General features: G+C 57.1%; 47 protein-coding genes and 2 pseudogenes (1 of these 49 only partly in view). 24 read left to right on the plus strand and 25 right to left on the minus strand.

The genetic code is table 11. From position 1 onward, the window contains the following. The 3 genes from AAEO81_RS04230 to AAEO81_RS04240 all read right to left on the minus strand — a co-directional run. Positions 1 to 444, minus strand: partial view of a class I SAM-dependent methyltransferase gene (locus tag AAEO81_RS04230; RefSeq protein ID WP_341961845.1) — the beginning only. Its footprint begins 543 nt before the window's first position; the window shows 444 of its 987 coding nt (coding positions 1–444); the start codon lies at positions 442 to 444; the stop codon falls past the left edge of the window. Then, a complete protein-coding gene (locus AAEO81_RS04235) occupies positions 441 to 1,805 on the minus strand; it encodes an iron-containing redox enzyme family protein (protein ID WP_341961847.1) in 1,365 nt (454 codons plus the stop codon). The genes AAEO81_RS04230 and AAEO81_RS04235 overlap by 4 nt, the downstream gene beginning before the upstream one ends. Before the next feature lie 114 nt (positions 1,806 to 1,919). Then, positions 1,920 to 2,153 (minus strand): hypothetical protein, encoded by a 234-nt coding sequence (locus tag AAEO81_RS04240; RefSeq protein WP_341961849.1) that lies wholly within the window; start codon positions 2,151 to 2,153, stop codon positions 1,920 to 1,922. A gap of 108 nt (positions 2,154 to 2,261) precedes the next feature. Here AAEO81_RS04240 and AAEO81_RS04245 point away from each other — a divergent pair, with 108 nt between their 5' ends. Then, positions 2,262 to 2,522 carry a DUF1652 domain-containing protein gene (locus tag AAEO81_RS04245; RefSeq protein WP_341961850.1) on the plus strand — a complete coding sequence of 87 codons (261 nt, stop codon included), beginning with the start codon at positions 2,262 to 2,264 and terminating at the stop codon, positions 2,520 to 2,522. A gap of 32 nt (positions 2,523 to 2,554) precedes the next feature. On the opposite strand, the gene AAEO81_RS04250 is transcribed toward AAEO81_RS04245, so the two are convergent. Both AAEO81_RS04250 and AAEO81_RS04255 read right to left on the minus strand, forming a co-directional pair. Then, on the minus strand, positions 2,555 to 2,833 hold the full coding sequence (locus AAEO81_RS04250) for a hypothetical protein (RefSeq protein WP_341961851.1): 279 nt from the start codon (positions 2,831 to 2,833) through the stop codon (positions 2,555 to 2,557). A gap of 62 nt (positions 2,834 to 2,895) precedes the next feature. Further along, the gene (locus tag AAEO81_RS04255; RefSeq protein ID WP_341961853.1) at positions 2,896 to 3,411 is read right to left on the minus strand and encodes a DUF4142 domain-containing protein; all 516 of its coding nucleotides are present in this window, start codon (positions 3,409 to 3,411) and stop codon (positions 2,896 to 2,898) included. A 235-nt stretch (positions 3,412 to 3,646) separates the two neighbouring features. Between AAEO81_RS04255 and AAEO81_RS04260 the strand changes: the two genes are divergently transcribed. Together AAEO81_RS04260 and AAEO81_RS04265 are read left to right on the plus strand one after the other, a co-directional pair. After that, positions 3,647 to 4,150 carry a ferritin-like domain-containing protein gene (locus AAEO81_RS04260; protein WP_341961855.1) on the plus strand — a complete coding sequence of 168 codons (504 nt, stop codon included), beginning with the start codon at positions 3,647 to 3,649 and terminating at the stop codon, positions 4,148 to 4,150. Positions 4,151 to 4,357: 207 nt separating this feature from the next. Continuing rightward, positions 4,358 to 5,260, plus strand: coding sequence for a manganese catalase family protein (locus AAEO81_RS04265; protein ID WP_341961857.1), 903 nt, complete (start codon positions 4,358 to 4,360; stop codon positions 5,258 to 5,260). A gap of 345 nt (positions 5,261 to 5,605) precedes the next feature. Here the strand turns inward: AAEO81_RS04265 and AAEO81_RS04270 are convergent, their stop codons facing one another. Continuing rightward, positions 5,606 to 5,905 (minus strand): RcnB family protein, encoded by a 300-nt coding sequence (locus tag AAEO81_RS04270; RefSeq protein ID WP_341961859.1) that lies wholly within the window; start codon positions 5,903 to 5,905, stop codon positions 5,606 to 5,608. Between the two features lie 92 nt (positions 5,906 to 5,997). Continuing rightward, entirely contained in the window at positions 5,998 to 6,138 is a 141-nt protein-coding gene (locus tag AAEO81_RS04275) for a hypothetical protein (RefSeq protein ID WP_341961861.1), read from the minus strand. A gap of 250 nt (positions 6,139 to 6,388) precedes the next feature. Here AAEO81_RS04275 and AAEO81_RS04280 point away from each other — a divergent pair, with 250 nt between their 5' ends. Continuing rightward, on the plus strand, positions 6,389 to 7,495 hold the full coding sequence (locus AAEO81_RS04280) for a Gfo/Idh/MocA family oxidoreductase (protein ID WP_341961862.1): 1,107 nt from the start codon (positions 6,389 to 6,391) through the stop codon (positions 7,493 to 7,495). 86 nt (positions 7,496 to 7,581) lie between these two features. On the opposite strand, the gene AAEO81_RS04285 is transcribed toward AAEO81_RS04280, so the two are convergent. Next, entirely contained in the window at positions 7,582 to 8,385 is an 804-nt protein-coding gene (locus tag AAEO81_RS04285; RefSeq protein WP_341961863.1) for an EAL domain-containing protein, read from the minus strand. A 270-nt stretch (positions 8,386 to 8,655) separates the two neighbouring features. Here AAEO81_RS04285 and AAEO81_RS04290 point away from each other — a divergent pair, with 270 nt between their 5' ends. Next, positions 8,656 to 8,826 (plus strand): hypothetical protein, encoded by a 171-nt coding sequence (locus AAEO81_RS04290; protein ID WP_341961864.1) that lies wholly within the window; start codon positions 8,656 to 8,658, stop codon positions 8,824 to 8,826. A gap of 120 nt (positions 8,827 to 8,946) precedes the next feature. Further along, complete coding sequence (locus tag AAEO81_RS04295) at positions 8,947 to 9,381, plus strand: DUF1810 domain-containing protein (RefSeq protein WP_341961865.1); 435 nt, start codon at positions 8,947 to 8,949, stop codon at positions 9,379 to 9,381. Between the two features lie 507 nt (positions 9,382 to 9,888). Here the strand turns inward: AAEO81_RS04295 and AAEO81_RS04300 are convergent. Beyond that, positions 9,889 to 10,572 carry a histidine phosphatase family protein gene (locus AAEO81_RS04300; protein ID WP_341964458.1) on the minus strand — a complete coding sequence of 228 codons (684 nt, stop codon included), beginning with the start codon at positions 10,570 to 10,572 and terminating at the stop codon, positions 9,889 to 9,891. Between the two features lie 141 nt (positions 10,573 to 10,713). Here AAEO81_RS04300 and AAEO81_RS04305 point away from each other — a divergent pair, with 141 nt between their 5' ends. The 3 genes from AAEO81_RS04305 to hrpB (AAEO81_RS04315) all read left to right on the plus strand — a co-directional run bounded on the left by AAEO81_RS04305 (position 10,714) and on the right by hrpB (AAEO81_RS04315) (position 14,901). Further along, positions 10,714 to 11,016: a nucleotidyltransferase domain-containing protein gene (locus AAEO81_RS04305; protein WP_341961867.1), complete on the plus strand. Its 303-nt coding sequence runs from the start codon at positions 10,714 to 10,716 to the stop codon at positions 11,014 to 11,016. 931 nt (positions 11,017 to 11,947) lie between these two features. After that, positions 11,948 to 12,205 carry a hypothetical protein gene (locus AAEO81_RS04310; RefSeq protein ID WP_341961869.1) on the plus strand — a complete coding sequence of 86 codons (258 nt, stop codon included), beginning with the start codon at positions 11,948 to 11,950 and terminating at the stop codon, positions 12,203 to 12,205. Positions 12,206 to 12,378: 173 nt separating this feature from the next. Further along, positions 12,379 to 14,901, plus strand: a complete 2,523-nt coding sequence (gene hrpB / locus AAEO81_RS04315; RefSeq protein WP_341961871.1) for an ATP-dependent helicase HrpB — start codon at positions 12,379 to 12,381, stop codon at positions 14,899 to 14,901. Between the two features lie 50 nt (positions 14,902 to 14,951). On the opposite strand, the gene AAEO81_RS04320 is transcribed toward hrpB (AAEO81_RS04315), so the two are convergent. The 4 genes from AAEO81_RS04320 to AAEO81_RS04335 are packed head-to-tail and all read right to left on the minus strand — an operon-like array spanning position 14,952 to position 21,293. Further along, on the minus strand, positions 14,952 to 16,346 hold the full coding sequence (locus AAEO81_RS04320) for a site-specific integrase (protein WP_341961872.1): 1,395 nt from the start codon (positions 16,344 to 16,346) through the stop codon (positions 14,952 to 14,954). Next, positions 16,333 to 16,947 carry a hypothetical protein gene (locus tag AAEO81_RS04325; RefSeq protein ID WP_341961873.1) on the minus strand — a complete coding sequence of 205 codons (615 nt, stop codon included), beginning with the start codon at positions 16,945 to 16,947 and terminating at the stop codon, positions 16,333 to 16,335. The genes AAEO81_RS04320 and AAEO81_RS04325 overlap by 14 nt, the downstream gene beginning before the upstream one ends. Beyond that, positions 16,934 to 19,030 (minus strand): hypothetical protein, encoded by a 2,097-nt coding sequence (locus tag AAEO81_RS04330; RefSeq protein ID WP_341961874.1) that lies wholly within the window; start codon positions 19,028 to 19,030, stop codon positions 16,934 to 16,936. The genes AAEO81_RS04325 and AAEO81_RS04330 overlap by 14 nt, the downstream gene beginning before the upstream one ends. Beyond that, positions 19,017 to 21,293 (minus strand): hypothetical protein, encoded by a 2,277-nt coding sequence (locus tag AAEO81_RS04335; protein ID WP_341961876.1) that lies wholly within the window; start codon positions 21,291 to 21,293, stop codon positions 19,017 to 19,019. Before AAEO81_RS04335 ends, AAEO81_RS04330 begins: the two co-directional genes overlap by 14 nt. Positions 21,294 to 21,382: 89 nt before the next feature. On the opposite strand from AAEO81_RS04335, the pseudogene hrpB (AAEO81_RS04340) reads away from it, so the two are divergent. Continuing rightward, positions 21,383 to 23,533 (plus strand): annotated as a pseudogene (hrpB, locus tag AAEO81_RS04340) (ATP-dependent helicase HrpB); the annotation flags it as partial. A 111-nt stretch (positions 23,534 to 23,644) separates the two neighbouring features. Here the strand turns inward: hrpB (AAEO81_RS04340) and AAEO81_RS04345 are convergent. The 3 genes and pseudogenes from AAEO81_RS04345 to AAEO81_RS04355 all read right to left on the minus strand — a co-directional run. After that, positions 23,645 to 23,824, minus strand: a pseudogene (locus AAEO81_RS04345) (endonuclease/exonuclease/phosphatase family protein); the annotation flags it as partial. A 163-nt stretch (positions 23,825 to 23,987) separates the two neighbouring features. Then, positions 23,988 to 25,079, minus strand: coding sequence for an endonuclease/exonuclease/phosphatase family protein (locus AAEO81_RS04350; RefSeq protein WP_341961877.1), 1,092 nt, complete (start codon positions 25,077 to 25,079; stop codon positions 23,988 to 23,990). Positions 25,080 to 25,088: 9 nt separating this feature from the next. After that, a complete protein-coding gene (locus tag AAEO81_RS04355) occupies positions 25,089 to 25,751 on the minus strand; it encodes a YciC family protein (protein WP_341961878.1) in 663 nt (220 codons plus the stop codon). 192 nt (positions 25,752 to 25,943) lie between these two features. Here AAEO81_RS04355 and AAEO81_RS04360 point away from each other — a divergent pair, with 192 nt between their 5' ends. From AAEO81_RS04360 to AAEO81_RS04380, 5 genes are all read left to right on the plus strand, one after another. Then, on the plus strand, positions 25,944 to 26,750 hold the full coding sequence (locus AAEO81_RS04360) for a DUF2076 domain-containing protein (RefSeq protein WP_166597512.1): 807 nt from the start codon (positions 25,944 to 25,946) through the stop codon (positions 26,748 to 26,750). A gap of 186 nt (positions 26,751 to 26,936) precedes the next feature. Further along, complete coding sequence (locus tag AAEO81_RS04365; protein WP_166597513.1) at positions 26,937 to 27,416, plus strand: NYN domain-containing protein; 480 nt, start codon at positions 26,937 to 26,939, stop codon at positions 27,414 to 27,416. Positions 27,417 to 27,548: 132 nt separating this feature from the next. Further along, a complete protein-coding gene (locus AAEO81_RS04370) occupies positions 27,549 to 28,163 on the plus strand; it encodes a 3'-5' exonuclease (RefSeq protein WP_341961880.1) in 615 nt (204 codons plus the stop codon). Positions 28,164 to 28,317: 154 nt separating this feature from the next. Then, entirely contained in the window at positions 28,318 to 29,217 is a 900-nt protein-coding gene (gene yedA, locus AAEO81_RS04375; RefSeq protein ID WP_341961881.1) for a drug/metabolite exporter YedA, read from the plus strand. 60 nt (positions 29,218 to 29,277) lie between these two features. Beyond that, the gene (locus tag AAEO81_RS04380; protein WP_166597516.1) at positions 29,278 to 30,609 is read left to right on the plus strand and encodes a DEAD/DEAH box helicase; all 1,332 of its coding nucleotides are present in this window, start codon (positions 29,278 to 29,280) and stop codon (positions 30,607 to 30,609) included. 174 nt (positions 30,610 to 30,783) lie between these two features. Here AAEO81_RS04380 and AAEO81_RS04385 read toward each other — a convergent pair whose 3' ends face one another. Both AAEO81_RS04385 and AAEO81_RS04390 read right to left on the minus strand, forming a co-directional pair. Beyond that, positions 30,784 to 31,905, minus strand: coding sequence for a glycosyltransferase family 4 protein (locus AAEO81_RS04385; RefSeq protein WP_341961884.1), 1,122 nt, complete (start codon positions 31,903 to 31,905; stop codon positions 30,784 to 30,786). A 179-nt stretch (positions 31,906 to 32,084) separates the two neighbouring features. Then, positions 32,085 to 33,524: a mannose-1-phosphate guanylyltransferase/mannose-6-phosphate isomerase gene (locus AAEO81_RS04390; RefSeq protein WP_341961886.1), complete on the minus strand. Its 1,440-nt coding sequence runs from the start codon at positions 33,522 to 33,524 to the stop codon at positions 32,085 to 32,087. A 306-nt stretch (positions 33,525 to 33,830) separates the two neighbouring features. On the opposite strand from AAEO81_RS04390, the gene lapG reads away from it, so the two are divergent. The 8 genes from lapG to AAEO81_RS04430 all read left to right on the plus strand — a co-directional run bounded on the left by lapG (position 33,831) and on the right by AAEO81_RS04430 (position 44,680). Then, positions 33,831 to 34,493 carry a cysteine protease LapG gene (gene lapG / locus AAEO81_RS04395; protein ID WP_341964459.1) on the plus strand — a complete coding sequence of 221 codons (663 nt, stop codon included), beginning with the start codon at positions 33,831 to 33,833 and terminating at the stop codon, positions 34,491 to 34,493. An 8-nt stretch (positions 34,494 to 34,501) separates the two neighbouring features. Continuing rightward, positions 34,502 to 36,448, plus strand: a complete 1,947-nt coding sequence (lapD, locus tag AAEO81_RS04400) for a cyclic di-GMP receptor LapD (RefSeq protein ID WP_341961888.1) — start codon at positions 34,502 to 34,504, stop codon at positions 36,446 to 36,448. Positions 36,449 to 36,761: 313 nt separating this feature from the next. Further along, a complete protein-coding gene (locus AAEO81_RS04405; RefSeq protein WP_341961890.1) occupies positions 36,762 to 38,495 on the plus strand; it encodes a type I secretion system permease/ATPase in 1,734 nt (577 codons plus the stop codon). Between the two features lie 13 nt (positions 38,496 to 38,508). Beyond that, the gene (locus AAEO81_RS04410) at positions 38,509 to 39,831 is read left to right on the plus strand and encodes an HlyD family type I secretion periplasmic adaptor subunit (RefSeq protein ID WP_341961892.1); all 1,323 of its coding nucleotides are present in this window, start codon (positions 38,509 to 38,511) and stop codon (positions 39,829 to 39,831) included. A gap of 23 nt (positions 39,832 to 39,854) precedes the next feature. Then, positions 39,855 to 41,240, plus strand: a complete 1,386-nt coding sequence (locus AAEO81_RS04415; RefSeq protein WP_341964460.1) for a TolC family outer membrane protein — start codon at positions 39,855 to 39,857, stop codon at positions 41,238 to 41,240. Then, on the plus strand, positions 41,237 to 42,283 hold the full coding sequence (gene gmd / locus AAEO81_RS04420; RefSeq protein ID WP_341961893.1) for a GDP-mannose 4,6-dehydratase: 1,047 nt from the start codon (positions 41,237 to 41,239) through the stop codon (positions 42,281 to 42,283). The genes AAEO81_RS04415 and gmd overlap by 4 nt, the downstream gene beginning before the upstream one ends. 274 nt (positions 42,284 to 42,557) lie before the next feature. Beyond that, the gene (locus AAEO81_RS04425) at positions 42,558 to 43,517 is read left to right on the plus strand and encodes a GDP-mannose 4,6-dehydratase (protein WP_341961895.1); all 960 of its coding nucleotides are present in this window, start codon (positions 42,558 to 42,560) and stop codon (positions 43,515 to 43,517) included. Beyond that, on the plus strand, positions 43,514 to 44,680 hold the full coding sequence (locus AAEO81_RS04430; RefSeq protein ID WP_341961897.1) for a glycosyltransferase family 1 protein: 1,167 nt from the start codon (positions 43,514 to 43,516) through the stop codon (positions 44,678 to 44,680). Before AAEO81_RS04425 ends, AAEO81_RS04430 begins: the two co-directional genes overlap by 4 nt. Positions 44,681 to 44,731: 51 nt before the next feature. Here AAEO81_RS04430 and AAEO81_RS04435 read toward each other — a convergent pair whose 3' ends face one another. The 7 genes from AAEO81_RS04435 to AAEO81_RS04465 are packed head-to-tail and all read right to left on the minus strand — an operon-like array spanning position 44,732 to position 56,003. Further along, a complete protein-coding gene (locus AAEO81_RS04435; RefSeq protein WP_341961898.1) occupies positions 44,732 to 45,691 on the minus strand; it encodes a glycosyltransferase family 2 protein in 960 nt (319 codons plus the stop codon). Beyond that, positions 45,688 to 47,643 (minus strand): hypothetical protein, encoded by a 1,956-nt coding sequence (locus tag AAEO81_RS04440; protein ID WP_341961899.1) that lies wholly within the window; start codon positions 47,641 to 47,643, stop codon positions 45,688 to 45,690. Before AAEO81_RS04440 ends, AAEO81_RS04435 begins: the two co-directional genes overlap by 4 nt. Positions 47,644 to 47,700: 57 nt before the next feature. Further along, complete coding sequence (locus AAEO81_RS04445) at positions 47,701 to 48,069, minus strand: GtrA family protein (RefSeq protein WP_341961900.1); 369 nt, start codon at positions 48,067 to 48,069, stop codon at positions 47,701 to 47,703. Between the two features lie 55 nt (positions 48,070 to 48,124). Continuing rightward, the gene (locus tag AAEO81_RS04450) at positions 48,125 to 49,828 is read right to left on the minus strand and encodes a methyltransferase domain-containing protein (RefSeq protein WP_341961901.1); all 1,704 of its coding nucleotides are present in this window, start codon (positions 49,826 to 49,828) and stop codon (positions 48,125 to 48,127) included. A gap of 15 nt (positions 49,829 to 49,843) precedes the next feature. Continuing rightward, the gene (locus AAEO81_RS04455) at positions 49,844 to 51,148 is read right to left on the minus strand and encodes an ABC transporter ATP-binding protein (protein WP_341961902.1); all 1,305 of its coding nucleotides are present in this window, start codon (positions 51,146 to 51,148) and stop codon (positions 49,844 to 49,846) included. Then, entirely contained in the window at positions 51,148 to 51,942 is a 795-nt protein-coding gene (locus AAEO81_RS04460; RefSeq protein WP_341961904.1) for an ABC transporter permease, read from the minus strand. The genes AAEO81_RS04455 and AAEO81_RS04460 overlap by 1 nt, the downstream gene beginning before the upstream one ends. After that, complete coding sequence (locus AAEO81_RS04465) at positions 51,939 to 56,003, minus strand: glycosyltransferase family 4 protein (RefSeq protein ID WP_341961906.1); 4,065 nt, start codon at positions 56,001 to 56,003, stop codon at positions 51,939 to 51,941. Before AAEO81_RS04465 ends, AAEO81_RS04460 begins: the two co-directional genes overlap by 4 nt. 678 nt (positions 56,004 to 56,681) lie before the next feature. Here AAEO81_RS04465 and AAEO81_RS04470 point away from each other — a divergent pair. Then, positions 56,682 to 57,671, plus strand: a complete 990-nt coding sequence (locus AAEO81_RS04470; RefSeq protein ID WP_341961907.1) for a metallophosphoesterase — start codon at positions 56,682 to 56,684, stop codon at positions 57,669 to 57,671.

The following is a 57,671-nucleotide window of genomic DNA, read 5'->3' on the forward strand; positions in this document are numbered from 1 at the left end:
GGGATGAGTCGAGATGCGCAAGTGTTCTTCGATGGCTTGGGCGAACCGATAGGTATCGGGGCCGAAAAATACCGAGTCCTGGGCCACGGTTGGAAAGCCTGAGTGGACAAAAAGTGAGTCTCTCAGACTCGACCATCTGACGTCGCTGATCCACAACCCGGCATGAGCCCTGATAACTCCGCTACCAAGCAATGCCTTGAGCTCGGCATCAGGTAGCAGCTGTGATTCAAACGGACGATTCCAGCCGAAAATGCCGCGCAGATCCCGGGCCTGCCGATTGTCTTCACGTTGGTTATTGCGTTGATGGGTCAGCGGCGTAACGGTCGTGAATTGATACCCATCTGCCTGAAGACGCCGGCCCAGTTGCAGCAAGGCTACGTCGTGTGTCTGGTCTTCCGATACAGCAGCATCGTTTGAGGTGGTAAATGCAGGGGACTGACTCATAGCGCTAACGATCCTTCGGCGAGTTGGCGGGCGTAGGCTCGGGTGGCGTGCAAACCCTCGGGCGTGCAGTGGTGGGCAGGCGAAAGCAGACTGATCAGACGAGATGTTGAGTGGGTGGCCTGCGCCGCAGGGGTAGTCTCAGCGGCCTCGGCTCGAGGGCGATTGCGGAATTGTGATCGGAATGGATTGGCTGGCTTGGCGGCGCCCGTTTCATTCCAGTTCCCGCTGATCCAGTCTCGCAACAGCTGCATTTCATACCCGCTGAACACGCCAAACATCACAGCACCCGGCCCGTCAATCAATTGCCAGAAACGACTCTGCGACGGGTCTTGATGGCGTTTGATCCAGCCCTTGTTTTCAAGCGCCGCCAGGAATGCCCTGCATTGCCCTGGCTTGGCCAGCCACTCATTGACCGTCAGGCCCTCAAGACGGCAGTAATCGGAGTGCATGTGCTGGCCGAACGAGCGCTTGCGCTCCAACATCGCCACCACTTCCTGTTCCAGATCGAACGAGCCAATGACGGCTTGGGTGCCTTTGCCCAATTCGTTTAACAGGTACCCGTTGCGCAGTCGCGCGATGAAGTCCGGTCTAGATTCGTCATTCGGGAGCAGATCGAGCACGGTCTTGACCGCTTTGTGCGCGTGGCCAGTGCTGGCGTTATCGATGGTGACGTGGAGGGTGAAGTAATAGGGGTCGATCCCCAGTTCGTTGAGTTCGAATGCCGTGATCAACAGATGCAACGGCAGCTGCTCATAGCCCAGGTTGTAGCCTAACAGCTCAGGCAGAAACTCATCGCCCAGATGCCCCAGTGCTAACTGGATGGCGCCTTGAAGGTAGTACTCATCATCAAGCGTTTCAGTTGGTGCACAGTCATGATCTGCCAATAGTTTGCGGTAGAGCACTACATGGTTCAGCGCCGGCTCACCATCCCCAAGCTCTTCCAGATAGGTTCGAATGAGGTCGCGATAGCGCCAGTCATCAGCGTGCGAGACCGAGCTGTACAGCCAGGCACCGTCTACCAGCTTGGTGGGGGCCACATGCTGCAGGAAGTACAAGGCGTGAGCTTTGTTGCTGAAGAATGTCCGGTCATGGCCTGCGCGCCGACCTTCCAGGTACTCGCGGTACGAAGCCGCCACCTTGATTGCATTCGCCTCAATCCATTGCGGGAGCCCATTGAGGTCGCCGGGAAACGCATCAGGAAAAGCATTCGCTGATTGCAGCTGCTTCTCCAGAAAAAGACGGAGCTGGGCCGTGTCTGCGCGATGAGGCTCATGCAAGAGCTTGTGATAAACGTCAACAGGTTCGGACGAACCTGCAGGAGTGGCAGTCAGGCGGTCAGCGACACTTCTAAAGGAAGTCATGAGGGGGCCTACATAGGTCTCTTAGTATGTAGGTGAGAGAGAGGGTTACAACGATTAATTCAAAGTAATTTGTTCGGCATGGACGGGTGACCGCTTCTTCAAGAGAGACGTTGATCAGCCGCTTTCCGTCGCTTCTGTGAGTGTGGCGAGCGTTTCCTCCATTTCCGACAGGCAGGCCTCCAGACGCTCGAAGCTAAGGAGAAGGCTCTGCCTCGAATCGACCGTCTGATGTCCCGACAGCTCATGAATCTGAGACAGGCGCAATTTAGCCAGGGCTCGAATCGTACGTCGTAGGGCCTTCAAATGCGTCGCGACGGCCTTTTCAGGGCCCACCTGTGTTGTGCTCATAAGACCCCCTGCTGCTCAACAATCAATTTTCGAGCCCTCTCTACCGCCGAAAGATTGAATCAAGACGTTCGCGTTGCAGTCCACCGCTCACATAACAAGGAAATCACCATGGCTATTTCACTGCTCGAATTACGTCACATCATCGAATCGGGTTTCTTGCCTCTTCAGTGTCGGTGTACCTCGCCTTCAGCCAACGAACTCACCATAGAGATTACTGACCGAACCACAGGCGCCAATTTCGTCGTGGGTGGGATTGATGTGGCCACACTGGGCACAAGTCGTGCGATCTCGGAGCTGATTGCGGAGCTGCGAACTGAATTCGGTGGCCTCTCACAATCCGATGAGCAGCTGTCTGCCAAGATCGCATGAGGGGATGAGTAGGATTGAAAGGAGAGGACACCTCATTGGTCATCCACCTCAAACCTGATCCACCCGCCGGTACCATGCTCCAAATAATCAGTGATCTCTCCGGTCACTGATGGGCCTGCAGACGTGCAGATCTGCACCTGCCTAAACCCAGTCGGTCGGTTCAAATGGCCGACGAAGTCCACTACCCCCAACCCTTTGGGATACTCGGCTCTGAGCTTGATAAACGCTATGGTGTGAAGACGGCGGAGGGGGATTTGATCATCGCCTGCGGACACGCAAAGCGACGCGATACCATCGTAGGAAATGACCATGGGCGAAATCCTTTTCTACATTGAGTAAAAGCGCCGCGCATTAAATGGCGGCGCATCTGGTCTCAGTTCGCGGCATCACCACCATGAGCTTTTGCCAAAGTCTTGGCATGCTCCAGATGGGCTTTCAACTTTGGTAGCGTCTCGGTGGCGAAGGCTTTGAGATCTGCATCCTTGCCATTGGATGCTTCCTCTTCGAAGAGAGCAATCGTCGCTTCGTGGGCCTTGACCTGATTATTGGCATAGGCCTGGTCGAAAGACTTGGCGCTGCGCAGTTCCAGGATCATCGCCTTAGCTTTGTCGACCAGCTCGGCACTGTCCGAAACTTCAAGCTTTTTCCTGTCAGCGATGGACTTAAGCTTAGCGTTCGCAGCTGTATGGTCTTTGACCATCATATCAGCGAAGGTTTTGACGTCGGCGGCAGTGCCCTTTTCCTGAGCCAGCTTGCCGGCTTCGACTTCAGCAACCCCTTTCGCGGAGGCGTCTTCTACGAAGTCGTCATTATCTTGTGCTGCGAAGGCGCCCTGTGCACCAAGCCCAAAAAGCAAGGTAATCGCGCATGCGCTTACGAACTTAGCCATATCGTTTTCCTCATTGTTCCATCAAAGGCGTGAGTGCCCAAATGTGGGAGAAAGCGGTGGCGGAAACGTTCAGTTGAATTGACTGATCGGGCGTGCGAGAGAGTGATTACTACCACTTGTCGGTAGCCAAGTTTTTTTTCTCGAACGCTTGCCGTCTGCGTCGGGTCGAGTATTTAGCAGTTCACAAAAAGCTTGCGTTCCGATAACTCAACGCCAGTAGGCGAGGACAGATAGCATGGCTACCAGAAAGACGGTTGATGATCTCTTCATCCATGAACTTTCCGACGTGTACAGCGCGGAAAAGCAAATCACTAAGGCCCTGCCACGACTTGCTCGTGCTTCTACAAATCCAAAGCTTGCCGAGGCCTTTACATCGCATCTCGAGGAGACCCAAGGGCAGATCGAACGCATTGATCAACTCGTTGAGCAAGCTGGACTGAAACTTAAGCGCATGAAGTGTGTTGCCATGGAGGGACTCGTAGAGGAGAGCAAGGAACTGCTTGATGAAATTGAGAAGGGTGAGGTGCTGGACGCCGCATTAATCGGGGCCTGCCAAAAGGTAGAGCACTACGAGATAGCGAGCTACGGCACGCTCATCGCGATGGCCAAACACCTTGGGATGAATGATGCTGCCAATCTCTTGGCCGAAACGCTGGCAGAGGAAAAGGCCGCCGATGACAAGCTTTCGGCCATCGCCGAAGAGGGCGGTAACCAAGCGGCGACGCTCGCTAAAAAATGATGTACTGCGTCATCGCGATTTTGGTGCCGCGAACAACTTTGAAACTGAACCTGTACAAAACCGGAACTATGTATAAGTCGAGCATGATGAGTTATGTGCCGGTTAAGCATTTTTGAGTTTGGAGTTGATTTCTGAATAGTAAACCGTGAGCGATATCGGGCTTCGGCTCGAACTCGCCTAATAATATCTAAGGATGGGAGTAACACTATGTTCTTACATAACAAACGTTTGCAATATACCGTGCGCGTCGCTGAGCCTAATCCGGGTTTGGCCAATCTGCTTCTAGAGCAATTTGGTGGAGCTCAAGGTGAGCTGGCGGCTGCCACCCGTTATTTCACCCAGGCGCTCGCCGAGGAAGATCCAGGTCGGAAGGATCTGCTCCTAGACATCGCCACCGAAGAGTTGAGCCACCTAGAAATCATCGGGTCGATCATCGTCATGCTTAACAAGGGCGCCAAGGGCAAGCTGGCGGAAGGCGTTCAGGCAGAGGGCGAGCTTTACCGCGATATCAATGGTGCCGGCAATGATTCACACATCACCAGCCTCCTATACGGGGGAGGCGCGCCTTTGGTGAACTCGGCAGGCGTTCCTTGGACTGCCGCGTACATCGACACCATCGGTGAACCGACGGCAGATTTCCGTTCCAACATCGCCGCAGAGGCCCGGGCCAAGATCGTTTACGAGCGCTTGATAAACGTCACCACCGACCCGGGAATCAAGGACGCGCTGGGTTTTCTCATGACTCGCGAGATCGCACACCAGCTCTCTTTCGAGAAAGCCCTGCACTCAATCCAGCCCAATTTTCCGCAAGGCAAACTGCCGGGCATGCCGGAGTTCAGCCGTACCTATTTCAGTATGTCCAATGGCGAACCGAACGTGCGTGGGCCCTGGAACAGCGATACCGAGTTTGAGTATGTCGAGAACCCACATCCAGCGGTGGACGGCGGTGACGGCACCGCATCGGTCACGCTGAATGAAGATGACTCGGTCACGCTGACCATGCTGAAGGAGCGCACTAAATCCGATCTCACCTCTGATCCGGTAACAGGCGCAGACCTAGGCTCTGGCTTGGGCCAAGGATCTGAGAAGGACATTGACCCCGCGTTGTAATCGACCGTGCCGGCAGGAACGCCAGTTGCTGCCGGCTTCGTTAATGATCAGACCAGGACATTATCATGGCCTCTGCATCCCGGAATCCATCAACGAAAAACCAAGGTGCCGAAACTATCCATTCACATATTTCAAATGAGCTTGGGCGTTGTGCTCGCAGCTTTGAGTCGCAGGCCAGTGCCTGTTCGCGAGGCCTGCACACTGCCTTGTTCATTCAGCGCTTTAAACAGGGATTGCTTGGTCGGTCGTAGCCAGAGCCAAGCTTTTGCCCGTGTCCTGCACGGGCTTTTTTTAGGCGGCGCTCACTGGCCAATCGAGCACCGGTCAATGCGGAAAACTCCCAGACTACTTGTTCACCATTTCCTTGATGGTGCCTGTAGGCACACTGATCAAGGCATATTTGCCTTTAATTTGTACCCACTGCTCGTGCTCACTAGGCGCCTTCAAGTGCCGACTTTTCCAGTCTTTGACTTCCATACTTTCACGTTGATACTCATCAGGTACGGGATCTCCAACCTTGTATTCCCTGTCCCCCGTTCCAGGGCGATCCAGAGTAACGGCAGGATCATCAGCTGCATGTGAAACGTTTGAAGCTGCGCAAAGTAGGGTGAGGGTTAAAGCTGCCATTGGTCGTTTGCACGGCATAGGTTATTCCTTCGGTGGGTAAATTTTGAAGATGTTCGGTCGTGAGCGTCGGTAACCCCGCACTGGAACGTAGGGGAAGGACACGGCAGTAGTTAGCGGTACAAGGTTGACGCGGCCTCGACCGTCAACAGGGTCACGCCGGCGCAGAAAATCACCATCCCCAACATTAGCCTTGGGCGCGAGATGAAGCTGGCCACAGCTTTGGAGTTTTTGAGGTCATCCATGGTTTGCATGATGTGTGCTCCACCTGATCGGATGCAGTGTTATCTGAACGTTGCCAGCGAGTCCTGGTGTTGACTCACTTAATAAAGTTGATCGACCCAGCCCGGTATCGTTCCGAGTAAAAGATCACCGGATCACCGCTACCAGCAGCCCGCGCTTTTCGAAGCAACCTCCTGGCTGTCCACTGACAAAGATGGAACCTTGCCGGGCCAGACTTGCCCATTCCCTGTGTGATCAGTTGAGACTCGACAGGAGAATGAGATGCCCAGCTCAGATGGAAAGATTCGGTACGCCGTTGTGGCAGGTGGTTCAATTTCTCAGGGCGCTTTCATGCCTGGTGTTGGCCAGACTGATAACTCGGTGATGACGGCCTTGGTCACAGGGGATTCGGTCAAGGCACAGGATCTGGCATCGATCTATGGCCTGAAGTCTTATTCGTATGATGAGTATCCCGAGCTTCTGGCTTCCGGTGAAATCGACGCTGTCTACGTAGCGACACCGAATTTCCTGCATACCCAGTATGTGATCCCCGCGCTTAACGCCGGTATCCATGTTCTTTTGGAAAAGCCTATGGCACCCACCGAAGCCGAGTGCCGGGAGATGGCAGACGCTGCAGAACGGACGGGCGCGAAACTCATGGTCGCTTACCGGCTGCATTGTGAGCCCGGGACGCTTGAGATGATTGAACGTGTGCAAAAGGGTGAGTTTGGTGACCCTCGGGTGTTCACTTCGACTTTCGCGCAAGTTGTTAAAGCCAGCAACCACCGCAACAAAAATGGTTTCGCCGCTGGCCCCGTGGCGGACATGGGGCCTTATCCCTTGAACATGGTGAGGAAGCTTTTCAACGCTGAGCCCATTGAGGTCATGGCATTAGGCTCAAAGACGCCAGGCTCCCCGCTTGACTCATGGGACACAGTGACCGTCTCGATGCGTTTCACGCAAGAGCGGCTGGCTCACTTCACCGTGAGCTACACGCTGCCGGACACTGAGCGCTTTCAACTCCTCGGCACCAAGGGCGAGATCGAGGCATCGCCATGCTTCGGGTACGGCAAAGGCGTGGCAATCAGTTACCGGGCGACGATCAACGGCGAGACCAGTGAGCATGTGCACCCGGTTGTTGATCAGTTCGGTGGCGAGACCGCGTATTTTTCCAGCTGCATTCTCAATGACCAAGCACCTGAGCCTGATGGCGAAGAAGGATGGCGGGACGTGCGGGTTGTGATGGCGATTGAGCGAGCGCTGGAAACCGGGCTGCCGCAAAAGTTGGAGCCATTAGCGGCAAGACGCTTGCCTCGGAGCACGCAGTGTCGAAAGTTGGCGCTGGCCGACGTGCCTCCCTTCATCAATACCGAATCGCCAACTGAGTGATCGGCGAAGCCGACGAGTGAGGCGCAGGTCATCACCCGTCGGCTTACCAATTGATAGTGTTGGACTCCTGGCCTTCGGTGCCCAGATCACGTCTCGGGGGGTGAAGCGATCAGTGATTGAGGCATGGTCTGCAGTTCGCCTACAACAGGTTTGGCAAAGAGGTAGCCCTGCATGAGATCGATCCCCAGCGCGAGCAGAGTGTCACGTTCCTCAAGCGTCTCGATGCCTTCCGCCACGACCGTGATTCCCAGCCGCTCAGATACCAGCACAATGCCTTCAACAATGGCGCGTCGTACTCCATCCCGGTCAATACCCCGTGTCAGCGCCATGTCGATCTTGAGAACATTCGGCTGAAACATCGCCAGGAAATTCAGGCCCGAATAACCTGACCCAAAGTCATCGATTGCGGTGGTGAAACCTTGGCGCTCGTACTCCTGAAAAATAGATTTCAGATGATCAGGGTCGTCGACTCGTTCACCTTCGGTTACCTCAAACATCAGGCGCTCAACTGGAAAATCAAACATTCGTGCAGCTTCCAATGTGGCACGAATGCAGGTTTCGGCCCTGTACACGGCATTGGGAAGGAAGTTGATGCTGAGCTTGCACTCTGGGATGGCGGGTAAGCCCAAGTCCGCTGCAAGCTCAATGGCCCGCACGCGGCATGCCTGGTCAAAGCGGTATCGGTTCTGGTCATTCACCAACCCCAGGATGCTGGCAGCGGACTCACCATTGAGACCCCGAACGAGGGCTTCGTAGGCATATGGCAAGCCTATCCTGACGTTGAAGATTGGCTGGAAGGCCATGGTGAAGCTAAAACCCAAATCATCCAGGTTACGACACTCTGCGCATCCTACTGATTTGAATGTAGTCAGGGATGTTTGTTCTGCCATAGGTTTTCCTGATACGGCCAGTCATAGCGCGCTTGCGTAGGATATTCAGGACTCTCACTGTACATACAAAAACGGCCTTAGGCATGCCTCTTAGCCTACACGCCCCATCCACGTGATGTGGCCGAGGGTATGTTCATACGCACATCAGCCTGTGACCTTGGGACTTGGGTCTCGCCGCTGCAAACCTAAGCTGATTGGCGGCCCTCTCAGTGATCAGTGTGAACGTCTAGATTCATGAGACTTCTAAAGCACACAAGTGGAGGAGTCAGCATGCAGCCAAAAACTGAAGGACTTGAAGAACAAGGCCCTAGCCGCGTTCCATTCATCAACGATCCCCAAAAGCCTTCTTCTAAGTCATCTAACAGGAATGGTGAGTCTGTTGAGGCGGACGACGAGGATATTGAGCCGGATCCCGATGGCGAAGTAGACACTGACCAGTAGAACAACCGACCGGGGCTGTAGGCATCGACTATCAAAGCCGGGTGCTTTTGCGCCCCGCTTGCTCCGATGGGAGCGGCGAAGGTATACGCATTGCCTGATGCCACGGCTAGGAATCGCAGCATGAACGACTCTTTTAATCTATCGCGATTTGTTGATGCGCAGCGCCCAGTTATCAGCCGAGTCATGGATGAACTGCGTATAGGCCGCAAGACGAGTCACTGGATGTGGTTCGTTTTCCCGCAGCTTAAGGGGTTGGGCAGAAGCGTAACCGCGATGCGCTTTGGCATCACCAATATGGAAGAGGCACGAGCCTATCTCGCCCATCCATTGCTCGGGCCGCGCCTTGATGAGTGCGTCCAAACTCTTCTTGAGCACAGCAATTTGAGCGCATTTGAGATCTTCGGCTCGCCAGATGATCTGAAGCTGCGCTCGTGCCTGACATTGTTCAACGAGGCGCAATCGGAGCCCATGTTGTTTCAGCGAGCGCTCGATCAGTTCTTTGAAGCACAGCCAGATGACAGGACAATCCAGTTGCTCAAGGGCTCCCGGATGTAACCTTGCTGAACCTCAGCGGCCTTACTGCATCTATCGATGATCATTGCGAAGAGTCGGGGCATTTACCCCGCGTGCGTCTGGGGCTTTCTGCCCAATCGAAACAGAGTCCGGCTGACTGACCCGTTCAATCGCCGCCACCCAAGCGTTCTTAAGTTCTGCCCGCATTGCCGCCTCATCCACAGCGGTCACGAGCTTGCTATCCACCAGATGTGACAACAGGGCAGAGCAGCGTCGAAAACAGTCGGCAGCCAGATGGGAATCACGGCTCAGTTGAAGTTTTAGAAGCGCCTGCCGCCATTGGGTATAGCTTGGCGCCGATTCAGCCTTTCGTAAATCGGGTGATTGTTCTGCCAAGTGCCGACTCTGCTGACCAGTCATTTTGGGCTTCTCATAGCTACTGCCTAATCGCTTAACCTGCGCTTTTTCGCATGGAAGCGAAAGAGAGGCATTAGGCCATCCCAATAGCCGGCATATCTTTTCTGGCTCCTCGGATCGAATTATTTAAAATTATGGCTCAGCCATAATTATTGCTGAGCCATAATTTTGCGAAGGAGGGCGCTCGTCAAAAGCAGCCTTCGGCACTAGCATCCACCCGCTATCACGGCATTCATACACGAGTTGGCACCCACCACAATTTTCAACGTGATTAGCGATCTCGTACTCTCGCCACTCCGTCATCGCGCGCCTGTCGATCTCCCCAGGCTGTCGCTCGATCAACCAGGCCACGGCATTGATGAACTGCCCATGCGAAAACACCGCAATGTCCTTCGCCGGATGTGCCGCGAGTTGCCCCAGAAACGCTTGTGCCCGCGTTAAAAACTCAAGGAATGACTCTGCACCATCACCGTCTACAAACGAGGGATTGGCCTGGTTCCAATACTCCCGCACCCAGTCCCGCCGCTGAGCCACTGAAGTGTTTACGCACCTTGCCGGCTCCAGGTACGTGAACTCCTGAATGGGCCAAGTCTCCATGGGGACAGACGGGAATGCGCTCGCCGTGAACTGAGCGGTGGCCAGAGCGCGAGAAAACGGCGAAGTGACGATCAAGTCTGGAGCTGTGGCGAATGAATGGGCGACTCGGCGAGCCTGATCAACACCATGCTCAGTGAGAGCAATGCTCGCGTGATCCACGGTGGCCGCACCGGCATTTGCTGCACTTTCACCGTGTCGTATAAGCCTGACCAACTTCATCATTTGCCATATTCTCAGAGAGGCTGGGAGAGCGCCGACCTACGCGAAAAGTCGATTCCAGTGCTAGGCGGCAGGCCAGATCCTAACACCCTCACAGCCAACCTTGGCCGGATGCCTCAGGGACTTACGAAGGGCAAAATCATGAAACCGTCTCACGCGATCCAAGGCAAAACCAGCGTGATCAAGTTGCTCATTGAGTCCTATGGATTCGTGTCCCCGGCCATATTTGGATCGGCAGCAAGGGGGACTGACGTGGAGGGCAGTGACCTCGACATCCTGGCGACAATCCCTGCCGGCATGCGAGGCAGAATCTCACTATTCGACATCCAGCATCTCGAAGAGGCGTTGGAAGCCCTGACTGGAGTGGCTGTCGATTTCAACGTCGAGAACGCCATGCCAGATCACTTAAGGCCGTCGATTGAGCGTGAAAAGGTCATGCTGTAGTTTGATGCCTCAGTGAATTGCTACGCCATGAAGAAGGCTCACAATGACCTCAAAACGGCACCTTAGCGCTCGAAAGAGTGCTCAATGTGCCGTTTCAGGGACACTAAGCAGCCGATATACATCAGAACCAAACATGAACGCTCATGGAGTCAGCCGCCCCAGACGAGCGCGCCTAGAGTCTCATTTTCTCAGGGAGTGTTGAGCATTCGCTCAAGAGTTTGATGTTCCCAGGTGCTGAGCAAGGCGACTGGGTCTGTTCCGTAGCGGTCGCCTGGATCAAATGCCCAGCGCCGGCCATCTGGGCAAAGCGCTTCCTCGCAATAGTCCAGGGTACCGCAGCCGTTGTGAAGGGTGACGTGCCACCCCTCGATGTCGACGATAAAGTGGCGCACATACACCTCATCCCGTGCCGGGCCATCTAGCTTACTCATTGTGCGCCGGCCAAACGTGACCTCGCGTAGCGCCTGACAGACCTCTCTCGCGGTTAGCTCTGACAATGGGGCGCTGTCTCCAGTCATAGAAGTCATCCAAGGTACTCATGATCGAGGGCTTGTTCGTTTCTGCGCAATGCCGGTGAATCCGCCAACCTAAGGTCTGCACTCGCACCACTGCTATGAGTAGCAGGAAGGATCATTCAAGCATGAAATCAGCTGCAAAATCCCAAGGCCATTGGCACGGGGCCGAGCTAAATGGTTGTGGCGCAAGAGGGCAGGATTGCGCAAGCGGAGCGCGCAGGGCCCAGGCCGAAGAAACGAGGATGGAAGCCCGCAGGGCCAAGATCGGCCATTTATGGCTGAGCTTGGTCTACGACAGCCGTCCCCGACAGGGGCGTTCCCGATCCCATTATCTGATCCTGTAGGCCTTCAAGCCCAAGCCGGTGGTGTCGTATGATCCTGATACCCACGATACCTGCCTCTACAGGAGAGCGCCCTTGAGCCTCCTTTCCCGCCTCTGGAACACCCTCTATCCCGACCGCCGATCCGACTGGGAGAAGAAGACGGAGCGTGAATTCATCGAGGCCATTGGCAACATCAAGACGCTTTCGGTGACTGACCGTGGCGGGGCCTCCTTTGACCCGGAGGAGATCCGCGAAAAAGTCATGACCTCACGCGAGCAATTGAAGCAGTTCGTCCATAGGCCAACAGCGACACCAAGGTCTTCTGAGTGCCTTAAGCATTGCTGCGAATAAGCGGGCTCCTAACGGCGCAGAGGTTCCTGCGGATACCTAGGATTACCTTGAAATAGAGCCGATGACGCCCAATGGCGAAAGGCGGGGCGGGGCCCACGTGTATCTCTGGCGAGGCTACTCATTCGCCAGCGCAACGGTGGCGCTTATACTTCTCGCCCAACCCAGGAGTCACCATGATTGCGTTACCTATCGATGCTGCCTTGCCAGCTCTCCTTCAAGCCCTCCAAGACCGTGATGAAGTCGTTCTCCAAGCGCCACCGGGTGCAGGTAAAACCACTCGCGTCCCACTTGCACTGCTGAAAGAGCAATGGCTGGACGGCCAGACGATAGTGATGCTCGAACCGCGCCGGCTTGCTGCCCGTGCAGCCGCCGAACGAATGGCTGCCGAACTGGGCGAGAAAGTAGGTGAGACTGTTGGGTACCGAATCCGACTGGAGAGCAAGGTGGGGCCAGCCACTCGCATCGAGGTGGTCACCGAGGGCATCCTTGCTCGCCGTCTGCAGGCTGATCCTTCGCTCGAAGGCGTAGGCCTGGTCATCTTTGATGAATTTCACCTTCGTAACTTGGACGCCGACTTGGCCTTGGCACTCACACTCAATGGCCGAGATCTGTTTCGGGATGACACGCCGCTGAAGGTGCTCCTGATGTCGGCAACGCTCGAAGGTGAGCGGCTTTCTCGAATGCTCGATGACGCGCCAATCGTGACCTCTGAGGGACGAATGTTTCCTGTCACGACGGTTTGGGGATCGCCACTTCAGCCTTCCGATTACATCGATCAGGCTGTCGTTTCAAAATGCCAGGATGCTCTGGACGAGCAAGACGGTAGTCTGCTGGTCTTCCTCCCTGGCCAGGCAGAGATAAGGCGTGTCCATCAAAGCCTCCAGGATCGCTTGGGAGATCGGGGCGACATTCTGCTGTGCCCATTGCACGGAGAGCTCGACTTGAGTGCCCAGCGCGCGGCAATCGAGGCAGCGCCGGCTGGCAAGCGAAAGATCGTGCTGGCCACCAACATCGCCGAGACCAGTGTGACCATTGAGGGGGTTCGCGTGGTGATCGACTCAGGTCTTGAGCGTGTCCCGCGATTCGATCCCCGCAGTGGCATGACCCGCCTGGATACCCAGCGAATTTCCAAGGCGAGTGCTACTCAACGTGCTGGCCGTGCAGGTCGACTTGAGCCTGGCATCTGTTATCGGCTGTGGTCGGAGACGCAACACGATCAACTACCTGCTTACTCCGCTCCTGAAATCCAACAGGCAGACCTTGCCGGCCTTGCATTGCAACTGACCAGATGGGGTGTCACGCCCAGCGAGTTGAGCTGGTTGGATGCTCCACCAAGCGCTGCCTACTCGCAGGCCTGTGACCTGTTGGTACGTCTGGGGGCGTTGGGTGAGGATCGGAAGCTCACCAAGCATGGTGGTGACATGGCGGAGTTGCCTGCACATCCTCGCATTGCTCATTTGTTGCTGCGCGGACATTCGCTGGGGCTCCGTGACCTCGCCTGCGATATGGCGGCATTGCTCGGAGAGAAAGACATCCAGCGGGGGGCAGGAGCCGATATCCACAGTCGTCTCGAGATTCTCAGTGGAGAGCAACGCGCCCAGCGTAACGAGCAGGGCAGTGTTCAGCGCGCTCGCCGTCTGGCGGCTCAGTACCGATCATTTCTGCGCCAACCCGTTTTGAACCAGCTCGCAGATCCGGAGCACCCAAGATGGGTCGGGGCGCTATTGGCTTTCGCCTACCCTGATCGAATCGCCCAGCAACGCCGTGATGGTGGCTCCGAGTATCGCCTGGCCAATGGCCGGGCTGCCTTGTTCGTTGAGAGCGATGCGCTAATGAAGCACCAGTGGCTGGTAATCGCAGATCTAGGAAGTCGCCAAGGGCAGCGCGAGGAGAGAATCTACCTCGCGGCAGATCTTGATCCTGGGCTCTTTGAATCCGTACTGCAGGAGCAAGTTGCTCAGGTAGAAGAGCTGGATTGGGATGAGCGTGATGGTGTGCTCAAAGCTGAACGACAGCGTAAAGTCGGTGAGCTTGTCCTGTCGTCTGCACCCTTGGCACACTTGGATGATGATCTGCGTGCCAAGGCACTCATCAACTATATCCGCCGTAAGGGCCTTGAACTGCTGCCTTGGACACCCGAACTACGACAGTGGCAGGCCCGTATTGAGCTTCTCAGGTGCCTGGAGCTTGAGGGCAATGGCGAGTCTCAATGGCCAGATCTCAGTGATCAGGCTCTTCTGGCGTCCATGGGCGAATGGCTTACCCCGTACATCGGGAGGGTTACGAGGCTGAGCCATTTCGGGCAGATTGATTTGACGACAATCCTGCGCACTCTCCTGCCATGGCCATTGCCACAGCAACTCGAGACACTGGCACCTCAGACGATCCCGGTGCCGTCAGGGTCGAACATTCGCATCGACTACGGAGAGCGGCCACCAGTTTTAGCTGTCAGGCTGCAGGAGCTGTTCGGGCTTTCGGACACGCCTCGAGTCGCCGGCGGAAGGCAGGTGCTCAAGCTTCATCTGCTGTCGCCTGCCCGACGCCCCGTGCAGGTTACCCAAGACTTGGCGAACTTCTGGAAGACGACCTACTCGGAAGTCAAAAAGGATCTCAAGGGCAGATATCCAAAGCATTTTTGGCCTGATGACCCATTGATTGCAGAGGCGACCGCCAAGGCCAAGCCTAGGAAGGCATGATGATCAACGCAACCGCTGGGCAGTGCTGCTCCAGCGGCGGGCTTGAGGGCTCATTCATGGTATCGTGAGAGCTCACGGTCGCGCAGCTCTTGGAGCTCCTCACGTTTCCGTCCGTATTCGTCAGGGGAAATCTTGCCTTCCTTCATCCGCTTGAACAGGGCATCGTCCTTCTCTTGATACAGCTTAAGAGTCTGGCTTTCGTGAACACCCTGTACTGCTTCATTGACGTTTTCATTGTATTTGAAGACTTTTTGTAAGTATGTTCTAAGCGAACGTAGGGACTTGTGACCAGTCCACTCTTGAACTTTTTTTAAAAAAACTTCGTCGTTTATAAGTGCTTGCTCGAATTCGTCTTTGCTGTTGAATTTGTGTCTCTCGATTAAGAGCGTAAATAAGTTTCCTATGAAAGCATGCCTGAACATATGTGCGCAGGCTTGTTCCGGTATGCGGGCTGCTTCCCTTAGGTCTGATATCGTCTTGGTGTGAGTTTCAATGGCTAGAGGTTTGCCAGTGGTTTCAGATATAAACAGGTAGTCATTTTTTTGTTTTGGGTGTTCTTTTTGGATATGTTGTCTTTCACTGATGTATTCTTTGACCTCGAGCAGGGCGATGGCACTGACGGGTACTTCTCGTATGTGGACTTCACCTCGCTTAACGGTGATCATGTTAAGCATTGGGTACTTCATGAGCTGTGCATTGCGTATGGATTTTAATGTTATTGATGCAATTTCTGCTCGACGCGCACCAGTATACTGCAGTAAAGCTATAAGAGCTCTATCTCTGGATTTTATAAAGTCTGACTTTTTAGACTCGTCAACTGCCGCCTCAAGCCGTTTTATGTTGTGTTGAGGGATTGGATCGCGTGTGTGTTCTCTGAATGGCAGCGGAAAAGAATGGTGCGTTTCCGTTGTCGTAACTTTGTGTTGGGCGTTAAAATTTGAGATGATTTTCTCTAGTGATGTTTTAATCGTTCCTTCGGGTGAGACAAATTTCGGATCTCCATGGAAATCGCCAACCCATTTCAGGAATTTTAGGCACTCTCTTCCAATGGCTCTGGTGGTTTGATCAATCCGCTTTTTCTTGTCGGTTCTTTTTTGGCTAAGCTCTTCAATAATGGAGATTATAAAGTCTTCAAAGAAACGGTCGTCGATTTGAAAAGGGTCGACTTTTTTTATCCAGCACCGCCTAATAAATTGGCTCACATAACTCGCGTATTGACCGAGGGTGCCCCCTTTCCTGTCAAGGAGTCGGCCATCTGCGGAGATCTGCGCATGCTTTCCTGAAAGGTGGAGCAGGTATAGGTTGGCGATAAGGCACGGAGTGCCGTTGGGCCAAGATATGTATGGGAATTTGTAGAAAGAGCTTAAGCGCGTTTTTCCGCTCGATATTCCATCGAAAAGTTCTACGTTATCTAGGGTTTCAACTAAGAACCTATCCGTTTTCATCGCCTTTTCTCTTAGGTTGAATGATTGATATCGAAGCGGAGGTTAGAGGTGGAATTTGATAGTTCTCAGGGTTCAGGCTTGTAATGGCCGTAATTCGTTTGACTAATTTGCTTGCCCTGTTTTTTCTGCTTAGGTCGTCAGGTGCGTCAAGTACACTGTCGATTTCAAATCTTACTTCGGATAATGTCTGAAGAAGAATAAGATTTGAACGTTTGAGGGCTTCAAGGCTAGCCGAAAGCTCGGTTATTTTTTCGGTGAGAGCCTCTCTAGTCCTTGAGTTTTTAGGGGCGGGCTTGTTGTTTTCGATTTCTACCGCTCTTAACGCGCTCCTCCGCAGGTGATCTACTGCCGCGAAGCCTCCAGGTATTCGCTCCTCGCACCTTGTTTTGAAGGTGTTTAAGCTCATGGATATGATATTTAGTGAGTCTCCATCAATTTCAATGTCGAGGCTAAGTTTGGCTATTGAGCTCTGGCTGGCCAATGCATTCGTGATGGTTGGCTCGCTGGCATATTTGCTAGGGTGTGCGATGACCGCTCGCAGAAGTTTTGTTGTGCTTTCAAGCGATACTGTTTGTTTGTCTTTCAGATCATTCCAGCTCATTTTTCTTTCTCAGGACGGCAAGGATTTCGACTTGGTACCCGGTATCATTTTGAAGGAATTCAGGTGTCAATTCTAGCTCACCAGTCTCCATGAGGAAGTCGAAGTAACCGGCGAGCTTCTCGGCGTCCATCACGGACACGTTCCGGGTACCAAACTGGCCTTCAATGAGATCGATAATGTCCGTGAAATGAGTGGCTCCCCCAGATGCCATGCGTTCACCTAAGGCCTGAGCCAGAGTGTTACGCAGCTCCTTACCAGGTAGCTCCTCGGTGATGTAATTCCAGATGTGAGCAGGATCGCCATGGCCAAACATCCACTGGAGAACAGCGACGCTGGATCCATAGCCGCAGTTGAGAAACACAAGGGCAAAGAACCTGCGAAGCTGATGCTGGCGTAGATAGTAGCGTCGGCCTTGGGAGTCTAAGCCCACTTGGAAATAGTCACAGAACAAATCAATGTTCTTGTAGTACAGGTAGATGTCGCAAGGTGTCAGGGATGACATCCCGAACACGCCGGGGGACGAAAATAGCGGAAGAGTCTCAGTGATGTACTCGCAGTTCAAAAGCTCTTGCTGAAAGCTTATGACCGTCGAAATCATTTCCGCTGCCAATGGATCAATCGGCCTAGCGTTCGTCGATCTCAGCCCTTTGCGCCCCTTGGATGATTTGGCGAGCGGAGCAATCAGCCATTTCTGATCCTTGCTCAAGCAAACCTTGGGATCCAAGCCTCGGAGTTCGGTACCGCGTTTTGCCATCGTGGCTCCGACCACAATTTGTATTGCCCCAAAATACACTCCGATGAGCTCGAGTAATCCGGCATTGTCCCTCAGGCGACTGAAATAAATGGCCTTGCCCTGTTTACGCTCTTCCGTTGGCGTTTTACCCAAAGAGCGAGCTGAAATCCCGAGTTGACTTACCCCTAACTCAGCAATGGCAGGCTCTAAGAGTGAGATCAGTTTTTTATGAGGAATGCTAGTGATGTTGATTTGCCGCTTGAGTGCGTGTTTCGCAACGTTGACGTAGCTCTGCAAGAGGTCAGCGCCGTGTTCCAAGTGAAGCTCAATTGCATCCCGCACGGCCTTGAAAATAATATCGGTGGGAACGTTCTTGAAGCGTCCCATTTGCGAGCCAGTGACCTTATAGATAGCTAGCTTCCTAAGGTCTTCAGCGCTTGGAAGTATCAACCCAGTCTGATTAAGCTTTTGCAGTGCGACGAAGCATGTCTTGTACAGTGTCAGATCCCTTTTGGTCATCCGGTCACGGTTGGTCGAAGTGACAGGGACACCTTCAAGCTCACGGGTAAATCTGTCTTCGTACTTGATGAACCCCAAAATTCGGTGCATCGGCTTGAGCCGCCAGCTGCCAGCCAGAGTATTGGAGTACAACTGTTGGCTGATTTTCACCGAGTTAACGTTGTACCCACCTGTTGGTATCGAGTGATAAAGCTTCTTGACGAAAAGTGCGGCCCTAACCTGTGGGACGAGTGCCAAGGGGATATCCAACTCATTAGTTTCAAGCTGCTCAGGGGTGATGACACTCAGGTAGGGATGGGCTTGGAGTGCTTGGCCTATTTCTCCGGCATCGCTCTGCTCCAGGAGCGACAAACAGAATTCCTTGAGCTTCCTGTTCCAGTCATAGGTGCTATTGGACACAATGCTACTGGTTCCAACCTGCGCTAAGATGCCTCGCATTTCATCGTAGGTTAGGCTGCCCAAGCCGCCCTCGCACAGCTCCAACGCTTCACCATTTTGAAGGATGTGGTCAATCAATGTCAGCGTGCGCCTGAAATCAGCTGCTTGGGCGTGCATGCTATTTGAATGCCGTTGGCTACCCGAATTTTGGGTACTCACGATCAGCCACGCGCGAAGTGCCTTCAAAAGATCGGCGTTCTTCTCGTCAGTAAGCAATGAGCCGTCGTACAGGCGGACTCCCCAATCAAGTGTCTGGTCTTTTTTATATTTGAAATTGTAGAGCCACACTCTGGAGTCGAAGCTAGACACCAGCCATGGCGCGGACATGAATCGGGTAATGTCGCGCCGGTTGAACAGGCTGGCGAACTGGGCGAGGTGCTCAGGATGTTGCATAGATCATCTTCTCAAAGGTGGACGCGTCGTGATTTTCGTACGCGAACTTCAAATGCTGTTGGAGCAGAGGCTTGGAGCTCTTGAGGATGAACTGCTCGACCTTGTCGCAGACCTGTGCCCAGTAGGTGGCTAGGCCTCGAACCTTCTCTGGCTCCGGGCTCTGTTTCACGGCAGCCCTCACAGAAATCAGAGCGGTCATGCTGGCGGGTGATACGGAGACACCAACTTCAACCACTTCACCATCGGCCACCTTGTTTTCCGCCATTGTCCGAAGATTTTCAGGGATTTCCTTGAGCGTGTACCGGCTTAAGAAATTATGGAGTTCTTCAAAGGTGTCAAACTTTGCGGCGCGCAGCAGGAGAGGGCTATCTTTCATCGCTTCACAGATGATTCCCTTCTGAAAAATTCGGATGTATCGAGTGGCGAAAAAATCGTAAATGGCTACCGGTAGGTAGGACTCCATCAGATCTTTGTTGTAGAACGCATGCCCTAGCTTTCTGGCTAACCGAGAGAGGCTTTGATGTTTTATGTAATCCGCAACTGCGGATTGAGCACGTATTCTACCGATTGATAATTTTTTTAGGAAAATTGTCAGTTCATCACCATGCTTTTCAGTAAAAGGGCCAACCTTCTCGATCAGCATCTTTCTAATGGGGAGCTGGCTCTCTATCTTGTCTGCGGTCAGTAAGTTTACGTTCGCTGACTTAGGGTAGCTAAAGCTGGTACCAGAGGTTAAAAATAATTTTTGCCAATTAGGATCGTTGTTGTTCTTCAGGTAATCTCGCAACGGCTGCGTGACCTGTTCAACTGTTCGCACCAGTGCGGCAGCTCTGGGACATAGAAGAATTTTCAGCTCTGAACTCTTGCTTCCCCGCCTGTCCTTGAATCCGACCAGCACGTAGCCTTTATCCGTTTTGTAGAAAGATACTCGTTTGGGGCCATCCCAGATTACCAGGTCTGCGAGAAAACCAGCCGTAATTTCGGGGTGATATATTGTTAGCAGGTACTGAATAGGAAGTAGTGCGTGGGCTGTTGGTAGACCTAGGAACTTTGCTAGCGCGGGAAGCCGTTCGCCATATCGCTGACGAGCGGCGACAGTAAGACTCATCCCCTCAGCCTCGAACGTATGACAGATGTTGTTCAATCCGGTCTTTTGAAAGTCATTGAAGTGACGAGATTTACGGTTCACGAAATCCAAAATGGTGCCGGAACGTGCCAGCAAAATCCTGTTGCGCTGAGCTCTGCGCAATTTCAATGCCTCAGAGATTCCATATTTTTCGACCGTCCTAAGATCTCGCTGAACTTCGCCATAAAGCAAGTCGATGGCTTGGATGTCCGTCACATGAACTGGTACTTCGGTGAGAAGTTTGTCTTTGACTTCAATGCCGTCCTTGTTCTGTATAATATTGCGGTCGGCACCTGCTTTGGATATTCCTGGTGGAATAACAAATGCGTCTTCGTCCGCATTCCAAATGCTTGTTTTAATCAAGGTGCGGACGATAATGAGTCGCACCGTACGGAACGTTTTCCCATTGAGGTTCGGGTCTCCGTTGCGCTCATATCCTTCATGTTGGTAATGCCAAAAGTATGCTTCGGCAAACTCTTCCATCAGTTCGCGGGATTGAAAAGCTTCTGGTGGGAAACGAAAAGCATTGTCGGTGATGAACGCTGCTAAGTTGTTAATCATGTCGGTCTGGCATTTGGCGCGTTTCAATGCATCGCGCCTCATCGCTTCATGGAACGCCTTTGTAAATTCGGAGCCATGTGTTTGATACATGCCTGCGAGGCGCAACCAAACTGGCTTTCCTTTCTTGGCTTGAACACGCCAGCCGGCCCAGAAATGAACGATCTCGGGATTCAACCGGCTTTTGTTCCGTTCCCAAACGTCGTCGTAACGGGTCGATGATTTGGAACACCAGTCGACGGGCTGGAGGCCTGGAATAGTCTTCGCCAGTTCGGTCACCATACCGACCATTACCCTAGAAAGCTTGTGGACATACTCCTTCGTTAGGTGGGCGAGATCTCCAGCATTCAGGCTTCCGAGAAATATCTTTGTGACCTCCTCGAGCTTGGCCGCTGACAGCGTTTCCATCGCCAGACGCTCATCTAGGCAATGGCACAGACAGTCGAACAACCGCAGGGCCATGCTCTTGTGGGCATCCACACCAAGCCCCGTGCTCAGCAGCATTCGGCGTGCGAGATCATCATCGAGAGCCTGTAAAGGGTAGTTCTGGATGTATGCGCTGCTTTTGATGATTGTCAAGGTTTAGACCTTCAACGTTAACCGCTTTGGTGCCATCAAGATATGCCTATTGCCTTTTCTTGACAAGATGTCAAATCAGCAAACTCAGCGAGCGCAGTCTCGACGCCGATCTCGCCCTGGCCTTGAGCCTCAATGGTCGCGCCCTGTTTCGCGATGAACAACCCCTGAAAATCCTGCTGATGTCGGCGACGCTGGAAGGCGAGCGGCTGTCCAGTCTGCTTGATGACGCCCCAGTGATCAGCAGCGAAGGCCGCATGTTCCCGGTGACGATGCAGTGGGGGCGGCCGTTTCAGCCGGGCGAGTTCATCGAGCCGCGAGTGGTGCAGACCGTACTCGACGCGCTGGGCAACGAGACTGGCAGCCTGTTGGTGTTTCTGCCGGGACAGGCGGAGATTCGTCGCGTCAATCAACAGCTCGCCGACGCTTTAGGGGAGCGCAGCGACGTGATGCTTTGTCCGCTGCATGGCGAGCTGGACCTGAGCGCCCAACGCGCGGCCATCGAACCGGCCCCGAGCGGCAAGCGCAAAGTGGTGCTGGCCACCAACATCGCCGAGACCAGCCTGACCATCGATGGCGTGAGGGTGGTGGTCGATGCCGGGTTGGCGCGGGTGCCGCGTTTCGATCCGGGCAGCGGCATGACCCGGCTCGACACCCAGCGCATCTCCCGCGCCAGCGCCACGCAACGGGCCGGGCGGGCAGGGCGTCTGGAGCCGGGCGTGTGCTATCGGCTGTGGTCCGAGGCTCAGCATGATCAACTCGCGGCGTATGGCACGGCGGAGATTCTTCAGGCGGACCTCGCGGGTCTGGCGTTGCAGCTCGCTCGATGGGGCGTTGAGCCTGCGCAACTGGTCTGGCTCGACACGCCGCCCGCTGCCGCGTACGCGCAAGCCCAGGATTTGCTCGGGCGCCTCGGCGCTTTGACCCGCAAGCCGGGCGAGGACTGGAAGCTTTCAACCCATGGTCAAGCGATGGCCGAAGTGCCTGCTCATCCGCGCATCGCACATTTGCTGCTGCGCGGCCAGGCTTTGGGGCTTGGCGCGCTGGCCTGTGACGTCGCCGCGCTATTGGGCGAGCGCGACATTCTGCGTGGCGCAGGTGCCGATTTACACAGCCGTCTGACATTGCTAGCAGGCACTGAAAAAGCCGGGCGCGGTGCGCAGGGTGGTGTGCAGCGGGCCAAGCAGCTGTCGCGGCAATATCGCGGCTATCTGAAAGGGGAGTCGACGCAGCCTGTTTCCGATCCCGATCATTCTCGCTGGCTGGGCGCCTTGCTCGCCTTGGCTTACCCCGATCGCGTCGCGCAACAACGTAAGGCGGGTGGCGGTGAATACCGCTTGGCCAACGGCCGCGCTGCGCTGTTCGCTGAGCCTGATGCGTTGATGAAAGAGCCGTGGCTGGTGATTGCCGACCTCGGCAGTCGGCAGGGGCAGCGTGAAGAACGGATTTACCTGGCAGCGGAGTTCGATCCGGCGCTGTTCGAGTCGGTCCTGTCGGAGCAAGTGACCACGTTCGATCAACTGGACTGGGACGAGCGCGAAGGCGTGTTCCGCGCTGAGCGTCAGCGCAAGGCTGGGGAGCTGATCATCAGCCGCGAGCCGCTGACAGGGCTGGATGAATCAGCACGCAGCCAGGCCTTGCTGGCGCTGGTGCGACGCAAGGGGCTGGAGTTGTTGCCGTGGACGCCGGAACTGCGCCAATGGCAGGCGCGGGTCAGCCTGTTGCGCCAACTGGACCTGCAAAAACAGAACAGCAGCGAATGGCCAGATATCAGCAACGAGGCGCTGCTTGAGCGTCTGGAGCATTGGCTGATGCCGTACCTGGGCAAGGTCACGCGGCTCAGTCATTTCGGCAATCTGGACCTCTCGTCGATCCTGCACAACCTGCTGCCATGGCCGCTGCCGCAGCGACTGGACGAACAGGCGCCGCATCATTTGAGCGTACCGTCGGGCTCGTCCGTGCGACTGGACTACAACGAAACCCCGCCAATCCTCGCCGTGCGCCTGCAAGAGCTGTTCGGCCTGTCCGACACGCCACGCATCGCGGGCGGCCGACAGATCGTCAAACTGCACCTGCTTTCGCCTGCGCGCAGACCGGTGCAAGTCACACAAGATCTCGCCAACTTCTGGCGCAGCACCTATGCCGAGGTGAAGAAGGATCTGAAGGGACGCTACCCCAAACATTATTGGCCAGACGATCCGTTGATTGCCGAGCCGACCGCGCGGATCAAGCCGAGGAAGTAGCGTTACCCCTGTAGGAGTGAGCTTGCTCGCGATAGCTATTTTTCTGACTGATCAATGCTAGAGGGTGTAACGCTATCGCGAGCAAGCTCACTCCTACAGGTGAAGGTTGAGTTATGGCGCACCCGGCAACAAAAACCGCCCAATCACCGGCAAATGATCCGAAATCAACAACGTATCTTCCTGCCGAACCTGCGCGTCGATTCGCTTAAGCGCCGGGCTGTAAAACAGATAATCCAGCGTGCGATCCGGCCCATTCACCCGTGGGTCGTTGGGGAAGCGCGTGTACCACTTTCGCGGACTCTCACCGTTGACGTCGTCAGCGCGGATCAAGCCGAGGAAGTAGCGTTACCCCTGTAGGAGTGAGCTTGCTCGCGATAGCGATCTTTCTGACTAACCAATGTTAGAGGGTGTAACGCTATCGCGAGCAAGCTCACTCCTACAGGTGAAGGTTGTGTTATGGCGCACCCGGCAACAAAAACCGCCCAATCACCGGCAAATGATCCGAAATCAGCAACGTATCTTCCTGCCGAACTTGCGCGTCGATTCGCTTCAGCGCCGGGCTGTAAAACAGATAATCCAGCGTGCGATCCGGTCCATTCACCCGTGGGTCATTGGGGAAGCGGGTGTACCACTTTCGCGGACTCTCACCGTTGACGTCATCGTTGCTGGGGATCATTGGGTATTTTTCCCACAGCGCATGCAGCTGACTCTCAGGCGCGTATTGCTCGCGTTGTTCGGCGGGCAGTCGCTGATACTGTCCTTGTGGCAGCAGATTGAAGTCGCCACCGCTGACCCACAGCGTTCCGTTGGCTTCGAGCGTGTCCAGCCGTTGCGTCGTTGCAGCCACCTGTCTTTGAACGGTGTCATCGCCGGGTTTGAAATCCCCCAAATGCGTGTTCACCACCGCCAGTTGCCCACCATCGCGAAGCGGCAGATAACTCACCAGCAAAGCGCGCTTGGGTTCAAATAGACGACCCAGCCAGTTGCCACTGGGTGAGGGCAGTTGCAGGCGCTCGGCCGTGTCCAGTCGATAGCGACTCAATGTCGCCAGCTTGGTGCCGACGCTGCCGTAGATGTGCGGGTTAGGCACGAAATCCGATTTCCAGTAAAACGCCTCGGTGCTGCACGGGTACAGATCTGTCACCCGCTCCTGCAACAGTGCCAGTTGATTGGTGTAGCCGGTGTTTTTGGCGCCGTCATCGACCTCCTGCAACAGCACGATGTCCGGCTGCTCGTCACGAATGACCCGCGCCACTTCATCCAGGTTGTAAGCAATGTCTTCGGGAGTCGGGCGTTCATCAGGGCCGCTGCCGTCGGAGAGGTCGTACCAGAACACATAGCGTTTGCCCGCGAGGTACTGAACATTCCACGTCATGACTTTCAGCGCCTGACCGGGGACGAGGATGGGAGGTGTGGCGTCCTTGGCGTTGCAGGTGACCGGCATCTGCTCTTGGCGGGCGGGGTGCCAGGTCACGTCGTAGATCAGGCCCGCCGCCAGAACGACCAACAGCGCAAAGGCGATGAGGTAGCGCAATGAACGTTGCATCGGCGCTCCTCAGGCCGGTCGGACGGGCTCGTCGATCAGCATGAACAGACGGAACATCACCACGCTAATGAACAGCTGCAAGAAGCTGGAAATGCTGTCCACTGCCAACGACAGCAGCGGGCTTTGCTGATCGGGCAGCACGTACAGGCTCAGGCCTTCAAGCACCGACAGCGGAATGTAAACGAACAGCACGCACGCCAGAATCCGTACCAGATGCCCACGCGTCATCTTGAAGCTTTCGCGCATCGCGTCCAGCGGCCCCAAGCCACGCAGCACCAGCAGGTACTCCGAGAACACCAGCTTGATCATCACCCACACGCCGGGAACGATGAACAGCGACAGACCGGCCATGATCAGCAGCGTACTCAACGCGGTCAGCACCGCGAAGGTCGGCCAAAGGCGCAACGTGGCGGCCAGCAGGTCACGCTTGGCGGGTGTTTCGCCACGGGTCTTGGCGGCGAGGAACAGAATCAGCGCGCCGGTGTAGAGTGGGTAAAAAAGCAGGCCAATCAACAATTGCCAGCTCGCAGAACCGTCCGGGCCCACAGCACTGGCGAGCAGTTGCTTAGTCAGGGCTTCGAGAATCACCAGTGGCAGGCACAGCGTCACGATGGTCGCGAAATGGCGGCGGAAAAAGTAAAGCGAGTCTTGAATGATCGTCAGCGGATTCATGAATGGGTCACAGGAAAAACCAGGCGGACACTTTAACGTATGAGCGGTCTTACGGGCCAATAAGGCAGGTCTGACCCGCTTCTTAACTTTTTCTACACTCTATTGAAACGCCCTTGAAACGCCCCATTACTGTTTGTGTCTGACCATTGTGGTCACGTCACAGAATTCTTACGGCAATCTAACGAGGTCGCCATGAACAGCGAAGAGCAAACCCTGATCGACGGCTTGTTTACCAAACTCAAACAAGCGGAAACCGAGTCGGCCCCCCGAGACGCCCAGGCCGAGGCGCTGATCAAGGATCACCTGACACGGCAACCCGGTGCCCCGTATTACATGGCGCAGGCGATTCTGGTTCAGGAAGTCGCTATCAAACAGCTGGAAGCCCAAAGCCGTCAGCGCGACGAGCAGATTCAACAGCTCCAGGCTGAGCTTCAACGCGCCAAAGCCCAGACACAAGCCGCGCCGGCCCAGAGCAGCGGCGGTTTCCTGTCGAGCATCTTTGGCGGCGGCTCCCGCGATCCGCAGCCACAGCAGCCGGCGTCGTCCTTCTCGCGCCCATCGAGCCCTCCACCGGCATCGGGCAGCGGCTGGCGCGACGGCCCTGCCAGCCCACCTCCGTACAACCCGCCCCCACAAGGCAACTACGCGCAGCCTCCACAACAGGCGCCCGCAGCCCCCATTGGCAGTGGCTTTCTCGGCGGTGCGTTGAAAACCGCAGCCGGTGTGGCCGGTGGCGTGATGCTCGCTGAAGGCATCAGCAGCCTGTTCCACCACAACAGCCAGCCCCAGGAAATCGTCGAAATCATCGAGCAACAGCCGGCGCAACCGGCTGCCGATCATGATCTCGGCAATGGAAACAGCGGCTGGGGCGACGACCAGCAGCGCGTGACCAGCAACGATGGCTGGGGTAATGACTCCGGTGGTTTCGCGGACACTGACTACAGCAATGATGACAGTGGTGGTTTCTTTGGTGGTGATGACGACGATTCTTACGTCTGAAGACTCATCCGTAACCGCATGTAGCCTTTCCGGCTGCATGCGGTTCCTTGTTTGATTGTTCGCAGAACATTCACGCCTCGCCCCTCAACAGGCACACAGACCTTCAATCCCCTTCTCAAACTGGCATACTGAGCGCCGATCCGGCGTTCGGGTCGAAGTCGCTTGTCAGCGCATCGAGGAGTTCCGGTGAGAAGAATCGCGGTGTTTGCCGACGTACAGAACCTGTATTACACCGTTCGTCAGGCTCATGGTTGTCACTTCAACTATGCCGCCTTGTGGGCGGACATCAGTCAGCGTGGGCAGATCGTCGAGGCATACGCTTACGCCATTGATCGCGGCGACGCCAAACAACAGCAATTCCAGCAGATCCTTCGCAACCTCGGGTTCACCGTCAAACTCAAGCCCTACATCCAGCGCAGCGACGGCTCGGCCAAAGGCGATTGGGACGTGGGCATCACCATCGACATCATGGACGTTGCTCCCAACGTCGACGAAGTCGTGCTGGCGTCGGGCGATGGCGACTTTGATCTGCTGCTCGAACGCATCATCAGCAAGCATGGGGTCGAAGCTGTCGCTTATGGGGTTCCGGGCCTGACCGCCAATTCACTGATCCGCGCCGCCAGTCGATATGTGCCGATTGAAGGCGGGTTGCTGCTTAAAAGCTGAGGACTGTAGGAGTGAGCTTGCTCGCGATTTGGGTCTGCCTGATACCACAGTGTTGAATAATCTGCCGTCATCGCGAGCAAGCTCACTCCTACAGGTGAACTGCGTCAAAACGTAATATTTAAAGGTTTTTCCATGCAAGAACGCATCGCCGTCATCGACTTCGAAACTACCGGCATTTCTCCCAACAGCAATTGTCGGGCGACCGAGATTGCCGTGGTCATCATGGAAGAGGGCGTCATCGTCGAGCGTTATCAGAGCCTGATGAACGCTGGCGTGCGTATACCGTCGTTCATCGAATCGCTCACCGGCATCAGCAACAGCATGCTTCGTACCGCGCCCCCGGCCGAGCGAGTCATGAACGAAGTGGCGGAGTTCGTCGGGTTGACGCCACTGGTCGCGCACAACGCCGCGTTCGACCAGAAATTCTGGGACTACGAACTGTCCCGTATCAAACGTAACCGCGAGCAAAGCTTTGCTTGCTCGATGCTGTTGGCGCGACGTCTACTGCCTGCCGCGCCGAATCACAAACTCGGCACGTTGACGTCCTGGGCGGGGCTGCCAGATACCGGCAAGGCTCACCGGGCCATGGCCGATGCCGAGATGGCGGCCAACCTCACGGCGCACCTGAGTCAGGAACTGCGCACCACTCACGGTCTGGCCGGGGTTTCCCACAAGTTAATGTGCACGTTGCAGAAGGTCCCCGCGAAAAAAATCGCTGAGGCAATCAGCAAGCATCGTGGGTTCTGAGGGTTGATCAGATCTGGCTGAAAAAGTGTATGGGTCTAAAAACCTTCAGTTGTTACTGATTCTGTCAGACCAATCTTCCTACAATAGTGCTCCAAAAATCCGAGTGACTGTCTTCCCCGCAGGACCAACACTCAGAATAAAAGTTGAGCCTTTCATGCCTGCTTCTCGCCGCTTTCCCTTGCTGCTCATCGGGGCCTTCTTCGCGCTGTACGTGATCTGGGGCTCGACCTACCTCGCTATCCGTATCGGGATTGAAACCTGGCCACCCTTGATGATGGCAGGTGTTCGCTTCACCATTGCTGGCTCGATTCTGTTCGCATTCATGCGCCTGCGCGGCGCGCCGATGCCCACGTGGAAGCAATGGAAAGCCGCAGGAATGATCGGTTTTCTGCTGCTTGCCTGTGGCAATGGCGCCGTGACCCTGGCCGAACATGCGGGCGTTGCGTCGGGGGTGGCGGCGTTGGCGGTCGCCGTAGTGCCGCTGTTCACCCTGTTGTTCGGGCTGATCTGGGGTCATCGCAACACCCGGTTGGAATGGGCGGGGATCGTGCTCGGGCTGATCGGCATAGCACTGCTCAACCTCGGCTCCAACCTGCAAGCCAGCCCCATGGGCGCGGCACTGGTCATTTTCGCGGCAGCCACATGGTCATTCGGCTCCGTGTGGAGCCGCTACCTACCACTGCCCGCTGGCCCCATGGCCAGCGCCTGTGAAATGCTCGTCGCCGGAGCCATGATGCTGATCGGCAGCTACGTCAGCGGCGAGCGAATGACCCAATCCCCCGGCCTGTCCGGCTGGCTGGTCATGGCCTACTTGGTGGTGTTCGGCTCCATCGTCGCGTTCAGCTCGTACATGTACCTCCTGAAAAACGTCCGTCCCGCTGCCGCGACGAGCTACGCCTACGTCAACCCGGCCGTCGCCGTCATGCTCGGCGTCCTGTTCGCCGACGAACACATCGGCCCGGCTGAATCCGCAGCCATGGCCGTGATCATCAGCGCCGTGGTGCTGATCGGGTTGCCGCAGTGGCGCAAGCAGAGTCCGGTGCAAGCAGGTTAAACTGCGCGCCATTGGCTCTTCACAGCCCTAATGCGCTGACTTTTTTCCAACGGTAATCCCATGACATTCGCTTCTCTCGGCCTGATCGAACCCCTGCTGCGCGCGCTTGATGCGCTTGGCTACCAGACGCCTACTCCTGTTCAGGCCAAGGCTATTCCTCCCGTGTTGGAGGGCCGTGATCTGATGGCGGCCGCGCAGACCGGCACTGGCAAGACCGCAGGTTTCGCTCTGCCGTTGTTGCAACGTCTGACAATGGAAGGCCCGAAAGTGGCGGCCAACTCGGTGCGGGCATTGGTGCTGGTGCCGACTCGCGAGCTGGCAGAGCAGGTGCATGAAGCGATTCGCCAATATGGGGAACACCTTCCGCTGGCCACCTATGCGGTTTATGGCGGCGTGAGCATTAATCCGCAAATGATGAAGTTGCGTCGCGGTGTCGATGTGCTGGTGGCCACGCCGGGTCGTTTGCTCGATTTGTACCGTCAAAATGCAGTGAAGTTTTCTCAGGTTCAGACGCTGATCCTCGACGAAGCCGATCGCATGCTCGACCTGGGCTTTTCGGAAGAGCTGCGCGATATCTACGCCGCGCTGCCGAAGCGTCGCCAGACGTTGCTGTTTTCCGCGACGTTCTCCGATTCGATCCGCGCGCTGGCGGGGCAGATGCTCGATAACCCGCTGAGCATTGAGGTCAGCCCGCGCAACGTTGCGGCTTCGTCGGTCAAGCAGTGGGTGGTGACGGTCGACAAGAAGCGCAAGAGCGAGCTGTTCATTCATCTGTTGAAAAAGCAGCGCTGGAGTCAGGTGCTGGTATTCGCCAAGACCCGCGTCGGTGTGGACCAGTTGGTGGATCGCCTGCAGGGCCTGAGCATCAACGCCGACGGCATTCATGGCGACAAGCCGCAGGCGACCCGTCAGCGGGCGCTGGATCGTTTCAAAGCGGGGGAAGTGCAGATTCTGGTGGCCACTGATGTGGCGGCTCGCGGTCTCGACATCGATGATCTACCGACTGTGGTTAACCTCGACCTGCCGATCGTCGCGGAGGATTACGTGCACCGCATCGGTCGCACGGGGCGTGCCGGGCAGACGGGGGAAGCGATTTCGCTGGTGTGCGCGGACGAAGTCGAGCTGCTCAGCGCCATTGAAGTGCTGACGCGCCAGACCCTGCAACGCCGCGAAGAGCCGGATTTTATTCCTGAACACCGCGTTCCCGCGACGGATGCCACCGGGCAGATCCTGAAAAAGCCGAAGAAGCCGAAGAAACCAAAAGTCAGTGGCAGCAAGCGCAATCTGGGCAAATGGGTCGATAGCGGCGAAGTGGCTGCCGACGTGCCCGCTGCAAAGCCCGTGCGAAAGGTGCCGGTCTTCAATACCGGTCCGAGGAAGCGCAAACCCTGATCCGGGAAGACGCCTCTATTCTGGGGGCTGGCGCAGTTGTATCTGTGGGAGCGAATTTATTCGCGAAGAGGGCGTGCAACTGATACCTCTCTGTCGCCTGTTGCATCTTTCGCGAATGAATTCGCTCCCACAGCTTCAGTGTGTTGCCGGACCATAGCGGTCGCAGGCAATCACTCAATGCGCGTTCAGGACTTCCTGATACAGCGCCGCATAAGACCGCACCATCTTCTCCGCCGTGAACACTTCCTCATAACGTTGAGCCGCCTTGGCGCCCATGCGGCTGGCCAGTTCCCGGTCATGCCACAGGGTGTTCATGGCCGCTGCCAACGCATTCGAGTCACGGGGCGGGACGACCAGCCCGGTTTCATTGGCGATGTTGATGAACGTCGTACCGCTGCCCATTTCGCAGGAAATCATCGGCTTGCCGTACATCGCGCCTTCCAGCAGCGAAATGCCAAACGACTCCGAACGCAGGTGAGACGGGAAGACGAACGCTTCGCACAGCGCGAGCAGTGCGTTTTTGTCCTCGTCACCCAGTCCGCCCAGGAAGGTCACGTTGCTCAGCCCAAGCGCAGCGGCCTTTGCTTTTAACTGCTGCTCTTCATACCCGCCGCCCATGATCACGACGGGCAGCTTCGTCTGATGTGCCGCTTCGAGCAGGAAGTCGAGGCCCTTGTAGTAGCGCAGTGCGCCTACGAACAGGAAGAAACGCTCGCCCAATTGCTGTTTCCAATGCGCGAGTCTGGAGGGCGAGGGCGCCTGGTAGGTCGCGCGGTCCAGGCCATACGGAATGATCTCGACCTTGTCTTTGAAGCGGGTCAGCACCTCACTGCTGGCGGCGTAATTCGGGGACGACGCCACAATCCGGTCAACGCTCCCGAGAAAGCGATTCATCAGCGGCGAATACAGCTTGAGCAGGGTTTTCTGTTTGACGATGTCCGAGTGATAGCTCACCAACGAGGGCTTCTTCATCCGTGTCGCGAAGTGCGCTACGTCCATATAGGGCCATGGAAAGTGGTAATGCACGACGTCTGCCTGAGCCGCCAATGCTTTGAAATCCTGAATCCCGGACAGCGAAAAGCCTGTCGAAGCAACATGGAAATCCTGTTTCGAGCGATGGGTAATGTGATTGCCCACGGTCTGATTGCGAGCCGAGCCGTTCGCGCTGAGGTACAGCACTTGCGGCTCGATGCCGTAGACCGCACTGCCTTGCGCCAGCTGAAAAATGACTTGCTCGATCCCGCCGCCCGGTGTTTCCGGGTAGTAGGTTTTGAAGAAGTGTAGAACTTTGATCATTGTTGTTCCGAACGTACGAATGCAGGTGCGTGGCCGGTGTCGTGCGCGAGAGCCGGCATCGAAGAACGCTTTTCACTGACAGGCAGAAAGAAGGCTTCGATTGAAGATGGGAGAGCCGGTTGCGCTCGTGACAGAGAGGCAACCGGCTGCGCGGTCAGAGAAAGGCAGACCGCATCCGATCAGTTGGCGCGACCGTAGACGTCTTCGAAACGCACGATGTCGTCTTCGCCCAGATAATCGCCGCTCTGCACTTCGATCAGCACCAGATCGATGACACCAGGGTTGCTCAGGCGGTGTTTGTGACCGGCGCGGATGAACGTCGATTCGTTGGTGTTGAGCATCAGTTCCTGGTCATCGTTGACGATCACAGCCATGCCGCTCACAACGATCCAGTGTTCGCTGCGGTGATGGTGCATTTGCAAGGACAGCGATGCCTTGGGCTTGACCACGATGCGCTTGATCTTGAAGCGCTCACCGTTTTCCAGCGTGGTGTACGTGCCCCACGGGCGGTGCACGGTGCGGTGCAGGAGGTGCAGGGTGTGGCCGGCTTTCTTGAGTTGGCCGACGATGTTCTTGACGTCCTGCGCGTGGTCTTTATGCGCGATCATCAGCGCATCGGGGGTGTCGACGACCAGCAAATCTTGAACGCCGACCAGCGCGGTGAGGCGATCTTCGCTGTTGACGTAGTTGTTCTTCGCGCCGTGAGACAGCACTTCACCTTCGAAGCGGTTGCCGTTTTCGTCTTCCGGTGTCAGCTCACTGACAGCGTTCCACGAACCGATATCGCTCCAGCCGATGTCGCACGCAACGGTCACGACCTTGTCGGAACGCTCCATCAGCGCGTAGTCGATGGAAATGTCCGGCACGTCGCCGAACGAGGTCGGGTCCAGCGCCAGGCAGCGATAGCGATCGGCCTGGGTCAGACGCGAACGCTCCATGGCAACCGCAACGGCGCTGAGTACGTCCGGTGCATGCTTGGCGAACTCTTCCAGCACGGTGCCCACCTGGAAGCAGAACATGCCGGAGTTCCAGAAGTAGTTGCCCGCCGCCAGATAGGACTCGGCCGTGGCCAAGTCCGGTTTCTCGACGAACCGGGCGACCTGCAGGCCGCCGTTCGAGTCGATCGGCGCGCCCGCTTCGATGTAACCAAAGCCGGTTTCAGGGTACTGAGGCTTGATGCCGAAGGTGACCAGAAAGCCTTTTTCCGACAGCTGCACGGCTTTGGCGACTGCTTGCGCGAATGCTGCTTCGTTCTGGATCAGGTGGTCGGCGGCCAGGACCAGCATGTGCGCCTCGGAGCCGTGGGCTTCTTTGAGTTGCAGGGCGGCCAAGGCGACGGCGGCGGCGGTATTGCGGCCGAAAGGCTCAAGAATGTAGCTCTGAGCGACGCCGCTGGTATTCACGGTCCGGTACTCGTCTTCTGTCTTGAAGAGGAGTTCGCGGTTAGTGACTGTCAGTACTTCCGAAACACTGTCCAGCGCCGCAGCACGCAAAAAGGTTTTCTGAATCAGGTTCTGTCCGTCAGGCAGGGTCATGAAAGGTTTGGGATGGGCCTCGCGCGAAACGGGCCACAACCGGCTACCAACGCCGCCAGACAAAATTACGGGTATCAATCCCATGGTTTTAGAGTCCTGATAGTGCTTTCGGGTGGCATAGCGAGGGCAGACGCATCCAAATGATTAAGTTTCATATCGTCGAAAACGTGAAGTTTCCGGCGACGATCATACGCGTAGATAAAATGTTTCAGAAGATCAATTGGACAATGTGCTGCTGTTTCGGTCCTGCCATCCGGTGCCGGGACGGACCTGCGATCTCATCATGCCATTGCCTTTCCTCCCACGACCCCTCACCATCGCTTTCCGGTTATCTGTTTGCCTGATGGACTCAACGAATTGGCAGTACGTTCAGCTCATAAGCGCCCAGGGTTGTGGTGGCTTTTGGCGCTTGCACTGGCGTGCACGGCGTGTACGAGCTATCTGACGGCTGATTGGGATTTCGCGCTGATCAGCAGAAGAGCCGAAGCGCTGTACGGTCCGTTAGGGGCTGGCAAGCAACGGATCGACGCTTGGCAGAATCTGCTGGCGACCGAGAAGCAGGTCAGCGAGATGGACAAGCTGACGGTGGTGAATCAGTTCTTCAATAAACAGATGCGTTACGAAGAAGACATCGACCTGTGGCATGAGGTCGATTACTGGTCCACGCCCATCGAGTCGCTGTGGAAGGGCGCGGGCGACTGTGAAGACTACGCCATCGCCAAATATTTCAGTCTGCGTCGGCTGGGCGTTCCAAGCGAGAAATTGCTGATCACCTACGTCAAGGCGTTGCGCCTCAACCGTGCGCACATGGTGCTGACCTATTATTCGAGCCCCAATGCGATGCCGCTGGTGCTCGACAGCCTCATCAACGAAATCAAACCCGCCAGCGAACGGACGGACCTGTTGCCGGTTTACGCCTTCAATGCCGGAGGGCTGTGGCTGCCGGGTGCGCAGGGCAACAAGAAAGTGGGCGATACCAAGCGCCTGTCGCGTTGGCAGGACGTGTTGAAGAAAATGGCCGCCGAAGGCTTCCCGACCGAGCCTGAGAATTAGGAGTACTGATGTCTCTGTTCAAACAGCTGTTGATCGCTATCTGTCTGTTTCTGGTTGTCGCGTTTGCGGGCAGTTTTGTCGTCAGCCTGGAAAGCTCGCGGGCGCAGTACGTCAATCAGCTGCAGTCTCACGCGCAAGACGCCGCGACGTCGTTGGCGCTGTCGCTGACTGCCAACATCGACGACCCGGCGATGGTTGAGTTGATGGTGACGTCGATTTTCGACAGCGGCTACTACGCCAGTATTCGCGTGGTGGACCTGGCGACCAATGCCGTGATCGTCGAGCGCAGCGCGGAGCCTGACAATCAAGGCGTGCCGCAATGGTTTATCAACGCCATCGGCTTGGCACCGGGAGGCGGCGAGGGGATCGTGAGTCGCGGCTGGCAACAGACCGCGCGAGTCGAGGTGGTGAGCCATCCAATGTTCGCATTGGCCAAGCTGTGGCAGAGCGCGTTGGGCAGTCTCGGCTGGCTGGTGTTGTGCGGCATCGTTAGCGCATTGCTTGGGGCGCTGCTGCTGCGTCGTCAACTCAAACCGCTGGATTACATGGTTGCGCAATCCCAGGCGATTGCCCGTCGCGAGTTTTTGACGCTTCCAGACCTGCCGCGCACGCCTGAGCTGCGTCGGGTGGTGCAGGCGATGAACCAGATGGTCGATAAACTCAAGGCACTGTTCAAGGAAAGCTCGGAGCGCAGCGAGAAACTGCGCGTTGAGTCTTATCAGGACAGCCTGACGGGTTTGTCGAACCGGCGGTACTTCGACATGCAGCTCAAGGCCCATGTCAGCAATCAGGAAGAACACCGGGCGGGCCATCTGCTGCTGTTGCGTGTCCAGGACCTTGCGGGTCTGAACCTGCGCCTGGGCGGCAAGCGCACCGACGCCCTGCTGATCGCGGTCGCACAGTTGTTGCTTTCGCGCTGTGAGAAATATCCGAAAATCCGGAACCTCATCAGCCGTTCGCGGGGCGGTGAGTTCGCGGTGCTGGCGCCGGGCATGGCCCGTGAAGAGGCGCTGGCGCTGGTTCACGATCTGGAATTGGCGCTCAAAACACTCGAAGCCACCGGGGCGTCCGACGTGTCGCCTGTCGCGCACATGGGGTTGGCGCCCTATGTTCCTGGCGAGGCGCCGCTGACGTTGCTGGGGTTGGCGGATCAGGCACTGGCACAGGCCGAAACCCAAGGCGAGCAAACCTGGAGTTACGTCGAGAATGGCGAAGTCGCGCCTAGCGGTGATGATCAGCACACGTGGCATCGTGTGCTGGATCATGCGTTGACTCATGGTGGCTTCGAGCTGTTCTTCCAGCCGGTGGTCGGCACGCGTGATATCACGAAGGTGCTGCATTACAAGGCGTTGTCGCGGTTGGTGAATGAGCAGGACGAAGCTGTTCCGGCGGGGCGTTTCCTGCCGTGGATCGAGCGGTTCGGCTGGTCGAGCCGGTTGGACTTGCTGATGCTGCACCAAGTGCTCAAGCACCTTCAGACCCACGACCAGTCATTGGCGCTGAACCTGTCTGCCGCGACGTTGAGTGACCCTGCGGCGCTGAACCAAGTGTTTGACGCGCTGCGTCAGCATCCAAAACTGGCGGGGCGGCTGACCATCGAGATTGGTGAGGAGCAACTGCCTGAACAGGCGGTGCTTGAAAAACTCACTCGTCGCTTGCAGGCCGCTGGCTTCACGTTGGCGCTGCAGCGCTTTGGTGGCCGCTTCAGCATGATCGGTAACCTGGCGCACCTTGGGTTGGCGTATTTGAAGATTGATGGCAGCTACATCCGCGCCATCGACGAAGAAAGCCACAAACGCCTCTTTATAGAAGCCGTGCAGCGGGCGGCGCACAGCATCGACCTGCCCTTGATCGCCGAGCGGGTCGAGACTGAGGGCGAGCATTTGGTGATTGCCGAGATGGGGATCGAAGGGGTGCAGGGGCAGTTGTTTGGTGATCCGGCGCCTTGGAAGTAATACCGTTTGTCGTTTGAAGATCCCTTGCCCTCGCCAAGGCGCCCAAAAAAATGAAAAGTGACATTCTTTTGGCAGTGACATGGATTGGATCCCTGAAATCGCTTAAAAATCCTTTGCTTACTAGCGTCGCGCTCAGCGGTCGAAATCCTACATGAATTTCTGCTCACGGACGCGATCTGAAAAGCGTCAACGAAACGTCCTACAGCTCAACCTCTTAGGGCCTACGTGATTAACAACCTTTTCATTTATCAGTGGTAGTGGCGATGTTACACTCGCGCGCTTTTCCTGATACCCATAGCGGCAGTAGTCAAATATGCGCAGCACACATGAAAACAGCTTGCAGGCTGCTCTGAAATCTTGCAGGAGCAGTTTCATCTCGGTCGGCTTTTTCAGCTTGTTCGTCAATGCGCTCATGCTGGTTCCCACTTTCTATATGCTTCAGGTCTACGGTCGGGTCGTGACCAGTGGTAACCTCACGACGCTGTCGGTACTCACCCTGATCATGACCGTCCTCGTCATCACCATGGGTTCGCTTGAGTGGATTCGCTCGCGGATTATGGTTCGTGTCAGTACGCGTCTTGATGTGTTGCTCAGCCGCGACGTCTACAAAGCCAGCTTCAAACGCGCCCTGGAAAGTGGCGGTATGGATGCTTCTGCCCAGTCGCTCAACGATCTGACCGGCCTGCGTCAATTCCTGACGGGTAACGGCCTGTTTGCGTTCTTCGATGCTCCTTGGCTGCCTATTTATGTGGCCGTAATGTTCCTGTTTCACCCCTGGTACGGCTGGGTTGCGATTGGCAGCGCCATCGTCCTGCTGATTCTGGCGTACTTCAACGAGCGCTTTACCGGTAAGGCGCTGGGTCAGGCAAACAAAGAGAACATCTCCGCGACGCTGTATACCACCAAAAACCTGCGCAACGCCGAAGTCATCGAATCAATGGGCATGCTCAACACGCTCATCGAGCGTTGGAGCCGCCGTCAGCGCAACGTCCTGTTGCTGCAATCCTATGCCAGCGACCGGGGCGGCATCATCAGCTCCATTTCCAAGACCTTCCGCATGCTGATCCAGTCCTTGATTTTGGGCCTGGGTGCGTACCTGGCGGTGAACCACGAAATCAGCCCTGGCCTCGTAATCGCCGGTTCCGTGCTTTTGGGTCGTGCACTGGCGCCTATCGACCTGATCATCGGCAGCTGGAAAGGCTTCATCGCCGCCCGCTCCCAGTACGACCGCCTGAACGACATCCTCGACAAACAGAAGGCCGAGCCAGAGCGCATGTCGCTGCCGGTTCCGCAGGGCAACATTCTGGTCGATAACCTTATCGTCGGTGCGCCGGGCTCGAAATCCCCGATCATTCGTGGCATCAGCTTCGCCGTACCTGCGGGCGCGGTGGTGGGCATTATCGGTCCGAGCGCGTCCGGCAAATCTACTTTGGCCCGAGCGCTGATGGGCGTCTGGGCGCCGCAGCATGGTGTGGTCCGTCTCGATGGCGCCGACATTGCCAATTGGGACAAGCACGAACTGGGTCCGCATTTGGGCTATCTGCCTCAGGACATCGAACTGTTCGAAGGCAGCATCAGCGAGAACATCGCGCGTTTTGCCGACGTTGATCCTGAACTGGTGGTCAAGGCCGCGAAAACGGCGGGCGTCCACGAGATGATCCTGCAACTGCCGGAAGGCTACGACACGGTCATCGGCGGCGACGGCGTCAACCTGTCGGGCGGTCAACGCCAGCGCGTAGGTCTGGCCCGTGCGATCTACGGTTCGCCGCGGCTGATCCTGCTCGACGAGCCCAACTCCAACCTCGACGAAGTGGGCGAGCGTGCGCTGGCCACCGCCATTCAGGAACTGAAGCAGACCGGCGCAACAATCTTCGTGATCACGCACCGTACGACGATTCTGTCCCAGCTTGATCGCCTGCTCGTCATGAGCGCCGGTGGCATCAGCATGTACGGCCCGCGCGACCAAGTGATGGAAGAGTTGAACAAGCAACAGATCGCCGCTCAACAGAAAGCCCAGGTAGGCACAGGCGCGACCGCTCGCGCCTGACAGGAAGATATCGATGACCCGCACGCTCAGTATCCAACCCGATAACTTCTCGGATTTACCCGTATCGGACACCAAGACACGCCGTCTGGGTTTCGGCATTTTGCTGGTGACCTTCGGCATCTTCGGTGTGTGGGCAGGTTTTGCCCCAATCGACGGCGCCGTTTACGCGCCGGGCGTCGTGACCGTACAGGCTTACCGCAAGACGGTTCAGCACTTGGAAGGCGGCATCGTTAAGGACGTGCTGGTGCATGACGGTGACATCGTCAAGGCGGGCGATCCGTTGATTGTGCTCGATGACGCGCAATTGCGCGCCGAGTACGACATGAACCACAACCAGTTGATCGCGGCCAAGGCGATGGAAGCGCGTCTGATCGCCGAGCGCGATAACCTGCCGTCCATCGACTTCGGCTCCATGGCAGAAGCCGATACCCCACGGGGTGTCGAAGCGCGTGCCGGCGAAACCCAGGTATTCAACGCCCGTCGTGGCGCGCGTCTCGGTCAAATCTCGGTCTTACAGGAGCGCATTGGTCAGCTGAATCAGCAGATCAAAGGTACCGAAGACATGATCGGCACCAAGAACAACCTCGAAGGCTCATACACCGGCGAGATTGGCGACCTGAAAGACCTGCTGTCCCAAGGCTTCGTCGACAAGCAGCGCATGCTCGAGCAGCAACGCAAGCTGGATATGCTGAAATCGGAAGTCGCGGATCACCGCTCGACCATCACCAAGACCCGTTTGCAGATCAACGAAACTCAATTACAGATCTTGCAGATCAACAAAGACTTCAACTCTGACGTCGCCAAGCAACTGGCTGAAGTGCAGACCAAAGCCTATGACCTGCAAGAGAAGACCGCTGCGCTGGCTGATCGTCTGACTCGAATCATTATTCGTGCGCCGGATGACGGCATGGTCATCGGCATGACCGTTCACACCATCGGTGGCGTCGTGCGTCAGGCCACGCCTCTGCTGGACATCGTGCCTTCGGTGTCCGATCTGGTGGTGGAGGCTCAGATTCCGCCGCAAGACATCAACCGCGTTGGCATCGACAAACTGGCCGACATTCGTTTCAGTGCTTTTAACAGCGCGACCACGCCTGTGATCGAAGGCATCGTCACAGCCGTCTCGGGGGACCGCCTGACCAACGAGAAAACAGGTCAGCCATACTACCTGGCCCGCGTCAAAGTGACCGAAGCCGGTGCGCACAAACTGGGTGATCGCAAGCTGTTGGTGGGTATGCCTGCCGACGTACTGGTCAAAACCGGCGAGCGGACCATGTTGCAATACCTCTTGCAGCCGGCGCGTAACGCCATCTCGCAATCGTTGATCGAGGAGTGACTGTGCGTCTGTTTCCATGTCTGATGTTGGGAATGCTGGCGCTGCAAGTCCAGGCCGCTGAGCCGAAAACAGCCGAACCCTCGAAACCCAAGCCCCCGGCGACCAGCATCAGCGCGAAGACCTATTCCGCTGACCTGATGCAGCTTTATCGTGAATCGCGTCTGGAGGACCCTCGGGTCCTCGCTTCATATTCCCGCGCCCAATCGAGCAAGGAACAGCAGCGCGAAGCATTCGGCGGGCTGCTACCGCAGGTGAGTATCAGTGCGGGCAAGAACCGCATTCACCAGGAAAACGAGCTGATCACTCAGTCGTACAGCAGCGAAAACTACGCGCTCCAGCTCAGCCAGCACATTTACAACAAGGCGGCCTGGGAAAACTACGAGAAGTTCAAGAGCCTGGCCAAGCAAGCGGGCGAGGAATCCAAGGAAGCTCAGGCAGAAGCCACCGTAGATCTCGCGCAGCGTTATTTCGCGGCGTTGGCAGCGGACGACGAACTGGAATTGGTGCAGGCCGAATTGCGCGCCACGCAAAAGAACCTCGATCGGGTCAATGCGCTGTACGCGAAACAACTGGCAATGATTACCGACAAGCTCGACATTCAGGCGCGGGTCGACTCGTTGACGGCGCAGGAAGTGGACGCGCGCAATCAGGTTCGCGTGACCCGTGCGGCGCTCTCGGAAATCATCGGCCGCCCGGTGACCGAGCGTTTGAGCCGCGTGCGTGACGACGTCGAGTTGAAAGTTTCGGCTGAAACCCTCGACAGTTGGGTGCAGTTGGCGACCGTCAATAACCCGCAGATTCTGGCGAGCCAACACGCTGTCGAAGCCGCAGAGGCCGCGCTGCGCGGGGGCAAGGGCGGGCATTATCCAACCGTCAGCCTGAACCTCAGCGCGCAAAATACCAACGAAGGTTACAACAACGCATTGGCGCCAAGAACCGATAGCTATGTCGCGGGCGTCAATGTGCAAATTCCGATCTATAGTGGTGGTTCAACCTCTGCGCGTGTTCGTGGTCTGTATCAGGACCAGATTACTGCGGAGGAACAAATGGAGGCGACACGTCGGCAAGTCGTCAAGGAAACGACGAACGCTTACTTGACCGCGGACTCCAGTGTCGAAAAAATACGCGCCAACCGGAACGCCCTGAGCTCTGCCGAGCAGTCCAGCATCGCGGCAGACAAGGCGTTTTCTTACGGGGTGGTGAATGCCGTGGATGTGTTGACTGCGACGCAGAACGAGTTCAAGGCTCGTCGCGACCTGCTCAAGACCCAATACGACTTCATCACGAATCTGTTCATTCTCAATCGTTGGGCTGGCAAGCTTTCCGAGGAAAGCGTGGATAGCGTCAACATCTGGTTGAGTAACAACAGTAAAACGGACTCTGTCCCACAGCGGAACATGAAGCAATGAATGCACCCAACAAATCAGTGATTATCACAGGCGTTACCGGTCAGGACGGCGCCTACCTCACCCAATTGCTTCTCGAAAAAGGCTACAAGGTCTACGGCACCTACCGCCGTACGAGTTCGGTCAACTTTTGGCGTCTGGAAGAAGTCGGCGCGTTGAACCACCCGAATCTGGAGCTGGTCGAGCACGATCTGACTGACCTGGGCGCAAGCATTCGCCTGCTGCAGAAGGCTGAGCCTTCCGAGATCTACAACCTGGCAGCCCAGAGCTTCGTAGGCGTGTCCTTCGAGCAACCGGTTACCACCGCAGAAATCACCGGCATCGGCGCGGTGAACCTGCTGGAAGCGATCCGCATCATTAACCCGAAGATCCGCTTCTATCAGGCCTCGACCTCCGAGATGTTCGGCAAGGTGCAACAGGTCCCTCAGACCGAAGCCACCGATTTCTACCCGCGCAGCCCGTACGGCGTCGCCAAACTCTACGCTCACTGGATGACCATCAACTACCGTGAGTCCTACGGGATCTTCGGTTCCAGCGGCATCCTGTTCAACCATGAATCGCCACTGCGCGGTAAAGAGTTCGTGACCCGCAAGATCACCGACGCGGTTGCCCGTATTTCGCTGGGCCAGCAGGACGTGCTTGAGCTGGGCAACATGGACGCCAAGCGCGACTGGGGTTTCGCCAAGGAATACGTCGAAGGTATGTGGCGCATGCTGCAAGCCGACGAGCCGGACACCTTCGTTCTGGCCACCAACCGCACCGAGACTGTCCGTGACTTCGTGTCCATGGCGTTCAAGGCCGTGGACATCGAGCTGGAATGGAAAGGCAGCGCTGACAACGAACACGGCATCGACACCAAGACCGGCAAGACCGTCATTCAGGTCAACCCTAAGTTCTACCGTCCAGCCGAAGTCGAACTGCTGATTGGCGACCCGGAAAAAGCCAAGCGCGTACTGGGCTGGGAAGCCAAGACCACGCTGGAACAGCTGTGTGACCTGATGGTCAAGAGCGATCTTGAGCGTGTGAAAACCGGTAAGTCGTTCTGATACAGCGCTGCGACTCGAATGCAAAGAGTGTGTGAAAGCAGGCTCTTTGCATGGCCCGCCATTACCTGATCTGTTGATCGACTCCTTCGACGCCACCTTTTCTGCTGCCCGGATGAACGGCCTCCAATTGCAGGCGGCAAGTGGCGCTCTTCTCTAAACCCCTGTTTCTAGCAAGCGCATCCTTGCGGCAGGCACGGTATCCAGTGTTCGGCTGGGGCGCTCTGGCCTGATAGACTTGCCCGCCTGGGCCACAGCAAATAAGGAAGCCGGGACCATGCAACGCATTCTCGTTACAGGCGCAAACGGTTTTGTAGGACAGGTGTTGTGCAGGACGTTGCAAGCGTCCGGGCATCACGTCGTTGCGATTGTCAGTTCCAGCGCCGAATCGCCTGCTCATGCAGACCAGACACTGCGCTGCGATATTCGTGACTCCGATGCGCTGACTCGCGCAGTCGCCGACGCCGCACCCACTCACGTCGTGCACTTGGCTGCAATCACCCATGTGCCTACTAGCTTCAAAGACCCGCAACTGACATGGCAAACGAACGTCATGGGCAGCGTGAACCTTTTGCAGGCAATGCGTCAGGCCGCACCTGAAGCATTCGTGATGTTTGTCAGCTCATCGGAAGTCTACGGCGCAGCGTTCAAGCAAGGCATCGCCCTGCGAGAGGACGCCGCCTGCCTGCCGCTCAACCCATACGCGGCCAGCAAGCTGGCGGCAGAAACAGCCTTCAATGAGTATTTCCGGCAGGGCCAGCCAGGCGTGATCGTAAGGCCGTTCAATCACATCGGTGCTCAACAGTCCGCTGATTTCGTCACCGCCTCTTTTGCCCGCCAGATCGCGCTGATCGAAGCCGACAAACAACCGCCGGTGCTGCACGTCGGTAACCTGGAGGCCGAACGCGACTTCCTTGACGTGCAGGATGTGTGCGATGCCTATTTGAGCCTGCTCGAACTGTCCAGCCAAGGCACAAGTTACCCGCGATGCTTGAATATCTGCAGCGGCCGCCCGCGCAGGATTCAACAGATCCTCGACACGTTGGTCGGATTGAGTTCCTGTTCAGTCGAAGTCGTTCAGGACCCTGACCGTATGCGGCCATCCGATATACCCAGCGCCACCGGTGAAAATTCGCTCATTCGGCAAATCACCGGCTGGGCCCCAGATATCGAGCTGGAGCAGACGCTGGCTAACATCCTTGCGTACTGGCGCTACCAGGTGAACATGGCGCAATGAAGTTACTGATCAATACAGAATCGCTGGCACCGCCCATGACGGGCATCGGTATCTACACCCTAAACCTGCTGAAGCAATTCATCGCTTCGGGGGAGTTCGAAGCCATCAAGTGCTTCTCCGGGCATTACTTCAGCGAAGCAAAAACTTCGCTGGAGAAAGCTGAAACGGACGTCCCGCCTGACATGGTGAGTGGAAGCAAAAACGGCCCTGTCATGGCTGCACTTCGCAACTCGATCCTGGCGTACCGCGCGCGCGAAGCCATGCGCAATACGTTGTTGCAGATGAGGTCCAGGCAGTTCAGCGATTTCGTCTACCACGAGCCCAACTTCATTTTGAAGCGCCATAAAGGGCCGGCCATTTCGACGATCCACGATCTGTCCTTTATCAGTTATCCCCAACACCATCCCTCCAAGCGTGTTGCCTGGTTGAATGCCAAAATGCCGGACACGCTGGCGCGAGCGGACATGATCATCACCGACTCTGAGCAGGTCCGCAGAGAGTTGATTGAGCGCTATCAGCTGCAGGAACAAAAGGTCCGGGCGATTCATTTGGGGGCTGCCGATCACTACGCCCCGCAGACCGCTGCCCAGACTCACGAGGTGCTAAGCCGCTATTCGCTGGTCCATGGTCAATACCTTCTCTTTGTGGGCACGCTGGAGCCCCGCAAAGGAGTGGACGTCTTAATGAAGGGGTGGGCCAACCTGCCTTCGCACTTGAAAAAGGCCTTTCCGCTTGTGTTGGCAGGTGCGCCGGGTTGGGGTAATAAAAGCTTGCAAGCCCAGATCGACGCGCTGCGCAACGAGGGCTTGCGGCATCTGAGCTTCGTCCCGGCCAGCGATTTGCCGTCCTTGTACGCCGGCGCCGGCACGTTTGTGTACCCCTCCTATTACGAAGGGTTTGGGCTGCCAGTACTGGAGGCGATGAAATCGGGTGTTCCGGTCATTTGTACTGGCGACACATCCATGTCGGAGATCACCGGTGAGCACGCTTTGCACATTCGGGCAGGTGATGTGGACCAACTGATCGACCACATGCAGTCCTTGCTTGAAGACGACATCCTCAGAGCCTCGATGTCAGTGGCCGGCATCACCCGTGCGCAGACGTTTTCCTGGGAAAAATGTGCGCGGCAGACGATGGGCGTATATCGCCTGTTTGGCGTTTGAATAGCCGCGTTTTGGGTGTGCCGGTGATCTTGGAGTGACCGGCACGCGCCGTCAGTTGATATCGCTGGGGCCGGGGTGTTTCATTTTCAGCAGCTCTAGCTCGAATCGGCGACGGTCCTGTTGCGTAATGGAGTCCAGGATCAACCCGATGGACGCCAATACTACGGCGACTAGTTCAAGCCCGGTAGCCAATATGGCCAACGGAACGTGGTGGATGTACTGCTCTCTGATCCAGTCGGCTGCGACCGGAAGGGCTGTCAGCAAACCCAGCAGCGCAACCAGCAGGGCCGCGCCGCCAAAAAACCAGAGGGGTCGGTAATAACGCAGGATGTTCCAGATCGTACTGAGCACGCGTATGCCGTCTTTCACCGTGTTGAGCTTGGAAAAGCTGCCGGTGGGACGGTCCCGATAGTCGCAAGGCACCTCGACGATACGCAAACGCTTGTCCAGCGCGTGCAGCGTCATGTCGGTCTCAATCTCAAAGCCTTCGACAAGGATCGGGTAGCTTTTGACGAAGCGACGATTGAACACTCGGTACCCGCTCATGATATCGGCCAGATTCGCTCCAAATAAGCCATTCACCAGGTTGCGCACCAGGCGATTGCCGAAGCCGTGCAGCGGGCGTTTGTTTTCTTCTGCGTATTTCCCGTGGCTGTGGCGGTCACCCACCACCATGTCAGCTTCGCCGCTGACCACAGGCTTGAGCAGCGCATGAATGTCGGATGCCGGGTAGGTCAGGTCTGCGTCCGCGAGCACGTAGATATCGGCATCGATATCCAACAGCGCCCGACGTACTGCATTGCCTTTGCCGGGGCGCGATTCGTTGATCACGCCACCCTTGCAGCCAAGCCGTTGCAGCGTTTCTTCCGCGCGTTGCTGCGTGGCGTCGCTGGAGCGGTTATTCACCACCCAGATAGCGGCGGACGGCAACGCGTTGTGAAAGTCCTCTAGGGTGGCGCCGACCGTCAATTCTTCGTTATAAGCCGGCAGGATGATTGCGGTCACACTCATTGTGGTTCCTTGATTATTTGTATCCGGGTGAACCCCAGGCCGAGATATCTCGGGTCGACACCAGGCTCTGGTCGTTTAAAAATCACTGGCGCCGGGAATCGCATGGTCAGCGAGTTGGCGCATTCTTGCGTGTTGGTGAAGTACAGGGACGTATTACTGAATGAGTCGTCGAAGATCGCGGTCTGTTGCTCGCCTCCCAGCACAAACTGGACGGGGTGCCCGATGTTTTCTCCGAAGGCGCGGGCGGTGATCGAAACTCTCAGGCGGCCTTGAGGCAAACAGGCCTGGAACCCCAGAACGGAAACCCGTCCGTCGCTCCAACGGCCCCACGATTCTTGATAACTGAATCCCTCCTCCCAAAGCACGCCGTTCTTCTGCGCGATATCGGCAGTACCAAAAGCTGCGTTGATGATCTCCCCGTGGTCCGCAAGCGTGGTGTGTCCGCCGGGCACCAATTCGCAGGATGAATATTGAGAGACCACGGTTGTCAGGTAGGTGCAATTGAACGAATGCGTTTCGCTGGTAATGGCGAATCGCGCCAGACTGCGCCAGATGCCGGGCAGGTCTTTATCTTCCGCCAAGACGCGCAGGGGCAGAGGGGACGGTTCACGAAGCTTCTGAGCAATCAGCCGCTCACTCTGTCTGGAAAAATTAAGCCCGTAGAACACGCTGTCGGCGTTCAAATAAGGTAATACATAGCCGATTGGCGCACCCATCACCAAATAGCGCGCGGGCGTTGTTCTCAGTTGTTCCGGTATCGCGATGGAAAAAGGGTTGCGGGAGCCGTTCTCGGCCTTTGCATGGCCCCAATCGGGCACTTTCAGCAACACCGCGCTCACCACTACTAACGACGCCAATGCGGCAACTCGCAGGGATTCACGGGCGAATATTCTTGCAATCAGCACCCAGGCGAACACCCCTAATACAAGCTCTACGGGAATGAGGTAGCGCTGATAGGCGAACAACCGCGCCCACAGGATGAAGCTCACGCCCACGAAAATCAGCAACGCACTGCTTGATCTACCGTGTTTCGTAGCGGGCCTTCGCAGGATTGCGAACGGCAACAGCACACTGATCAACAGGATGCGGGCATCGGCGAAGCGAACTTCCGAGGTTTTCACGGTGCCCACGGCGGACTGATACAGGTAATCCCAGAACTCGCTGAATTCGAAGAACTTCCAGCGCATGTCCCTGTAGTCCTTCAAGTCATAGAAAGGCGACTTGAAGATTGTGTTGTACAGCGGAAACAATGGGCTTTGCCATTCCAGCCACAAGTAGCCGTACCACCAGGCAGTCAGCAACGCACCGAAAACACCCCCAATAATGAACACCAGCGCCATGCGCAGCGATGCTCGGATATCGCCACGATGGAGCAAGGGCAGGGTGCACGCGGCGGCCACGGCAAACGGTGCGTTGGTGAGCTTAAGCCCGGTGGCGAAGCCCAATAAGACGCCAGCCATGAACAGGCTTCTGGACTGGATCAGCGGGGCGTCGAAGCAACGGACCAGCAGGTACACCCCCCACAGGAGCACAGGGGCGATCCAGGAAGAGAAAAACGAGGTGCCCAGTTCGCTCCACCACAGCGGGGAAAGCAGGCACAGTACCACCGCCAGCACCTGGGACAGGGACGGTTTTACATACCCCAGGCTGCGACCGACCTCTTTGGCGATCAGCGCGATGGCAGGCAGGCTGGCCAACTGAACCAGCAGCGTGCTCCAGGCGCTAAAAGGGAATGGTAGGTAGCGCAACGACAGGTACGCGAACACGTTGGTGGCGGGGTGCAGAAACGACTGCATGCCGGATGCGGCGATGTCGTGAGCGTACCGCCCGGTCAGCAACGCATAGCCGGTGTAGTAGTGGTAATTGAGCAGGTCCCAGTTCAGGTCCTGGCCGCGAAGGTACACAAAAACCGTTGCCAGCGCGGCGGCCACCACCATGACCACGGCGGTCAACCGCCCCATGGGCTGCTGATACCAAGGTGTGCTGTGTGTTTGATCCATCCCTTTCAATCAAGGTTCTCCTTTACTGCTGAATACGATAAATCGGGCATAGATGAAGCCGCACACTAGACTGACCGCCGAAAACACGACCAGTGTAACGATAGGTGGAAGTGCCCAGTGCTCGGCCAGAAAGCCGAAGGTGGCCGCCAGAGCACCCATGAATACGACGTACAACACATAGCGCGCGGCAGTGGCGTCAGCGCTGAAGGTGAATCGGGCGTTCGCGAAGAAACTGAACGTGACGGCAACCCCGAAGCCCAGGACGTTGGCCAGCGCCTGGCTTGCGCCCATCAGGTAAAACGCCAGCGCGAATACGCCCCAATGAATGAGGGTATTGACGACCCCCACACTGACGTAGCGAAAAAAAGTCGTTCCCACTCCCATTACTCCAAATGCACGCATCGAGTCGGCGTGTGACCGCCCCGTCGACTCTTTATTTTCTGATCAGGCGAGCCAGCTTGCGGCTGGCCCAGCGCAACGGCTTGGTTAGTTTCCACGACGAACTCAGGTACAGCGCAGCCAATTCATCCTGTTTCTGCTGAAGGCGCATTTCCAATTGCTGAAGACGCCCATCGAGTACCGAAATCTGCTCACTGTGTTGATACAGCACGGGCAGTTGTTCGTTGATGAGCACCGACCATTCTTCCAGGCGGCGAATCTTGTCCTCTGCCTGCAACTGATAGACCCGGCCGTTAGTGATGCCTTCTTCCAGATAAGCCATGTGCAGCTTTTGCGCCTGGATGACCTGTTCCATCGACGTGGCCCAGACATCGGCGGGGTAGACGTCTGTCGAGGGCGCCTCATGTGCAGGCCCTTGCAACAGTGCATCGAGCAATCCTTTGAACGTCCACTGCGCCAGCGGGGTGTTCCAGAAACTCACTGCCCAACTGCGCAGAGGCTCGTCCAGTGCATAGGGGCTGATGGATACAGCGCGTAGTGACGACGGGTCATCGACGCGACGGTTCGACAGCTCATGCACGAGGATCAAAAAGGCCAGGAAAATATCGTCCGGCCAGACGCAGTCGCGCGCCTGCGGTGCGATGCTGCCGAAATCGATCAGTTGTGTCTTGCCGTTGTCGAGCCGCATAAGGTTCCAGGTTCGAACGTCCTGATGATACAAACCGGCGGCTTCGAGGGCCGCCAACTGCTGCAGCACCTCGGTCAGCACGTTCACGGTGTCGAACGGCTCGTTCTGCTGTATCGCGTCAAGCAGCAACTGCCCGTCCAAGCGCTCCATGACCAGCATTCCCTCGTTAACCCCTAGGCTGTGTGACAGCAGAGCAGGCGCCTGGAAACCACTGGGCGGATGGCTCAAAAAGGCCAGCTCGCGCTCGTACTCGGCACGGTTGACCTCGCCACGCTCGCCGTCGAAGCGAATCACTTTGGCAAAAGCCCCGGCCGCCCAGTAGTAGCGGCGGCTGCCCTGATGCGTGCCGTTGGCCAGATTGTGCGGTTCGGTCGACCAGCGTTCGATGCGCTCAGCCACTGGGCCGGAAACCCAGTATTCATTACTGGCAACCAGCAACGGGCGTGCGATGCCGGACAAGTGCGTGCCAAACAAGCCAAGCTCGTGAATAAACCCGTAGCCCTGCAACAGCTCAAGGTAATGCGCCGGTTGTGACGGCCCCCAGTACAGCGGCTCTTCGCGCAGCGCCAGTTCGAACACGGCCGCCTTGCTCACCTGCGCGACATGGCGCAGCCAGTCTTGAACCTGTGGCACGCCGTGTTCGTGCACCACGTGATGCAACACGCTCAGCCCAAGAATGAGGTCATATTGTTCAGGTTGCAGCGCGGCGACAGTTTCTTCCAGCCGACCCACCGAGAAGGTCGCTTTCAGTGCCGGGTTTTCATGGGCAAGGGCCTGGCAGACAAAGATATTTTTGTCGAGAAAGTCCACCCCGTGCACCTCCGCGCCGCGTGCCGCCAGGCTCAGACTGAAAAAACCCTGTGCGCAACCCATGTCCAGCACGCGCAAAGGCCGGCCTAATTGCGCAGCGAGTGCATCGTAGACTTCAGCGATGTGGTCGAGGCGATCAGTACAGGCGCGCGACGTTTCCTGAGCGATGTCTGGGTGACCAAAAATGGCCTGATAGATCTCAGGCAGGTCCGATACCAATTCAGCGAGCGATTGACTCATGACTAATCCTTACAGTTATTGTCCTGCGACCTCGAAACTCGAATCCAGGTCGGCGATGCCCCAAAAGGGCCTCTCGCAGCCGACCTTCAACAGCACCGAGTCATAGCGACGGTCGAGCGGGACCAATTCGTCCCGGGGATCACCCGAGGACATTCCAAATGAAACCAAATAGTCGCCAGCGTTCAGTCGCAGTGGCATCGAGAAGCGGAAGACCTTTACTTCACCGGCTTTGGCCGACAAACGTTGGCCGGCGCCCCCCGCCAGATACGAGTTGGTGCCGTACAGGAACAGCCCCTCGATACTCTTGATCAGAAAACCCGCCACCACGCTGTCGTAGGCCTCATGAAACAGCACCTTCATATGGAAATCGGTCTGCACACCGCTGTCGATTCGTGACGGGTACACCTGACCGGCTGCGGCGATGCGATAGTCCAGAATCTCAGCGCCCCCGTGCCCCCATCGATATTCTTCTGGCCGGTAGCCAGGGCGTTGAGCGTAGACGTCGTCGTGCTCGTCGCCCATGACGGCCGTTGGTGCTTCGTTGGCTGCTTCTTCCGGTTGCACTGTTGGCGCGGCAGCCGGTGTTTTTTTCTTGCCAAACAGTTCGTCCAGATAGCGGTTGGTGACATCGCGGGACGAGCCGTCCATCTCGATCCGGCCGCCCTTGATCAAAATCGCCCGGTCGCAGTGTTTCACTACGTCATCGGCGCTGTGGGACACCAGCAGCAGCGTCGTGCCTTCACGGGTAAAGCTTGCGACCCGCTGGTAGCACTTGGCCTGGAATCGCACATCCCCGACCGACAACGCTTCGTCGACGATAAGCACGTCCGGGCGCGAGGCTGTCGCCACGGCAAACGCCAGGCGCACTTGCATCCCGCTCGAATACTTGCGCACCGGCTCATCCATGTACTCGCCGATCTCGGCGAAGGCTTCGATGTGCGGCATCAGCGCGTTGATTTCCGCCACGCTGTAGCCCAGCAACTGGCCGCCCATCACCGCGTTTTGCCGGCCCGTGAAGTCCGGGTGAAAACCCATCCCCAGTTCGAGCAAGGCCGCCACCCGGCCATTGATCCCCACACTGCCAGTGGTGGCGTGAGTGGTGCCGGTGATGATCTTGAGCAACGTGCTTTTGCCTGCACCGTTGACGCCCATGATGCCGACGGATTCGCCCGGTGCGATTTCGAAGTTGAGGTCCTGCAACACCCATTTGAGATGGTGGCGGGGCTTCTTGATCGGGCTCAGCCATTCCACCAGACGCGACCAGCGTGTGGGGTATTGTCGATAGGCCTTACCCAGGCCTCGTACACTGATACTGCCCATTACAATTCATCCATCAATTCGGCGTAGCGCTTTCTGAACAGCCGCAACGCCAGCAGGCAAAGCAGGACCCCGACCAGCAGCACCGGCCACAGGCCCGACCACTCTGGCCACTGACCGTGTACCAGCACCTGCTGATACGCGCCGATCAAAACGGCCATCGGGTTATAGGCCATCAAATGCTGAGCCATCGGCGGCAAAATGCTCAGTGGGTAAATGATTGGCGTCATCCAGAACCAGAACTGCAACACCACTGCGAACAACTGCCCGACATCGCGGAAAAACACGTTCAACACGCCCAGCACCATGCCCAGCCCCAGCGCGAAAATCACTTGCACCGCCAGGATGGGGAAGATGGCCACGAACGACAGCCCCGGAAAGTTGCCGCTGATCAGCAGGAACACCACGAACAGACCGAGGATGATTGCGAAATTCAGCGTGGCGCTGAGCACCAGTGTGAATGGCAGGCAAAACCGTGGGAAGCTCAGTTTCTTCAACAGGTTGGCGTTGTCGATGAAGATGTTCTGACCGCGTCCGACCACATCGCTGAAATACCCCCACATGATGATGCCCGCGCACAGGTAGATGCTGTAACCGAAGGTGCTCTCGACGCCCGGCAACTTGGCTTTCATGATCTGGGAAAAAATCACCGTATAGACGAAGATCATCGACAGCGGCTGGATCACGCTCCAGGCGGCGCCCAGCAGCGAGTTCAAGTACTTGGCCTGAAACTCTCGTTTGACGCTGCCCAATATGAAACTGCGGTAATGCCACAGCGCACGTAGCGTGGCCTTCATCGGGCAAGCTCCGCGTCAATGGCCGGGGGGCTGGCTTCAGGCGTCAGATCCTCGAACAGTCCCAGGCAATGGGCGACGAAATCCTGGCCGACGTTGCTCCAGTCATAAGCCTGCATCGTGTGTTGGCCGTTTTTGGCCAACTGCTGGCACAGCGCTTCATCGGATGCCAATCGCCATAGCGCCGAACGCAGGTTTTTCGCATCGACCATCAGCGCGTTGTGCCCGTCGATGGCCATGTCGTGGAATGCCGCACATTCGCTGTTTACCACCACGGGGCGTCCGGCCATCCAGGCTTCGAGCAGCACGATACCGAAGCTTTCGCTGGTGCTCATGTTGACGAGCGTGACGCATGACATCAGCGCGCCCCTCACCACCTCGCGAGGCTGGCGACCCAGATATACCGCGTGCGGCGAGTCGATCACCACGCCGTCGTCGTCCGGGCCGATCAACACCACCTGCATGCCGTACTCCACAGGGAGCGTGGCCACAGTGTCGATGATCTGCTGATAACCCTTGGCCCCGGCTTTGCGGCCGAGGACCAGCACGAACGGTTTTTCCGAGGTGTACAGCGCGCGGAACGCTGCGACATCGTCGGCGCCAAACGGCTCGCTGACATCAATGCCAGCGGGCAGATAGTCGACTTTGCACCCCTGCCGAGCATAGAACGCGCAGGCGGCTTTGGGGGCCGCCAACAACAGGCTCGCCTGCTTGGCGCAGTCCAGCACGTCGGGGAAGTGGTAGAAGTCGTCGTCCAAATGCGCGTGAGGGATCACGATGGTCGGCACGCCGTGTTGGCGGGCCTGCTCGACAGCAGCGATAGCGGTGCGGAATACCGTGTTGTGAGTGACCACCAAATCATACTGGCTGATATTCTCCTCCAGAAAACGCTCCAGTCCGCTGGACCAAGGGCCGCGCAGGTCGGTGAGGTTGATCCCCAACGGTCGGCGCGAGCGTTCGGCGGCGTTGTGCAGCAGGTCGAACCCTGCTTCTGGCGTCATGCCGGCCACGTCGCACAGCGGCTGAACGTTGAGGTTCAGGGGCTGATCGTCGATGCGCAATGCCTTGAGGATGAAGGCCAGCGGGCGCGGATCGTCGTACGACGGCGCAGGGCTCGAAGCCTGTATTTCCACCGTGCCACGTCTTGCGTGGAATTCGATGACGAATTCGCCTGACACCTGACCGCTGTACAACAGCCCGCCTTGGGCATCCTGTATCAGCAACGCGGTGGCCGAAGGCGCCGCGCCCTGCAGCGAGACGCGGGCATCGGTGTTCAAATGAATGGCACTGGAGGTGAGCGCCCAGCGCTCGAACCGATTTGCGCCGATGGCTTCAGGCGCACTCCATCCCCACGCAAGCCCATGGCGGCGAAGTTCGGGCACGCGCTGTTGATAAACCTCACGCTCAAATAGGCATTGCGCGCTCCACGCTGCGATCAATGCCTTGCCGCCCTGTTCGGGATGAGCGTTCTGGACCTCGAATCGGGCGAAGCGGGTATGGCGCAGGTCGGTGAACGCGGCGCTGTTGCCATCGAAAAGGTAGTGATCGCAAAAGCGGCTGGCGCTTTGCAGCGAAGTTGCCTGCGCTGCAATCAGGTCGATGTCGAAATGGCCAGAGGCATCCAGCGCACGCAGCAGGTTTTCAATCATCGACTCAGCGCCGCCGAGTGCCGGCGACACATACCGATACGTGACAAACAGCACCCGCTTGCGAGGCACTTCAAGGGATTGCAAAAGCTGCACGTAACCCTGGCCCAGCGCCTTCATCGACAAATGATCATCGAACACTTGCCGACGTGCCATGCGCGCATCTACGGCCTCATGGGTAACCCGGCCCATGGCCGTGTGCAGCGCAGTGGCGAACTGGTCGAGCGTGGTCACGCTGACATGAGGGGCAATCGCCGCCGGATAGCCGCGCTGGCCGAATTCAGTGGTCACGGTGAAAAGGCCGTTACCAAGGAAGTCCGCCAGCTTCACGTTCGAACCGCTGCCGTTGCTCATCGGGTTGACGGCCAGCGTGCAGACCCCCATGACCGCCGCCTTGACCGAGTCGTCGAGAACGCCCCACAGCTTGACGTTGCTGTCGGCGCGCACTGTCACGGCGCCGCACACCCCCCCGATGATGTGGAACTGAATCGAAGGGCAGGCCGGGGCCAACTGGTTGACGATGAAATAAACGGCTTCGATGTTCGGCGGATGCGCCGAACCAAGAAACACCGCAGAGGGTTGTTTGATCTGCATCCTGACGGCATCGAGGTCTTGCGGCGTGGGTATCGAGGGCACTTCGGCGCCGTTGCGCACCACCACCATCGGCCCACACGTCTGCACTCCTCGGGTGAGCGACACTGCGTCATCCTCAGCCACCGCGACTACCGCAGCGGCACGCTCTACGGCTGTTCTTTCCAGCAGGGCGACCTGAGCAATCAGCGACTCCCCCTCAGGGTGCCCTTCGAAAAGGCGCTGCTTGAGCAGGGTTTCGTTGTTCTGCGAGGAATAAATGAAGCGGTCGCCAAACAGACAGGGAATCGCAGCCAGATAGGGATGCTCGACCGCGATCACCCGCGCATTGGCCTTGGCCAACTGATAGATGGACAGCAAGAGCGCGTTCTTTACCGACTCGCTGCTGGCGACAATATCGTCAGCCGACGTCACCGACAGCGCGTTCACGCGCATTTGCTCGGTGATGTGGCCGGGCGTCTTCGGCACCGAAATCACAGTGGTCGCCGGGCCATAGTGGTCCACGCGCAACTCGTCGCCATTGGCAAAGCAGATGAACAGGACCGGGCACCACTGCGCCACGGCCGCATACAGGCCACGGGTGCGGGTCGCGCCGCCGCCCACCGCAGTGAACGAGTTGTAATCGTTGAGCACCAGGACCGGTTGCGCGAGGCTGCTGCGTTTGCTGATGACGCGGTCCAGATAATCCGCCATGCCTTGAGCGATATGAGCCCAGGTGTACTTTTCACGGCCCAGGGCGTTACCTGCAGCGCCGATCAGCAGCCAGTCTTGCTGACGCTCGCGCCAGCCGCGCAACACATGGGCGAACTCACTCATGGGGGCCAGCAGCACGTGTTCATTTTCAACCGCCGAGACACCGCGCATGCCAATCGACGTGGACAGCACAGGCAAGCTGTGGGCGAAGTAGTCGAATACCTTCACATTTGAGCCGCTGCCAGCGTCCATCGGGTTGAGGGCGACATTGGCCTGCTGCAACAGCTGCAATTTCTTTTCGACCGAGACCAGGCCGTGGCGCACGACGTTGCTCGGGTAGCGACCTTCCGGCAGGCAATTGCCGATGATGTCGAACACCACGTCCGGCACTTGTGGGGCCAGTTCGTTGGCAATGAACAGCGCTGCCTGGACATTGGGCGTATGCGAGCTGCCCATGAACACGGCCGAGCAGCGCTGTTGATCGGCCACGCGCACCGGGTTGATGGCCAATGCCAGTTGCCCATTGGGCACCGACAGGGCATCGAACGCGGCATCGGGCACCAAGCGCTGAAAGGCGGTCAGGTCATCTTCGTTGCAATACAACACAGCATCGACCGCCTTGAGCAGACGGCATTCGGCTTGCTCGACGAGTTCGTGCACCGGCTTGCTTCGCTCATGGGGGTGCAGCGCGCGATACAGGTCACTCTCGCAGTTGTACGCGTTGTACAGGCGCGGTTTGTGATCGACCCCGGCGAACAGGTCGTAATCCACGGTAAACGGCGAGTCGTGAATGATGATGTCGGCGGCTGCGTATTCTTCTATATATGCCCGGTGCAGCAGCGTGGGGTGACGTCCGCTTGCAGCAATCGACGGGCCGGACATGTCGCCACCGCCGTTAAAAGGGTCCAGCTCGCTCCAATGGCGGGCGAAGAAGTCATCCTTAGGGATGCGTCGCTCCACGAACTGGCTGCCGTGATTGATGACTTCTTCCTTCACACCCCGATGCCCGGAGGACAACAGCGTGACGTGGTGGAAGCGGCTCAGGGCCAGATAGAAATTGAACAGGCGCGCCTCGCCACCATTGGAAGCTGGCGCGAAGGCGGGGAAAAAACTGAGTGCGAGAATTCTTTTCACGTATCGAAAACCACTGCTACCGGTTGAACCAGGATTCGAGGGGGCTTTTGCGGGCGTCGTTATGACCCCTGCTGCACCATGCGGCGGGAAGCTCCCCGGCGATGTCGGAGGGTTGGATCGATGGGGGGGCAGGCGGGGGGCTGCCCGTCAGACCGAGCAGAATGCGCAGGCGATGATCGTAATAGCGATACCGGCGCAGTCGTGCGTTCAGCCAAGGGCTGCGGTGGGCGACCTTGACCACGAGCGAGCGCGTACGTGCGACGACCACCTGCAGGGGCGGCTTAGCCAGACGCAACATGCCTCTGGTCACTTTTCGAATGTAACGGATCGGGCTGGAATCACGCCACGCCATAGCTTTCGTACCTATTTGATGCCTGAGACCTCTGGAAAGAGACACCGGTGCTCATCGAACGTCACACGCTGGATCGAGCAGCCTCAGGGGCGCGGTTCAGGATGAGTGAACGCTGCGGCCAGGGTCGGAATAACACGCGTGCGATGGGGGTGCGGCACCGGACTGACCGGCGTGCAAACCCCATCACATGCCCATATTGCGGGGGATGGCATCATACGGGTTACTCCCGCGGGATGATAGACGTGGGCAAATGCACGCGCTGTACGTCAGGTGAAACTGATATTATTCGCGGTCGTTTTCTTATGCCTTTCCGAGAAAGTTCATTCATGAATAGACGCAACTTCGTGAGCCTGGCCGCCCTTGCATCTCTTGGCCTGGCCGCGCCAGAGCGCGTGCTGCAAGCCGCGCCCCGGAAAAAACCGCCGGTCACCAACTTCTCGCTCACCCACAACACCATTCGCTACTTCGGTGAGGCGTTCCACACGCCGACCCGGATCGTTTTCTTGTCCGATACTCATCTCTGGCAAAGCGACGAAAGGGAAGACCCGTATCGCCAATACAGCGGGCGGATGGCGGCGGCCTACAACCAGACCCAGCACTTTCAGACCGGGCAACCGACCAATCCGATGCAGGCGTTTGAAGAAACCCTCAAGCTTGCCGTGCAGCAGAAGGCCGATTTGTTGATTTTGGCGGGGGATATTTTCAGCTACCCGTCCGAGGCCGCGCTGGACTGGGCACAGGCCAAACTCAAAGAGGCTGGCATTCCTTACCTCTATATAGCGGGCAATCACGATTGGCATTACGAAGGCATGCCGGGCTCGCTGTCGCAGTTGCGTGAGACCTGGAGCGCCAAGCGCCTGATGCCGCTGTACCAGGGCGCGAACCCGTTGATGAGCTACCGCGACGTCAATGGCATTCGTTTCATCGCGCTGGATAACTCCACCTACGAGATTCAGCCCGAACAAGTGGCGTTCTATAAGAAGCATGTCCAGTTCGACGGCCCGGTGGTGCTGGTGGCGCACATTCCGTTCTATGTGCCGGGCAGGCCCATCGTCTTCGGCTGTGGCCATCCGCAATGGGGCGTGGTGGAAGACAAAGGCTACGAATTGGAGCGTCGGCCACAATGGCCGCGTCAGGGGCACACCAAAGTGACGCTGGACTTCCACGAGCGGGTGTTCAGCACCCCTAATCTCGTTGGTCTGCTCACAGGGCATATTCATACGCAGTCGTTGGACGTGTACCGGGGCATCCCTCAGTTCGTGGCGCCGCCGAACCTTGCCGGGGGCTTTCTCGACGTTCGTTTCGAGCCCGTTTGA

The organism is Pseudomonas sp. RC10 (genome assembly GCF_038397775.1).
GTDB classification, from domain to species: domain Bacteria; phylum Pseudomonadota; class Gammaproteobacteria; order Pseudomonadales; family Pseudomonadaceae; genus Aquipseudomonas; species Aquipseudomonas bambusae.

What these genes read in the sequence shown, in the direction of transcription:
- AAEO81_RS04410 (WP_341961892.1), top strand. Translation starts at nt 38,509, where the DNA reads ATGACCCGCACGCTCAGTATCCAACCCGATAACTTCTCGGATTTACCC.
- AAEO81_RS04430 (WP_341961897.1), top strand. Translation starts at nt 43,514, where the DNA reads ATGAAGTTACTGATCAATACAGAATCGCTGGCACCGCCCATGACGGGC.
- AAEO81_RS04360 (WP_166597512.1), top strand. Translation starts at nt 25,944, where the DNA reads ATGAACAGCGAAGAGCAAACCCTGATCGACGGCTTGTTTACCAAACTC.
- AAEO81_RS04405 (WP_341961890.1), top strand. Translation starts at nt 36,762, where the DNA reads ATGCGCAGCACACATGAAAACAGCTTGCAGGCTGCTCTGAAATCTTGC.
- AAEO81_RS04270 (WP_341961859.1), bottom strand. Translation starts at nt 5,905, where the DNA reads ATGCCGTGCAAACGACCAATGGCAGCTTTAACCCTCACCCTACTTTGC.
- AAEO81_RS04300 (WP_341964458.1), bottom strand. Translation starts at nt 10,572, where the DNA reads ATGAAGTTGGTCAGGCTTATACGACACGGTGAAAGTGCAGCAAATGCC.
- AAEO81_RS04245 (WP_341961850.1), top strand. Translation starts at nt 2,262, where the DNA reads ATGGCTATTTCACTGCTCGAATTACGTCACATCATCGAATCGGGTTTC.
- AAEO81_RS04250 (WP_341961851.1), bottom strand. Translation starts at nt 2,833, where the DNA reads ATGGTCATTTCCTACGATGGTATCGCGTCGCTTTGCGTGTCCGCAGGC.
- AAEO81_RS04415 (WP_341964460.1), top strand. Translation starts at nt 39,855, where the DNA reads ATGTTGGGAATGCTGGCGCTGCAAGTCCAGGCCGCTGAGCCGAAAACA.
- AAEO81_RS04330 (WP_341961874.1), bottom strand. Translation starts at nt 19,030, where the DNA reads ATGCAACATCCTGAGCACCTCGCCCAGTTCGCCAGCCTGTTCAACCGG.
- AAEO81_RS04455 (WP_341961902.1), bottom strand. Translation starts at nt 51,148, where the DNA reads ATGGGCAGTATCAGTGTACGAGGCCTGGGTAAGGCCTATCGACAATAC.
- AAEO81_RS04350 (WP_341961877.1), bottom strand. Translation starts at nt 25,079, where the DNA reads ATGCAACGTTCATTGCGCTACCTCATCGCCTTTGCGCTGTTGGTCGTT.
- yedA (WP_341961881.1), top strand. Translation starts at nt 28,318, where the DNA reads ATGCCTGCTTCTCGCCGCTTTCCCTTGCTGCTCATCGGGGCCTTCTTC.
- AAEO81_RS04435 (WP_341961898.1), bottom strand. Translation starts at nt 45,691, where the DNA reads ATGAGTGTGACCGCAATCATCCTGCCGGCTTATAACGAAGAATTGACG.
- AAEO81_RS04290 (WP_341961864.1), top strand. Translation starts at nt 8,656, where the DNA reads ATGCAGCCAAAAACTGAAGGACTTGAAGAACAAGGCCCTAGCCGCGTT.
- AAEO81_RS04390 (WP_341961886.1), bottom strand. Translation starts at nt 33,524, where the DNA reads ATGGGATTGATACCCGTAATTTTGTCTGGCGGCGTTGGTAGCCGGTTG.
- AAEO81_RS04235 (WP_341961847.1), bottom strand. Translation starts at nt 1,805, where the DNA reads ATGACTTCCTTTAGAAGTGTCGCTGACCGCCTGACTGCCACTCCTGCA.
- AAEO81_RS04325 (WP_341961873.1), bottom strand. Translation starts at nt 16,947, where the DNA reads ATGAGCTGGAATGATCTGAAAGACAAACAAACAGTATCGCTTGAAAGC.
- AAEO81_RS04380 (WP_166597516.1), top strand. Translation starts at nt 29,278, where the DNA reads ATGACATTCGCTTCTCTCGGCCTGATCGAACCCCTGCTGCGCGCGCTT.
- AAEO81_RS04470 (WP_341961907.1), top strand. Translation starts at nt 56,682, where the DNA reads ATGAATAGACGCAACTTCGTGAGCCTGGCCGCCCTTGCATCTCTTGGC.
- AAEO81_RS04295 (WP_341961865.1), top strand. Translation starts at nt 8,947, where the DNA reads ATGAACGACTCTTTTAATCTATCGCGATTTGTTGATGCGCAGCGCCCA.
- AAEO81_RS04285 (WP_341961863.1), bottom strand. Translation starts at nt 8,385, where the DNA reads ATGGCAGAACAAACATCCCTGACTACATTCAAATCAGTAGGATGCGCA.
- lapD (WP_341961888.1), top strand. Translation starts at nt 34,502, where the DNA reads ATGTCTCTGTTCAAACAGCTGTTGATCGCTATCTGTCTGTTTCTGGTT.
- AAEO81_RS04275 (WP_341961861.1), bottom strand. Translation starts at nt 6,138, where the DNA reads ATGCAAACCATGGATGACCTCAAAAACTCCAAAGCTGTGGCCAGCTTC.
- AAEO81_RS04450 (WP_341961901.1), bottom strand. Translation starts at nt 49,828, where the DNA reads ATGAGTCAATCGCTCGCTGAATTGGTATCGGACCTGCCTGAGATCTAT.
- AAEO81_RS04305 (WP_341961867.1), top strand. Translation starts at nt 10,714, where the DNA reads ATGAAACCGTCTCACGCGATCCAAGGCAAAACCAGCGTGATCAAGTTG.
- AAEO81_RS04280 (WP_341961862.1), top strand. Translation starts at nt 6,389, where the DNA reads ATGCCCAGCTCAGATGGAAAGATTCGGTACGCCGTTGTGGCAGGTGGT.
- AAEO81_RS04260 (WP_341961855.1), top strand. Translation starts at nt 3,647, where the DNA reads ATGGCTACCAGAAAGACGGTTGATGATCTCTTCATCCATGAACTTTCC.
- AAEO81_RS04425 (WP_341961895.1), top strand. Translation starts at nt 42,558, where the DNA reads ATGCAACGCATTCTCGTTACAGGCGCAAACGGTTTTGTAGGACAGGTG.
- hrpB (WP_341961871.1), top strand. Translation starts at nt 12,379, where the DNA reads ATGATTGCGTTACCTATCGATGCTGCCTTGCCAGCTCTCCTTCAAGCC.
- AAEO81_RS04385 (WP_341961884.1), bottom strand. Translation starts at nt 31,905, where the DNA reads ATGATCAAAGTTCTACACTTCTTCAAAACCTACTACCCGGAAACACCG.
- gmd (WP_341961893.1), top strand. Translation starts at nt 41,237, where the DNA reads ATGAATGCACCCAACAAATCAGTGATTATCACAGGCGTTACCGGTCAG.
- AAEO81_RS04370 (WP_341961880.1), top strand. Translation starts at nt 27,549, where the DNA reads ATGCAAGAACGCATCGCCGTCATCGACTTCGAAACTACCGGCATTTCT.
- AAEO81_RS04240 (WP_341961849.1), bottom strand. Translation starts at nt 2,153, where the DNA reads ATGAGCACAACACAGGTGGGCCCTGAAAAGGCCGTCGCGACGCATTTG.
- AAEO81_RS04320 (WP_341961872.1), bottom strand. Translation starts at nt 16,346, where the DNA reads ATGAAAACGGATAGGTTCTTAGTTGAAACCCTAGATAACGTAGAACTT.
- AAEO81_RS04460 (WP_341961904.1), bottom strand. Translation starts at nt 51,942, where the DNA reads ATGAAGGCCACGCTACGTGCGCTGTGGCATTACCGCAGTTTCATATTG.
- AAEO81_RS04255 (WP_341961853.1), bottom strand. Translation starts at nt 3,411, where the DNA reads ATGGCTAAGTTCGTAAGCGCATGCGCGATTACCTTGCTTTTTGGGCTT.
- AAEO81_RS04265 (WP_341961857.1), top strand. Translation starts at nt 4,358, where the DNA reads ATGTTCTTACATAACAAACGTTTGCAATATACCGTGCGCGTCGCTGAG.
- AAEO81_RS04355 (WP_341961878.1), bottom strand. Translation starts at nt 25,751, where the DNA reads ATGAATCCGCTGACGATCATTCAAGACTCGCTTTACTTTTTCCGCCGC.